Origin of the sequence: Vibrio sp. ECSMB14106 (assembly GCF_000972265.1) — a bacterium.
Lineage (GTDB): Bacteria > Pseudomonadota > Gammaproteobacteria > Enterobacterales > Vibrionaceae > Vibrio > Vibrio kanaloae.
The window spans coordinates 1-57671 of the sequence record NZ_LAUM01000010.1 but is presented as its reverse complement, the minus strand read 5'-3'; the positions used below and the strand labels follow the sequence as shown (position 1 = coordinate 57671).

General features: G+C 44.3%; 52 protein-coding genes (1 of these 52 running past the window's edge). 18 read left to right on the top strand and 34 right to left on the bottom strand.

Annotated features, from left to right (window positions below; all coding sequences use genetic code 11):
- Positions 1 to 1209, bottom strand: partial view of a COG3014 family protein gene (locus WR49_RS09035; RefSeq protein ID WP_046223785.1) — the 5' portion only. The gene continues 183 nt to the left of window position 1, outside the view; only the first 1209 of its 1392 coding nucleotides appear in the window; its start codon is at positions 1207 to 1209; the stop codon falls past the left edge of the window.
- A gap of 262 nt (positions 1210 to 1471) precedes the next feature.
- Positions 1472 to 1822: a purine nucleoside phosphoramidase gene (hinT, locus tag WR49_RS09030; protein ID WP_017065295.1), complete on the bottom strand. Its 351-nt coding sequence runs from the start codon at positions 1820 to 1822 to the stop codon at positions 1472 to 1474.
- Positions 1823 to 2099: 277 nt separating this feature from the next.
- Here hinT and WR49_RS09025 point away from each other — a divergent pair, with 277 nt between their 5' ends.
- Together WR49_RS09025 and WR49_RS09020 are read left to right on the top strand one after the other, a co-directional pair.
- Positions 2100 to 4091 carry a methyl-accepting chemotaxis protein gene (locus WR49_RS09025; protein ID WP_046223784.1) on the top strand — a complete coding sequence of 664 codons (1992 nt, stop codon included), beginning with the start codon at positions 2100 to 2102 and terminating at the stop codon, positions 4089 to 4091.
- A 198-nt stretch (positions 4092 to 4289) separates the two neighbouring features.
- The gene (locus tag WR49_RS09020; RefSeq protein ID WP_046223783.1) at positions 4290 to 5456 is read left to right on the top strand and encodes a DUF1887 family protein; all 1167 of its coding nucleotides are present in this window, start codon (positions 4290 to 4292) and stop codon (positions 5454 to 5456) included.
- Positions 5457 to 5648: 192 nt separating this feature from the next.
- On the opposite strand, the gene udp is transcribed toward WR49_RS09020, so the two are convergent.
- The 4 genes from udp to WR49_RS09000 form a co-directional block, all read right to left on the bottom strand.
- Positions 5649 to 6407: a uridine phosphorylase gene (gene udp, locus WR49_RS09015; protein ID WP_017057015.1), complete on the bottom strand. Its 759-nt coding sequence runs from the start codon at positions 6405 to 6407 to the stop codon at positions 5649 to 5651.
- Between the two features lie 300 nt (positions 6408 to 6707).
- Positions 6708 to 9059, bottom strand: coding sequence for a zinc/cadmium/mercury/lead-transporting ATPase (locus WR49_RS09010; RefSeq protein ID WP_046223782.1), 2352 nt, complete (start codon positions 9057 to 9059; stop codon positions 6708 to 6710).
- A gap of 154 nt (positions 9060 to 9213) precedes the next feature.
- The gene (locus WR49_RS09005) at positions 9214 to 10674 is read right to left on the bottom strand and encodes an MATE family efflux transporter (RefSeq protein ID WP_046223781.1); all 1461 of its coding nucleotides are present in this window, start codon (positions 10672 to 10674) and stop codon (positions 9214 to 9216) included.
- A gap of 144 nt (positions 10675 to 10818) precedes the next feature.
- On the bottom strand, positions 10819 to 11235 hold the full coding sequence (locus tag WR49_RS09000; RefSeq protein ID WP_017057011.1) for a CBS domain-containing protein: 417 nt from the start codon (positions 11233 to 11235) through the stop codon (positions 10819 to 10821).
- A 417-nt stretch (positions 11236 to 11652) separates the two neighbouring features.
- Here WR49_RS09000 and WR49_RS08995 point away from each other — a divergent pair, with 417 nt between their 5' ends.
- Positions 11653 to 11949: a hypothetical protein gene (locus WR49_RS08995; RefSeq protein WP_046223780.1), complete on the top strand. Its 297-nt coding sequence runs from the start codon at positions 11653 to 11655 to the stop codon at positions 11947 to 11949.
- 121 nt (positions 11950 to 12070) lie between these two features.
- Here WR49_RS08995 and WR49_RS08990 read toward each other — a convergent pair whose 3' ends face one another.
- Complete coding sequence (locus WR49_RS08990; protein WP_046223779.1) at positions 12071 to 13027, bottom strand: glycosyl transferase family protein; 957 nt, start codon at positions 13025 to 13027, stop codon at positions 12071 to 12073.
- Positions 13028 to 13282: 255 nt separating this feature from the next.
- Here WR49_RS08990 and WR49_RS08985 point away from each other — a divergent pair, with 255 nt between their 5' ends.
- Positions 13283 to 13777: a peptidylprolyl isomerase gene (locus tag WR49_RS08985; protein ID WP_017057008.1), complete on the top strand. Its 495-nt coding sequence runs from the start codon at positions 13283 to 13285 to the stop codon at positions 13775 to 13777.
- Between the two features lie 81 nt (positions 13778 to 13858).
- Here the strand turns inward: WR49_RS08985 and WR49_RS08980 are convergent, their stop codons facing one another.
- The 8 genes from WR49_RS08980 to WR49_RS08945 all read right to left on the bottom strand — a co-directional run bounded on the left by WR49_RS08980 (position 13859) and on the right by WR49_RS08945 (position 22005).
- The gene (locus tag WR49_RS08980) at positions 13859 to 14725 is read right to left on the bottom strand and encodes a DMT family transporter (protein ID WP_046223778.1); all 867 of its coding nucleotides are present in this window, start codon (positions 14723 to 14725) and stop codon (positions 13859 to 13861) included.
- A gap of 126 nt (positions 14726 to 14851) precedes the next feature.
- Positions 14852 to 15721, bottom strand: a complete 870-nt coding sequence (gene cyoE / locus WR49_RS08975) for a heme o synthase (RefSeq protein WP_046223777.1) — start codon at positions 15719 to 15721, stop codon at positions 14852 to 14854.
- Between the two features lie 8 nt (positions 15722 to 15729).
- Complete coding sequence (gene cyoD / locus WR49_RS08970; protein ID WP_046223776.1) at positions 15730 to 16041, bottom strand: cytochrome o ubiquinol oxidase subunit IV; 312 nt, start codon at positions 16039 to 16041, stop codon at positions 15730 to 15732.
- Positions 16041 to 16658: a cytochrome o ubiquinol oxidase subunit III gene (gene cyoC / locus WR49_RS08965; protein WP_046223775.1), complete on the bottom strand. Its 618-nt coding sequence runs from the start codon at positions 16656 to 16658 to the stop codon at positions 16041 to 16043. Before cyoC ends, cyoD begins: the two co-directional genes overlap by 1 nt.
- Positions 16648 to 18723, bottom strand: coding sequence for a cytochrome o ubiquinol oxidase subunit I (cyoB, locus tag WR49_RS08960; protein ID WP_046223774.1), 2076 nt, complete (start codon positions 18721 to 18723; stop codon positions 16648 to 16650). Before cyoB ends, cyoC begins: the two co-directional genes overlap by 11 nt.
- A 5-nt stretch (positions 18724 to 18728) precedes the next feature.
- Positions 18729 to 19625, bottom strand: coding sequence for a ubiquinol oxidase subunit II (cyoA, locus tag WR49_RS08955; protein WP_077680639.1), 897 nt, complete (start codon positions 19623 to 19625; stop codon positions 18729 to 18731).
- A 743-nt stretch (positions 19626 to 20368) separates the two neighbouring features.
- The gene (locus WR49_RS08950; RefSeq protein ID WP_046223773.1) at positions 20369 to 20893 is read right to left on the bottom strand and encodes a lipocalin family protein; all 525 of its coding nucleotides are present in this window, start codon (positions 20891 to 20893) and stop codon (positions 20369 to 20371) included.
- A gap of 149 nt (positions 20894 to 21042) precedes the next feature.
- The gene (locus tag WR49_RS08945) at positions 21043 to 22005 is read right to left on the bottom strand and encodes a helix-turn-helix transcriptional regulator (RefSeq protein WP_017057001.1); all 963 of its coding nucleotides are present in this window, start codon (positions 22003 to 22005) and stop codon (positions 21043 to 21045) included.
- Between the two features lie 52 nt (positions 22006 to 22057).
- On the opposite strand from WR49_RS08945, the gene WR49_RS21445 reads away from it, so the two are divergent.
- Positions 22058 to 22234, top strand: a complete 177-nt coding sequence (locus WR49_RS21445) for a hypothetical protein (protein ID WP_167514255.1) — start codon at positions 22058 to 22060, stop codon at positions 22232 to 22234.
- A 125-nt stretch (positions 22235 to 22359) separates the two neighbouring features.
- Entirely contained in the window at positions 22360 to 24090 is a 1731-nt protein-coding gene (locus tag WR49_RS08940) for an amidohydrolase (RefSeq protein ID WP_046223772.1), read from the top strand.
- Positions 24091 to 24165: 75 nt separating this feature from the next.
- On the opposite strand, the gene WR49_RS08935 is transcribed toward WR49_RS08940, so the two are convergent.
- Positions 24166 to 24615 (bottom strand): septal ring lytic transglycosylase RlpA family protein, encoded by a 450-nt coding sequence (locus tag WR49_RS08935; protein ID WP_046223771.1) that lies wholly within the window; start codon positions 24613 to 24615, stop codon positions 24166 to 24168.
- A gap of 369 nt (positions 24616 to 24984) precedes the next feature.
- Positions 24985 to 25476: a VOC family protein gene (locus WR49_RS08930; RefSeq protein WP_046223770.1), complete on the bottom strand. Its 492-nt coding sequence runs from the start codon at positions 25474 to 25476 to the stop codon at positions 24985 to 24987.
- Positions 25477 to 25927: 451 nt separating this feature from the next.
- On the opposite strand from WR49_RS08930, the gene ahpC reads away from it, so the two are divergent.
- A complete protein-coding gene (ahpC, locus tag WR49_RS08925; RefSeq protein WP_016798107.1) occupies positions 25928 to 26485 on the top strand; it encodes an alkyl hydroperoxide reductase subunit C in 558 nt (185 codons plus the stop codon).
- 207 nt (positions 26486 to 26692) lie between these two features.
- A complete protein-coding gene (gene ahpF, locus WR49_RS08920) occupies positions 26693 to 28285 on the top strand; it encodes an alkyl hydroperoxide reductase subunit F (protein WP_046223769.1) in 1593 nt (530 codons plus the stop codon).
- Between the two features lie 134 nt (positions 28286 to 28419).
- Here the strand turns inward: ahpF and WR49_RS08915 are convergent, their stop codons facing one another.
- Entirely contained in the window at positions 28420 to 29019 is a 600-nt protein-coding gene (locus WR49_RS08915) for a LysE family translocator (protein ID WP_046223768.1), read from the bottom strand.
- Positions 29020 to 29140: 121 nt separating this feature from the next.
- On the opposite strand from WR49_RS08915, the gene WR49_RS08910 reads away from it, so the two are divergent.
- The gene (locus WR49_RS08910) at positions 29141 to 29626 is read left to right on the top strand and encodes an Lrp/AsnC family transcriptional regulator (protein WP_016798110.1); all 486 of its coding nucleotides are present in this window, start codon (positions 29141 to 29143) and stop codon (positions 29624 to 29626) included.
- A gap of 99 nt (positions 29627 to 29725) precedes the next feature.
- Here the strand turns inward: WR49_RS08910 and WR49_RS08905 are convergent, their stop codons facing one another.
- A complete protein-coding gene (locus WR49_RS08905; protein WP_046223767.1) occupies positions 29726 to 31096 on the bottom strand; it encodes an L-serine ammonia-lyase in 1371 nt (456 codons plus the stop codon).
- A 26-nt stretch (positions 31097 to 31122) separates the two neighbouring features.
- Positions 31123 to 32664 carry a sodium:solute symporter family transporter gene (locus WR49_RS08900; RefSeq protein ID WP_046223766.1) on the bottom strand — a complete coding sequence of 514 codons (1542 nt, stop codon included), beginning with the start codon at positions 32662 to 32664 and terminating at the stop codon, positions 31123 to 31125.
- Positions 32665 to 33012: 348 nt separating this feature from the next.
- On the opposite strand from WR49_RS08900, the gene WR49_RS08895 reads away from it, so the two are divergent.
- From WR49_RS08895 to WR49_RS08880, 4 genes are all read left to right on the top strand, one after another.
- Entirely contained in the window at positions 33013 to 34308 is a 1296-nt protein-coding gene (locus WR49_RS08895) for an MFS transporter (protein ID WP_046223765.1), read from the top strand.
- A gap of 162 nt (positions 34309 to 34470) precedes the next feature.
- Positions 34471 to 35487: a nuclear transport factor 2 family protein gene (locus tag WR49_RS08890; RefSeq protein ID WP_046223764.1), complete on the top strand. Its 1017-nt coding sequence runs from the start codon at positions 34471 to 34473 to the stop codon at positions 35485 to 35487.
- A 199-nt stretch (positions 35488 to 35686) separates the two neighbouring features.
- The gene (locus tag WR49_RS08885; protein ID WP_046223763.1) at positions 35687 to 36763 is read left to right on the top strand and encodes a porin; all 1077 of its coding nucleotides are present in this window, start codon (positions 35687 to 35689) and stop codon (positions 36761 to 36763) included.
- Between the two features lie 250 nt (positions 36764 to 37013).
- Complete coding sequence (locus WR49_RS08880) at positions 37014 to 38045, top strand: LacI family DNA-binding transcriptional regulator (protein WP_046223762.1); 1032 nt, start codon at positions 37014 to 37016, stop codon at positions 38043 to 38045.
- Between the two features lie 151 nt (positions 38046 to 38196).
- On the opposite strand, the gene WR49_RS08875 is transcribed toward WR49_RS08880, so the two are convergent.
- The 6 genes from WR49_RS08875 to WR49_RS08850 form a co-directional block, all read right to left on the bottom strand.
- Complete coding sequence (locus WR49_RS08875) at positions 38197 to 38613, bottom strand: globin (RefSeq protein ID WP_046223761.1); 417 nt, start codon at positions 38611 to 38613, stop codon at positions 38197 to 38199.
- 154 nt (positions 38614 to 38767) lie between these two features.
- The gene (locus tag WR49_RS08870; RefSeq protein ID WP_046223760.1) at positions 38768 to 39148 is read right to left on the bottom strand and encodes a VOC family protein; all 381 of its coding nucleotides are present in this window, start codon (positions 39146 to 39148) and stop codon (positions 38768 to 38770) included.
- Positions 39149 to 39290: 142 nt separating this feature from the next.
- On the bottom strand, positions 39291 to 39731 hold the full coding sequence (gene soxR, locus WR49_RS08865) for a redox-sensitive transcriptional activator SoxR (protein WP_017056991.1): 441 nt from the start codon (positions 39729 to 39731) through the stop codon (positions 39291 to 39293).
- Between the two features lie 164 nt (positions 39732 to 39895).
- On the bottom strand, positions 39896 to 40417 hold the full coding sequence (locus WR49_RS08860; protein ID WP_017056990.1) for an NADPH-dependent FMN reductase: 522 nt from the start codon (positions 40415 to 40417) through the stop codon (positions 39896 to 39898).
- A gap of 325 nt (positions 40418 to 40742) precedes the next feature.
- The gene (locus WR49_RS08855; protein WP_046223759.1) at positions 40743 to 42305 is read right to left on the bottom strand and encodes a glutamate synthase-related protein; all 1563 of its coding nucleotides are present in this window, start codon (positions 42303 to 42305) and stop codon (positions 40743 to 40745) included.
- 226 nt (positions 42306 to 42531) lie between these two features.
- On the bottom strand, positions 42532 to 43089 hold the full coding sequence (locus WR49_RS08850; protein WP_046223854.1) for a DUF1439 domain-containing protein: 558 nt from the start codon (positions 43087 to 43089) through the stop codon (positions 42532 to 42534).
- A 288-nt stretch (positions 43090 to 43377) separates the two neighbouring features.
- Between WR49_RS08850 and WR49_RS08845 the strand changes: the two genes are divergently transcribed.
- The gene (locus tag WR49_RS08845; protein WP_046223758.1) at positions 43378 to 44721 is read left to right on the top strand and encodes a sigma-54 interaction domain-containing protein; all 1344 of its coding nucleotides are present in this window, start codon (positions 43378 to 43380) and stop codon (positions 44719 to 44721) included.
- 94 nt (positions 44722 to 44815) lie between these two features.
- Here WR49_RS08845 and WR49_RS08840 read toward each other — a convergent pair whose 3' ends face one another.
- Positions 44816 to 46606 (bottom strand): hypothetical protein, encoded by a 1791-nt coding sequence (locus tag WR49_RS08840; RefSeq protein WP_046223757.1) that lies wholly within the window; start codon positions 46604 to 46606, stop codon positions 44816 to 44818.
- A 387-nt stretch (positions 46607 to 46993) separates the two neighbouring features.
- Between WR49_RS08840 and WR49_RS08835 the strand changes: the two genes are divergently transcribed.
- From WR49_RS08835 to WR49_RS08825, 3 genes are all read left to right on the top strand, one after another.
- On the top strand, positions 46994 to 47380 hold the full coding sequence (locus tag WR49_RS08835) for a thiol-disulfide oxidoreductase DCC family protein (protein WP_029627066.1): 387 nt from the start codon (positions 46994 to 46996) through the stop codon (positions 47378 to 47380).
- Positions 47381 to 47765: 385 nt separating this feature from the next.
- Positions 47766 to 49085, top strand: coding sequence for an ABC1 kinase family protein (locus WR49_RS08830; RefSeq protein WP_046223756.1), 1320 nt, complete (start codon positions 47766 to 47768; stop codon positions 49083 to 49085).
- A gap of 105 nt (positions 49086 to 49190) precedes the next feature.
- Complete coding sequence (locus tag WR49_RS08825) at positions 49191 to 49736, top strand: glutathione peroxidase (protein WP_046223755.1); 546 nt, start codon at positions 49191 to 49193, stop codon at positions 49734 to 49736.
- A gap of 131 nt (positions 49737 to 49867) precedes the next feature.
- On the opposite strand, the gene WR49_RS08820 is transcribed toward WR49_RS08825, so the two are convergent.
- From WR49_RS08820 to WR49_RS08790, 7 genes are all read right to left on the bottom strand, one after another.
- Positions 49868 to 50302 carry a GNAT family N-acetyltransferase gene (locus tag WR49_RS08820; RefSeq protein WP_046223754.1) on the bottom strand — a complete coding sequence of 145 codons (435 nt, stop codon included), beginning with the start codon at positions 50300 to 50302 and terminating at the stop codon, positions 49868 to 49870.
- Positions 50303 to 50642: 340 nt separating this feature from the next.
- A complete protein-coding gene (locus WR49_RS08815; protein ID WP_046223753.1) occupies positions 50643 to 52079 on the bottom strand; it encodes a lipopolysaccharide biosynthesis protein in 1437 nt (478 codons plus the stop codon).
- Between the two features lie 16 nt (positions 52080 to 52095).
- Complete coding sequence (locus WR49_RS08810) at positions 52096 to 53022, bottom strand: glycosyltransferase family 2 protein (protein WP_046223752.1); 927 nt, start codon at positions 53020 to 53022, stop codon at positions 52096 to 52098.
- Between the two features lie 410 nt (positions 53023 to 53432).
- Entirely contained in the window at positions 53433 to 54224 is a 792-nt protein-coding gene (locus tag WR49_RS08805) for a ribonuclease H family protein (RefSeq protein WP_046223751.1), read from the bottom strand.
- Between the two features lie 81 nt (positions 54225 to 54305).
- Positions 54306 to 54635: an AzlD domain-containing protein gene (locus WR49_RS08800; RefSeq protein ID WP_046223750.1), complete on the bottom strand. Its 330-nt coding sequence runs from the start codon at positions 54633 to 54635 to the stop codon at positions 54306 to 54308.
- 2 nt (positions 54636 to 54637) lie between these two features.
- Entirely contained in the window at positions 54638 to 55366 is a 729-nt protein-coding gene (locus tag WR49_RS08795) for an AzlC family ABC transporter permease (RefSeq protein WP_046223749.1), read from the bottom strand.
- Between the two features lie 103 nt (positions 55367 to 55469).
- A complete protein-coding gene (locus WR49_RS08790) occupies positions 55470 to 56303 on the bottom strand; it encodes an AraC family transcriptional regulator (protein WP_017056975.1) in 834 nt (277 codons plus the stop codon).
- A 309-nt stretch (positions 56304 to 56612) separates the two neighbouring features.
- On the opposite strand from WR49_RS08790, the gene WR49_RS08785 reads away from it, so the two are divergent.
- Positions 56613 to 57374, top strand: coding sequence for a transporter substrate-binding domain-containing protein (locus tag WR49_RS08785; RefSeq protein ID WP_046223748.1), 762 nt, complete (start codon positions 56613 to 56615; stop codon positions 57372 to 57374).
- Positions 57375 to 57671: the final 297 nt, after the last annotated feature.

Below are 57671 nucleotides of genomic sequence, written 5' to 3'. Positions count from 1 at the left end.
ACTGCGAGTGTCTGGTTGCTCTGTCAGTGTGTTCCACACGTTGAACAGAATATTACCGACATCATCGCCTTTGGTTGCTTCTTTACGAATGCGATCTTTCGCGACGACACGTAGCGCTTGGCGAATAACAATGCTCGTCATACGTTCCGATAAATCGTTCTGCGCCATCGCGTTTACGTCAGTGATCAAGTGTTCTTGTAACGGCTGACCGTTGATTCGCAAGGCAGAAAAACGCTCTACGTTTTGACTTGGGTAATATGGCAGCGCAAGAGAGTATATTGCCCCCTGATCGCGACTGTCATAAACAGGTAAATCTAGTCGCCAACTGTCCATAGCTTGCACAGCGCTCTGCTCTTGAAGAACAATCACTCGCCCTTCACCTGCACTAAGTTTAGAAGATTGCTTATAGCGTTTTTCTAATGTTGCTAAATCTTGTCGCATCCCTAAACGAGCGGCTGTTGCCATGGTTCTATCGATGATTTCTTGGTTATCTGGCATCACAGCCAAAGCACGACGATAGTCAACGTAGGCGCTGTTTAAATTATTTGAAGCTTCATAAAGCAGACCAGACAAGAACATCAGATACGCATTCTGTACTGACTGCAGCTTCTTACCCGCATCAGGGTAATTGGCAAGTATGCTACCCACATTGGCAGACAAGCCTTGCTTCTTCGCATCGCTGGCTGCTTTTTCTAACTCAGCCTCGCGTTGCTTCTTCGCTTGTTCTTGAACTTGGTTGGCGCGACGCATTTCGATCACCGCACCTTCTAAATCGTTTTTCTTGAGGTAATTTAAACCGAGGTACAGATGAAGAAAGCCCAACTCATAATCAGCTGGAACATACTCGGTAATATTGTCATTCACAGCCAACGCACCCACACTGGTTGCACTGTCTGAGATTGAGATCACGGCTTTGCGTTGCTGCTCAGTCACCGCCTGATCAGCCACTTCAAACGAAGCCTTACTCTCAGGGTATTTTTGATCCAGCAGATTAATTCTGCCTCTTTCAAAGTTATCAAGGATGTCGCCTGCCGCGTAATCTGGTAGATCTTGCTGAGCCTCTGAATAATCTCCAGACTTCACCGCTTGATAGATAGCTTTGTTTTGTGCGCTGTAATGACTGAACAGGCTGCCTGCAGACATACTTGCACATCCCGCGGTCAACGCCGATAACAGGGCAATGGAAGCGAATCTAAACTGTTGCTTCACTTATCGTCTCCGTGCATGTTTCAAATGCCAACTTTAGTTGTCTCATTATCAAAACGAAACGTGTTGTAAAAAGGATCTCAAGCCAGTTGAAACCCTACTGATATAGCCTCTGCCTAGGCGATGCCGACATTCAGACAACAGATAGAACTTAAAGTTGGCATACAAACTACAAATTTTCCAACTAGCTGTTTATGTGAATCAACTAATTGGCGAGTTTTCGTTAGCTCATTAGCTTTTTAACCAACTCATCAACTTGTTTTGGTTAGCTCATAAGCAACGGACCAAGCGGACGGCCACCAACCAAGTGCATGTGAATATGATAAACCTCTTGGCCACCGTGAGAGTTACAGTTCACGATAAGACGATAGCCATCTTCTGCGATGCCTTCTTCTTTTGCTAACTTGCGAGCAACAGTAAACATGCGCCCCATCATCGCTTCATCTTCGACTTCAACATCGTTGGTTGTCGGAATCAGCTTGTTTGGGATAATTAGGATATGGCTTGGCGCACGAGGGTTAATATCGCGAAATGCGGTTACTAAATCGTCTTGGTATAGTAGATCTGCTGGGATTTCTTTGTTGATGATCTTAGTAAAAATGGTTTCTTCAGCCATGTTTCTCTCCGATAAAACATTTATTTTTTAATGCTTTGAGTATGCGCTATGCCGCATCAAACCACAATAAACCTGCTTTAAAGCATAATAAAAAACACCGTTCAAATCAAAGAAAACGAGCCTTAGCTCTCAAGAATGGCATGTTGGTTATAACTGAGCGCTATTTTTGACGTGTGCGTCATAAAATGCGTAAGCCGAGCTCAATAGAATGCTGATAATTTTGTTAGTTTTACTTTGACCTGACATTAGGTCTGCATTTTTATTTAGGGAGAAAGCCATGAAGGGATCTGTGATCAAGCGTATGTACGCTGGTTTCGCACTGATCATCATCATGTTCGCAGTCACGATAACCATCATGATGAACAGCATGAATCAGATACACAGCAATTTTGAGAGTGTCTCAGAAACCTCATTACCACTTGTCGCGCTTTCAAATCAAACGAGTGTTCAATTGCTTTCTGCTGATAAGTCATTCAAAGATTTCTTAACCACACAAAACGCTGAACGCATGTCTGCAATGCGTACAGAATTTGCTGCATCACAAAACTCGTTTTCAGAAGTTCTCGGTAGTTTAGAAGCGGCGAGCCAAAACAATGCTTCACTTGTTGAACGTATCGCGCAATTAAGATCAATGGAAGAACGCTACTTCGCCGAAGCTGACGAAGCGATGAACAACTACGTCGCGATGTTTGAAGCACAAGAACAAGTACAAAAAGCCTCTCGTGACTTCCAACGCCTGCATTCAGAATTAACGGTTGGCATGAAAGAGTACGTTGCTGACCAAAAAAGTATCTCTGTAAAAGTGATGGCAAAGAGCTACTTCATCAAACTGCAAGACGCAGAGGTAATCACTTCAGATGCACTAGCAAGCTCTGATGTTGCCTTCGTACAGAAAGCCGTTAACCAAAACAAGAAAGCAGTGACGCACCTAAACTACGCATACCGTGGTTTGGCGACACAACTGCCTGCGCTTAAAAATGTCTTCGATGAATCGGTTCAGAAATTCACTAAGGACGTCGGCCAAAAAGGCGGCGTGTTAGACAAACACAACAACTATCTACAAGCGAAACAAGCACTGTACGTCAACATCGCAAACCTAGCGGTTGAAGTAGACCAAGCGATGGCGGTATTAGATTCATTCAACGTAACTGCAGAAGAGCAACTTAACGCTTCATTGGCCGACGCAAGCAGCATCTACGACAAAGGCCTATTTAACGCGATTGCAATTGGTATTGTTGTAACGGTATTCGCTGCTGCTATCGGTTACCACATTGCACACAGTGTAAGAGAGCCACTAACTCGTATTCTAGGGACATTAGAAGGCCTAACTGAAGGCGATATGACTCAGCGTATCGATATTCGCTACGACAACGAATTCAGCCGCGTGAGCCGTCACATCAATACCTTGGCGGACAACCTGCACAACATCCTTGTGAAGCTGAATGACGCTTCAGATGACCTAACCAAGACAGCAAGCGTTAACCAAAAAACCTCTACAGAAACACAGGCTCAATTGAACAGCCAACGTGAGCAAACCGCGGCCGTTGCGATCGCAATGACCGAGATGTCTCATTCTGTACAAGAAGTGGCGAACAGCGCGCAAAGCTCACTCGCCATGGTTCAACAAGTAGAATCAGCTTCTGAATCTGGTCGTCAGATCATGAACACCAACATCAGCACCATTAATCAGCTTGAGGTTCGCCTTACTGAGTCTGTGGGTGCTGTGGGCGAGCTACAACAGATGAGTAGTCAGATTGGTTCAATCCTTGACGTTATTCGTGGTATTGCTGAACAGACCAACCTACTTGCACTTAATGCGGCAATCGAAGCAGCGCGTGCTGGTGAACAAGGTCGCGGTTTTGCAGTCGTTGCCGATGAAGTACGAGTGCTAGCGCAAAAGACCACGCAATCAACGTCTGAAATTGAAACCATGATCAGTAACCTGCAATCAAGTTCGAAAGCGGCTAGCAACGTAATTGAAAGCTGCATGAATGATATGGACATGTCGGTTGAACAAGCTTCAAGTGCCAATAGTGCGATGGAAGAGATTCAAGCATTAATAATGGAAATCAGCCATATGAGCACACACATCTCTCAAGCAGCCGCTGAGCAGAGTAAAACTTCTAGTGATATTGCACGCAACATCGAAGACATCAACCACATCGCAGATAAGAGTTACCAAGCGATGTCTTCAATTGCAGAAGCAAGCCAAAACCTAACAATTCTGGCGAATCAGCAAGGTGATTTAGTACATCAATTCAAACTATAGATAAATGAAGAATCGATAGATATTTAGTGAGGTTGTTGAGACTTCTTACCCAATAGTGGTAACTAATTGAGCTAGGGCAACTTTTATCAAGGGTTGCCCTTGTTTTTTATGAGCTTTGTCATTATATGATTATTAAGGCTTGCTGCTTCCCGTTTTTTTCTTTCACCTTTATGAGCGAGCCGCTATTAAGGAATTTATATGGCTGTTCATGTTGGCATTATCGATCAAGACCCCATTCGCTTGCTCACCCCATTACTTGATAACCGAACGGTCAGCACTCACATCGTGTTTATCGGCGACAAGAATCAAGTCAGTATGTACAAACGTTTAGACAGCGTTTTGCATAAGCGCGACATTACGAGCGAGTTTTTCGAAATTCCAACCATCGTAAATACATCCGTCATTAAAGAATCTATCCAGACCCTTGCTAAAGATCTCAAAGCACGCGGCCAAGAAGTGAAGCTCAACGCAAGTTGTGGCCTTCGTCACCGCCTACTTTCTGTGTACGAAGTATTCCGTACTTACCACTGGCCCATTTTTGTAGTTGAACCAAACAGCGACAAACTGTGCTGGCTCTACCCAAACGGCAAAGAAGATACACAAGTCCAAGACCGTATTACTATCGATGACTACCTGACGGTATTTGGTGCTCGTGGTGAATTCAGCGACGTAAAACTGTCTCCTCAGCTTGATCAAAAACTTTATGAACTGGGTGAGCGCTGGGCAAGCAATGCACTAGAATTAGGCCCTGGCCTTGCGACATTAAACTATCTAGCAACGACCTGCCGTAAAGAACAGAAGCTTGATGTTGGACTGTCTGAGAAACAACAAGGCTACCGTGAACTGAACATGCTGTTGAACGATCTGGTTGAAGCTAAGATTGCGACTTACGATAATGGTATTTTGACCTTTGCCAATGAAGATGCGCGTCGCTTCTCAAACGGTGAATGGTTGGAAACTCTGGTTCACAGTACCGTGAAACAAATCCAAGATGACATGCCGACAATACAAGACCGTTCGTTGAATGTTCAAGTATACCGTCAACTCGGTGAACGTGAGGTTCGAAACGAGCTTGATGTTGCGTCAGTGGTGAACAATAAACTGCACATAATCGAATGTAAGACCAAAGGCATGCGCGATGATGGTGATGACACCTTATATAAACTGGAATCGCTAAGAGATTTATTGGGTGGCCTGCAAGCACGTGCAATGTTGGTGAGCTTCCGTCCTCTCCGTCATAATGATATCACTCGTGCTGAAGACCTTGGATTAGCATTGATTGGCCCTGAAGAATTGAAAGATCTCAAAACACACCTAAAAGCATGGTTTACAGCGGCTGGTGGTAACGAAGATTTAGAGTGCTAATCCCAAGAAAACTGAGCAACTCGTTCATTAATAAGTAAAGAAAAAGGCGAACGGCTTAATTAGTCATTCGCCTTTTTTGTGCTCGTTTACTTTTATTTATCTTAATAAAAAATGGCCGCATCTTCCGATTCGGCCATTTTCAAAATCTTTCTGATGCTTTAGCTCATCTAAAACTAAAGCATAAAGTAACGCTTAAAGCATTTTACGGGCAGCTTCTACGACGACTTTGATTGAGCGTGCTTCAGTCACTTTTAGAGTGTCGTGATCAGGCGTTTCTTTTTGAGTACGGTTGATGATGACACCAGCAACACAACCCGCCTTCAAACCAGAACTTGCACACATTGTTAGTAGTGTGGCTGATTCCATTTCAAAGTTTAGAACACCCATGTCTTGCCATTCTTGCATAGAACCTTGGAAACGCTTAACAACGCGACCAGAGAATGTATCGTAACGCTCTTGACCTGGGTAGAAAGTATCACTTGAAGCGGTTACGCCCATGTGAACGTCTGCACCTGATTCTTCAACTGCCGCTTTCATCGCCGTTGCAACGTCAAAGTCAGCAACCGCTGGGAACTCCATCGGTGCAAAGTGCAAGCTAGCACCGTCTAGACGAACAGAACCAGTTGAAACAATCATATCTCCCACTTTTACGTGTGGTTGGATAGCACCCGTAGTACCAACACGTAGGAAGGTGCGAACACCAAGTTGAGCAAGCTCTTCAACGGCGATAGAAGTAGATGGGCCACCAATACCTGTTGAGCACACCACAACTGACTTGCCGTCTAGCTCTGCACGATAAAGTGTGTATTCACGGTGGCTAGCAAGAAAGACTGGATTTTCCATCTCTTCTGCAATTTTTTGAACACGAGCAGGATCACCAGGGATGATCGCAAGAGTAGCACCGTTAAGATCTGCTTCAGTAACACCTAAGTGGAAAACAGCTTGAGACATAATTCGCTCCTTTTGGCTTATTGGGCTTTTTACCCTTATTTAAGCTCATAGTAAATTCGTGGGGTACGCACACACTCTAACCAAGCTTACTACAAAATGAAGTGACCCCCATCACATCAATGATCGCAACAAAGTTCAATGTTTCACGAAAAACCGATTTGCATCACAAAAAGCAAGCAATACATAAGTCTTTGTTGCATATTAATGAGACAAGAGCGCCTTTAACGCATTATCGCGAATAACGTACTATCGCTAAAGACGCTTCTCAGATTAAGAATGTTCTATATAAGCGATCCGAACTTAATCCGCTTTAGATTTAAATCGAAGTAGACGTAGAGCATTCAGTGTAACTAGAGCGGTCGCGCCAGTATCAGCCAACACCGCAACCCATAAACCAGTAATCCCAAGCAAACTGGTCACCAAGAATACGGCTTTTAAGCCAAGCGCGAGTGCTACGTTTTGACGAATATTGTTCATGGTTGCTTGCGATAGCTCAATCATCGCCGGCAGTTCCGTTAAGCGGTTATGAGTCAGTGCTGAATCCGCCGTTTCCAAGGCCACATCAGTCCCCCCGCCCATCGCGATACCCACATTAGCGGTTTTCATCGCTGGCGCATCATTAATACCATCCCCGACCATCGCAACATGCGATTGTTGAGAAAGCTCTTCAACATAAGACACCTTGTCACTTGGAAGTAAGCTCGCCTTGTATTGCATACCAATCTTGCTACTTATAGCAGCCGCACTGCGTGGGTTGTCACCCGTCAGCATGATAGATTGAATACCCAAGTCGTTAAGTCGTTCAATCGCAACCTTAGCGTCACTGCGTAACGTATCTTGCCACGCAATCAATCCAATAGGTGTCACTTGATCTGTTGATTCTTCTTGATGCTTAAGCTCTAGAGCAATAACAACCGTCTTACCCTCGCCTTCTAGAGCTTCTACCTGAGACACAACATCAGTATCAAGATCGAAACTGACTTTAGAAGGAGCCAACACTTGGTATTTAATGCCATCGACATCACCTTCAACACCACTACCAATCAGCGCCTTCTTATTGTGTGATTCTGGGATGTCTATCTTCAGCTCTTTTACTTTCGCCACCAGCGACTGCGCCAATGGATGAGTAGAACCGACTTCAATAGCACCCACTACGCGTAACATTACGTCTTGCTGCCAACCCGATAGAGGCTGAATATCGGTAACCTGAGGTTTCCCCTCCGTCAATGTACCCGTCTTATCGAAGGCAATCGTTTGAATTTTGCCAAGTTGTTCTAGTGCCGCGCCGCCTTTAATTAGCGCACCACGTTTTGCCGCAGCAGCCAAACCAGAAGTAATGGCAGCCGGCGTTGAGATAACCAGGGCACAAGGGCAAGCAATCAACAACAAGGCTAAGCCACGATACACCCAGGTTTCCCAAGGTTGAGCGAACAACAGTGGAGGCGTGATGATCACCAACAAGGCAACCAACATCATTAATGGCGTGTACCAACGGCTGAACTTATCAAGGAAGCGTTCCAGTGGTGCTTTACGAGATTCCGCCTCTTCAATCAAATGAAGAATACGGTCGATCGCATTCTCACCCTGCTTTGATGTGATAGTGATAAGAACGACTTTATCCACAACAACAGCGCCAGCCATGATGCTGCTGCCTTCGATATGTTCAACAGGGACAGATTCGCCAGTCAATGCACTTTCATCAAAACTCGCGGAATATGTAATCAGTTGACCATCAGAGGGTAAACGAGATCCTGCAGAAACTTCGATAACATCACCAGGTACCAGCTCACTAACTGCAACTTCAGTCCGTTCGCCGTTGATAATTTTAGTCGCATTCTCTGGCACCAGTGCCATTAGGGCTTGCACACCACTTCTTGCTCTTGATGAAGCAAAAGCCTCCAAACGCTCACCAATCAAGAACAACAGTAATACCATGGCTGCTTCAATGGTTTCACCAAGATATAGAGCACCAAGAGCAGCTACACTCATTAAAGTTTCTATCGCGAAAGGTGTCCCAGATCGCGCTAATTGAACCGCCTTTTTCGCTACTGGATATAAGCCAAGTAAACAGGTTGCGATAAATAAGCCTTCGCTGAATTGAGGGAACGAGTTTCTCAGAAGAGCAGCGATCAGCATTGAGGCTGCAATCGCTATGATTTGTAAATTAGGTTGGATATGAGCTTGCCAAAACGTCTCTGGTTGTTGTTTTTCTCTCTTCGCCCCCACTTCGGTTAGTGGGAAGCCAGTTTTGATAGAGACTTGTTCAATGGTGTCGACGAGACTTTCTTTTTCGAATTTCACAACCAACTTTTCGGTAGCAAAAAGAACCTTCGCTTGAATCACACCGTCAATGTTACTGATCGCGTTCTCTATTTTTCTTGCACAAGCTGGACAGTCCATTCCGGCCACCAGCCAACTTTTGGAGAATTTGGCATCAAGAGATAAGGTTGAGGAGTGACTGTCTTCTTCTCCACTATCCGATCCGCAACAATCATCTCCAGACGACGAAGACGCAGCATCAGAACTACAACATACAGATGAAGTACCTGCTACGGTAATGCTTGAAATTTTAGGGCTAGAGCAACTTGCTCCTGCCGCTTGAGGTTGAACGTCCACTTTTGTTGAGCGGCACACTGCATGTTTTGCGCACATATTGTATCTCCTTAATACTCAAAAAGCCTTGAGGCAGTTGCTGACTGATAACAACTGAACCCTAAGTTCACCAAAAGTATAAACCTTAGAGGTAGCTCCAAGGTCAAGAAGAAATTTACAAACCGATGAACCTTATATTAGAACGTCGGTGTTATCATGATTTGAATTTTTTACATTCTTCCCGATTCGCCGACACATCATCGATCAGAACAGCATCGTGCGAACAAAATGGCGGGGTATTCAAACTGACTATCGATACATCCTCTTCACCATGATCCACTTCAGGTCCTTGCATAAGCTCAGCAATATGATGACGAAGAACCAATATCCCCAACAATCCAAACAAAATATTACCTAATGCCTGTCCATACAACACGCCTAACGCGCCATACCATTGTGAACCCAAGTACACGAATGGCAGAGTACCTAATGTCGCTTTACCTAAGTTAAGCGCCGTTGAGTAAAGTGGCTTACCTAGGTTATTAAAAGAAGTATTCGCTACAAATAACGCGCCATTAAAGGTAAAAGTAAAGGCAACATAAGTACAGAAAGCAGCAACAATAATGGCCGCGTCTCCCTGAAGGCAAAAGCCTTGAATCACGTAGCCCTGAGCTAAATACAACACAATACAAACAGCAATGGTGTAAATCGTTGCCACTAACAAAGAGTTATTCAATGTTTCTTTAACTCGGTCCATTCTTTCAGCCCCGAAGTTCTGGCCAATGATTGGTCCCACGGCACCGGATAATGCAAAAATAGCGGCAAAACAAACAGGCGTTAAACGACCAATGACCGCAAAACCAGCAACGAAATCCTCACCATATTGTGCGATACCAGTTGTCACGATCGCATTACCGATCGGCGTTGCTGTATTAGCAATAATGGCTGGAATTACGATTGTCAAAATAGGGCGAATATTAATACGCCACTGCCCTAAAGAAGGTAGAGCAACCAACTGATGACTACGAATAAGAGGATAAAGCGAAAAGAAAAGAACCGAAAAACGTGCAATGACAGAAGCAATTGCTGCCCCTTCTATGTTCCAGCCAAAACCAAAGATAAATAGAGGGTCTAAGATCGCGTTCACGATCCCGCCTGACAAAGTCGCCCACATCGAACGCTTTGCATCACCTGCCGCTCTTAAACCAGCACCTGCCGCCATCGCCAGTGCTAGAAATGGCCCACTTGGCAATAAAATCTGTAGGTAAGCTTGAGCCCGTTCTGCCGCAACGCCTTTGGCGCCAATGGCAGTCAGCAACTCTGGGATATAAACGAACATAACCGTAGCCACCGTCGAACTAATGACAAACGCAGTCAACATAATACTAGCACTAAGGTTTCGAGCTTGGTCTCTGCCTTTGGAGCCTATCGCTTTTGATACCAGGGCACCCATGGCAATTGAAGTACCAATCGAAACTGAAGTGGCGAAAAAAGTGAGTGTCCCTGCAAAGCCAACTGCCGCAGCCAATTCAACCTGTCCTAACATACTGATGAACAACATATCGAGTAAATCGACAACAAATAACGCCATCAAACCAACAGAGCCGGCTCCCGACATCATCAATATATGGCGCATCGTTGAACCTTCCACAAACTTTGCCGTTTGATTTGACATGAAACCTCCAAAAGCTGAAATACTACAAGCTAACGATCGACAAAGAAAAGCTCTAAAAAGAACAGCTTTACCAATAAAAAAGGCGCCAAAGCGCCTTTTTTTTAACCTAGAATATTGGAAAATATAATCGTTCGTATTACACGACTACACCTGATGTTTGAAGCATTCATTTAAATTCTTGCCTATTGCTTTTAAAACATCCGATCTTGTTATCATGCCCACCAGTTTTTTATTATCAATCACTGGGTAAGCTTTAGGCTTGCCAACCTGCATCATGTCTGCCAATTCAATAATGGACAATTCAGGCGATACCGATAACACCTCTTGGTACATGCAATCGCGCACGATGTGTGTGTCTTGGCAGAAGTAGCTAACCTTGACCAGTTTATCTAATAAATCTTGTTCCGAGAGGAAACCGATAACTTGCTCGTTATCGTCAATTACAGGTCCGCCCATATGAGGACTTCGCATCACTTTATCTAACGCTAGACTTAAAGGCATATCAGGAGTGAATGTCACAACCTGCTTCGTCATGTAATCTTTCACTTTTATTGAATGCATTATGTTCTCCCTAAATACTTTTCTTCATGTCTTTTCCGTCTTGTTAAGTTAATTGTTGTCTAAAATCTTGATTTTACTAAATGGATTTCAACAATTTTATTGATAGGTAAAACCTACTAAGACAAAAATGCGAGGTCGCAAAAGGCTTGAGCGTGTTTTAACATCACAAAAAAGAAACATTAGAGCACAAGAAATCACCCTCAGTCTGTTCATTAAATAGCGGATTCATACACATATTGTCTCGAACAAAGCTAACCAGCATTGTTATTAATGTATCGATATCGTATTTTGTAGCGAGTTTTTAAGCGGGTAACTATTTGACAATGGTGGAGGCTTAAATCGATACACTTCGTTCACTGGAGCGCTGGTTGTGTGAACTTTGCTCTTACTACTTTCATTTCTCAAATACGGTCTACTATGCCTTTATCAACCTCTTCTCAGACTCCTCTATCTAAGTATTTATCAAGGCTAAAAGCCTACTTCAATGAATTATTAGACTTCCAATCGCGTATTTGGGTTGTGCATATCTTTGAAGGCTCCATTACCGACCAATCGTTTGTGATTAACGAAGATGGCTTTAAAGAACCATTAGAGTGGATGAAAAAGCGTGACTATCAAGGAAAAATGCTTGATCGTGTAGATAAGATGAAAGTCTCGCAAGTGATTGAGATTAAGTTTGAAGACAAGATGCATCGACTGATGCGAGTTAAATAACCTTTGTAACTTAATCATTTACCGAAATACCTGTGCTAAAAAATGAGTCACAAAAAAACAAGCACAAAAAAGGCCAGCAACGACGGCTGACCTTCTCTCATTTTATGTCGTTAGTTTGCCGCTAACTTTCACAATAAGCTTCCCAAAGATGCAATGCTTTTGCATAGGCTTCAGCTTTGTCATGTGTTTCTGCAAATAAAATAGCCGTCATACTGTCAACCACACTATTCGCCATTAGCTCTATCTCATCTTCCGGAGTACCCAAGACACATTCGGAAGGCAGAGGCAGTTCTGCGTTCATGGTTCCTTCCCAATAGAAAGACTCCACCTTTTCAGGTGAGCTCATCCAAACCGTTTGGCTAACCTTAGGATTATATTCCGACTCGCCATTCATGCCTTTAAATGAAATTACCGAGTGGGATTTATTGCCAATGACATGCTCAACTTCAGCGTGCAACTGAGGAAAGCCAGGGTGGAAACTGCCACGTAACCCTAAACGGCCACCACCTGGGTTTAATGCTCTAACTACAGTGTTGATTGGCGTCCTCAATCCATAACGGTGCTTCCAACCAATCATAGTTTGAGCTTCTGGAGCAAAATTCACTAGAGGTAGATATGCAATGCCATCAACTTCTAGGATCTGTTTCGCGTCTTGTGGATCGGCCGCTCTACGAACACCAACGAGATCTAAATAAGTCTCAACGTGTGTGCGACCGCTTGGCTTATCCATATAACCATGCATCAAGACTTTGTAGCCATTATCTGCCAATATCTTCGCAGCAAGTAAGTTCCACGGTTTACCACTCGCCGTATCGTTCCGCTTACCGGCGTAGCAAGGCCAATCAATATCAGCGCCCAAGTCAGGCACACGTGATTGGAATGCTTTTACAAAGCCAGCTATCTCTTCGTTGGTTTCATTTTGTACACGAATTAACATCAATAGCATAGCCATTTGGTCATCACCGACCTTTCCGCTTAAATACTCATCCATGATGCGATAGGCTTGTTCGAACGATAAAGGCTTACGCCCCCTTTCCCCTCGTCCAACAGTACGAATACACTCTAAAATACTACTCATTGACTGTTAATTCTCTTCCGTAGATATCAATAAAATTTACTACGTTTTCGATTCTATGTCACTCATAGCGCATTGCAAAGCGATTCGAGCGTATAGTAATAACTGCAGTGAGTTTATTAATGATCGATAAGTAAGCGGCCTAAAGAAATATAAACCTAGCGTGGAATCCACCACTGGCATCTGCCGTGATTTTTCATATACTGCACCCTATTGAAACATTCACTACTCTGTAAGACACAAATATTGGGCACTTTTATGATCATTCTGAGCACCAACTTTGGCGATATCGAAATTGAACTCAACCTTGAGAAAGCACCTGTCAGCTCTAAAAACTTCCTTAAATACTGCCAAGATGGTTTCTACGAAGGCACCACATTTCACCGTGTTATTGAAGGTTTCATGATTCAAGGAGGTGGACACACTATCGACATGACAGAAAAACCAACTCGCGCACCCATCGTAAACGAAGCAAACCGTGGCTTGAAGAATGTCATTGGCTCTGTGGCGATGGCTCGCACAGACGCACCACATTCTGCGACAGCACAATTCTTTATCAACCTTGATAACAATGACTTTTTAGACCACACCTCTACCACAAATGCAGGCTGGGGCTATGCTGTGTTTGGTAAAGTATCTGCGGGCATGGATGTAGTCAGCAAAATCGCTGCCGCCCCAACGACCATGCGTTGGGGACATGAAGATGTGCCTTGCGAAGATATCGTGATCACTAAAGTCAGCATCAACGAATAGTTGTCAAGGAAACATAAAGACGAAGCGAGACCAACACTAATATAGAACTGAGCCTGTCACAGCCCTAATTCGCGCAGGCTTTTATTTTCGTCTCGACCATTTGATATAACAAAACAGTGAAGCAATAATCACCGTACCACCAAGCAGCTTCTGCGTTTCAACACTTTCTCCTAGCACGCCAACACTCAGTAATAGTGTCCATACAGGCTCTAGAATCATAATTAATGCAGCCACTTCCATATTCACGGAGTGTTGACCGACGGTTTGCAACAAATAGCGAATGGAGGTTGCGACCACCGCAGACACAATGAACCAGAAGATCAACGAACGAGTTATTTCAAAATCAGGTTGAGTCGTCATTGCCGAAAATGCCAAGCCACTAACACCCACAACAAACAGCTGCACGCATATTGAAGCGATAGGTTTGATATTAGTAATCACACGCTTGTTCATTACGAAATGCACAGAGAGCAGCATCGACGCCAATAAGAAATAGATCTGACTCTGTTCAACATTCCAGCCATTGCCTAAGGTCAGTAATAACATACCGATGATCGCAATTGGGAAAGACATCCAAAACGCACGATTAGGCTTAACTCGAAACAGAATCCAAGAAACAAACGGCGCAATGATCATGGCTAAGCTCATGATAAAGGCCCCTTCAGACAAGCTTTCGGTTACCGAAACCGCAAATACCCAGACTTGCAATGAGGCCGACAGCAACAACCCCACCCCACAAAGGGACAAGATCTGCTTAAGCGAGAGCTTGCGAATATGATGAATACAGAATGGCAATAAAATAAGGCTTGCAACAAAAAATCGCACACCGATGAACACTGGCCCCGGCATTTCCAATACCACCAACTTAGATGCGATCCACCCTACCCCAGCTAGCAGGGTGGCAAATAGGAGGTAAAGTTCTCCACGCATCGATTTCACGTTCATCATTTTCAATCGTCCGATAACAAAAAAGCAACCTTACTCTGCAAGGTTGCTTTTATAAAAATTCAACAGGATCAAGATACTATCCATTACTCAATATACCAAGTCCTTTGGGCTATATCTCTATTGAAGTTACAAAAAAGGCAACGGAATCAATTCTATCCCGAGTACGCCACTGATGCTCATCACAACTAGCAGAGAGACCTTGAAAACAGTCTTTGACCACTGAATGTAGTTTAGGCAATCGACTTTTCGGAATGTCACTTTAGTCCACATAAAGCAAACCGCTGCCGACACCGCTAGGTATTCGTAACCCGTTTCTCCGAGTAAGAACAACGCCAGTGCAACCGCACCAAAAGCAACCACATACGCTTTCATGTGCTGATGTGCTTTGTCGACGCCCTCTTTCACCGGTAACACAGGAATACCTGCATCTCGGTAATCTTGAAGGCGGAACATCGCAATCGCATACGAGTGTGGCATTTGCCATAAGCAGAACATCACGAACAACAACACCGCTTCAAGGCTGATGTAATTAGTCACCGCCAAATAGCCCACCAATGGCGGCACTGCTCCCGAAATACTACCCACTAAAGTGCCGTAAACCGATGTACGCTTGTACCACATGGTGTAGAAAAAGACGTAAAACACATAGCCAAGCAGCACCATGACCGCAGAGATCGGGTTAGCGAACTGAAACAGCAGCGCTGTGCCGGCTAGCAATAAAACCAAGGCATAGACGAACGCTACGTCTGTATTGATGTTGCCCTGAACCAATTCTCGATTTTGTGTGCGCTTCATCTTCTGGTCGATATCTCGGTCAAAGATGTTGTTCACAACACAACCTGATGCAATCACCAGTCCCACGCCCGCTAATGTTGTTAGTAACAACATCGCACTGGCGGGTTCTGTTTTTGCGGCGAGGAAGAAACCCGCCGCAACAGAAATCAGGTTGCCGAAAATGATGCCCGGTTTGGTGATAGACAGATATCTTTTCAGCATGCCCTAGCCTACAACTTCATGTTGACGTTCATGTTGTAGATAATCCATACCGAGCCAGCGATAAGAATCAATACAACAATGGCGGTAAACATCAGTGACACCAAGTTCCAACGTCCATCGGAAGATTTCGCTTCCATGTGCAAGAAGTACTTAAAGTGCACAAAGATTTGTACCAGCGCACAACCGAACAAGATCACGTAAGTTTCCGTGCTTGGAAGCGCATGCGACCACACAATGTAGAACGGAATCATGGTGAGAACTAGTGACGCAATAAAGCCTTTCACATAATCCGTTGCACCGCTGTCTAGATGCTGTTCCATTACATCACCCCCATTAAGTACACGATGGTAAATACACAAATCCAAACGATATCAAGGAAGTGCCAAAACAAGCTTAAGCACTGGAAACGCATCGACATGTTGTCGTTCAAGCCTTTGGTTGAAAGTTGGTGATACGCCACCGCCATCCAGATCAGACCAAACGTTACATGCAAACCGTGTGTGCCTACCAAGGTAAAGAATGCTGAAAGGAACGCACTCTCTTGAGGGCCATAGCCTTCTGCAATCAAGTGATGGAACTCATACACTTCCATACAGATGAAGGCGAAACCCAATACGAAAGTCACTTTGATCCAGCGCTTCAGTCCGGTCACGTCTTTGCGCTTCATTGCAATCATGCCAAAACCGAATGTAATACTACTGAACAGCAGCATCATGGTTTCGACAAACACGAACGGCAGTTCAAAGATGTCTTTGCCTGTCGGACCTGCGATAGATCCACTCTCAAGCACGGCATAAGTCGCGAAAAGCGTGGCAAACAGGACACAGTCACTCATCAAGTAAACCCAGAAGCCAAACAACTTATTGCCCGCAGCTTCGTGGTGATGATCATGCGAGTGTGCAAGATCATAAGTGTGTGACGGAGTATTAGCTTGCATACGTCGTCTCCAAATCATCTTTATTGTCGTTATTACCACTATCAGCGCTGTTACCACGACCAGAATGGTCGCCTTTCACTGACTGTTTCTTTGCTTCTTCAAGCTGTGCACGTCGAGCCGCTTCAATCGCTTTGATCTCTTCAACTTCCACGTAGTAGTCCACATCGTCGTTGTAGCTGTGTTGAATACACGTCACCACGATGCCCACTAAGCTTGCAGCCGCTAGCCACCAGATGTACCAAATCATTGCGAAGCCAAATGCCAACGCCCATGCAGACACATAAATGCCTGTCGGTGTGTTCTTCGGCATGTGAATACGTTCGTATTCTTCTTCCTGAGTTGGGTCAAACTCGCCACTTTGCTTTTGATACCAGAACGAATCGATCTCATCGCCCTTAGGCAGTTTTGCAAAGTTGTAGAACGGTGGTGGTGACGATGTTGCCCATTCGAAGGTACGTCCGCCCCACGGGTCACCGGTTAGATCTCGGTTTTGGTCGCGGTCACGAACACTCACGTAAATCTGAACAAACTGACACACCACACCTATCGCAATCACGCCCGTACCTGCAGCCGCAACCGCCAGTAGTGGTAAGAACTCAGGGTTGATGTCTTGGCTCAAACGACGCGTCATGCCCATAAAGCCGAGTGCGTAAAGCGGCAAGAACGCCATTAAGAAACCGATGATCCAGCAGTAGAATGCGCGTTTGCCCCAAAGCTCGTTCAGAGTGAAACCGGTCGCTTTCGGGAACCAGTAGCCAATCGCAGCAAAACAGCCGAAGACAACACCACCGATGATTACATTATGGAAGTGCGCAATCAGGAATACCGAGTTATGCAGAATGAAATCCGCACCCGGAACCGCCATCAATACGCCCGTCATACCACCCACGGTAAAGGTGATTAGGAAGCCCACTGTCCACATCATTGGCGTGGTGAAGCGGATACGACCTTTGTACATGGTGAATAGCCAGTTGAAGATCTTAACCCCAGTCGGGATAGAGATAATCATGGTCGCGATGCCGAAGAAGGCATTCACATTGGCGCCAGACCCCATGGTGAAGAAGTGATGCAGCCAAACCACAAACGCTAAAATAGTGATAGCCACCGTTGCCCATACCAGTGAGGTATAACCAAACAATTTTTTGCGAGAGAAGGTTGCAGTCACTTCAGAGAACACACCGAAGATAGGCAAGATTAGGATGTACACCTCAGGGTGTCCCCATGCCCAAATCAGGTTCACATACATCATCACGTTGCCACCAAGGTCGTTGGTGAAAAAATGCGTGCCGATGTATCTATCCAACGTCAGTAACGCGATGGTGACCGTTAGGATTGGGAAAGAGATGATGATAAGGATGTTGGCACACAGAGATGCCCACGTGAATACAGGCATCTTCATCATTGGCATAGACGGAGTACGCATGCGCAAAATAGTCGCAAAGAAGTTCACACCCGTTAACGTGGTACCCACACCGGATATTTGCAGTGCCCATATCCAATAATCGACCCCGACTCCCGGACTTGCCTCAATGCCAGACAACGGCGGATATGCCAACCACCCCGTACGGCCAAATTCACCCAAGCCCAGTGACATGTTGGTTAGGATGATACCCACCACAAACAGCCAGAAACTCAGGTTATTCAGATAAGGGAATGCAACATCACGAGCACCGATTTGCAGCGGCACGATGATGTTCATCAAACCGATAACCAAAGGCATCGCTACGAAGAAAATCATGATCACACCGTGAGCCGTGAAGATCTGGTCGTAGTGATGCGGAGGTAAATAGCCCGTCTCGCCGGCCGCAGAAAGCAATTGCTGACTACGCATCATGACCGCATCAGCAAAGCCACGAACTAACATTACCATTGCCACAGCAATGTACATGAAGCCCAATTTTTTGTGGTCTACAGAAGTAAACCATTCATTCCAAAGGTATTGCCACTTACCGGCTTTGGTTACCGCATACACCACTAAACCACCCACTAAAGCGATCATGGTTAACGTGAACAAAATAATGGGTTCGTGGTAGGGAATTGAGTCTAGAGTTAATCTTCCAAACATGACGATTATCCTTGGGTTTCCGGCAAACAGTTCATTGAACCAGGGTGCTGGGTCACGACATCGGTGAATAAAAATGGTGGGATACTGGAGAACAGAGTCACGGGTTCAGCCACACTTGGCGCTGCCAATGAACGGAACTGCTCCCAATCTTCAATACGGTCTGGGCTAGCTTTTACTTTTTCCACCCAGTTTAGAAACGCCACTTGATCAGGCATGGCTGATGCGGTGAATTTCATTTGAGAGAACCCTTTACCACTGTAGTTCGATGCAAAACCTTTGAAGTCACCTTCATGGTTAGCAATCAAGTTCAGCTTGGTCACCATTCCCGGCATCGCGTAAATCTGCGAACCAAGACGCGGGATAAAGAACGCGTTCATGATGTTGTCTGAAGTTAGCTTAAACGTCACCGGTACATCTTTCGGGAACGCAACATAGTTAACCGTCGCAATGTTTTGCTCCGGATAGATGAACAGCCATTTCCAGTCCAGAGAGACCACTTCGATCACCATAGGCTTAACGTCACTCTCCAGAGGCTTGGAAGGCTCTAGTTCGTGTGTTGTTCGCCAAGTGATGGTGGCCAGAATCGCAATAATGATGATTGGAATCGTCCATACCACTATTTCAATCTTGGTTGAGTGCGCCCAGTCAGGTGCATACTCTTCTGTGGTGTTGCTTTCACGGTATCTATAAGCAAAGTAGATGGTCATCAGGATCACGGGGATGACGACAATCAGCATCAGCAACAGAGCCGTAATAATCAGCTCCTTTTCCTGAACGCCAACGCTACCTTTTGGGTCGAGCAATGCGGAGTTACATCCTTCGAGCATCAGGACGGTTCCCACCAAACCAATCCTCGACAGATTTGCTCTCGATAAAATGCGTTTATATCTTGAAGCTTCCATTAACTTTCTCGATGGTTATCCAGCCTCAGAACGAACGCCCGAGTACTGGTTGTCATGGTCATTAGAATATTTATGTGTTGAGCATGTGAAACGACGCATCTCAAATGCGGAACTGAAGTAGCCGTGTTTTTGAATAGTTAAACTGCCAAATTAAAACGACGGTGCTGCGCAGCCGAAACATTGCCGCACGGTTAAAACCACACAAAAAACATGACTTAATTGTTACACTTTGAAATGTATTGTTACATTTGGCGCATTATGAAGAGTTGAAATGGAAAGCTCACCAAACAAACTTGGAAACTAACCTTTCATTAATGACGGCAGAATATAAGAAAGAGAACGCAATTCTGACGCGCGACAATTGCGTGCCACATGAATTAGGCCAATGCTGGTAAGGGCTTAAAGAGAGATGTATGAACAAGTAGCTCCCACCAAAGCACAAGGTAAGATCGAGGCATATTAGAAAGTGCGAATCAATGAAAACATGACTAAGATCACATTTCTGAAATCACATACCATTTACAAGGTATTCATAAACAGAGCTGTTTATTCACCCTACCTATTCATCAGTTAGATATTAGAATATTCAGTAATACAAAATTGTGGAAAGCCAATGTTGCTGTAAACGTGAAAGCAACACAAAATGGCGGGATAGAGAAGAGTTTGACAGAGAAACAACACCATAACCGAGACAAAATGCGAAGTCATAATCGGTGCCGTTGCTCAATCATATATGGGCGTATCTACTGGCTCTTGTTATGCTCCACGAAAATCAGCTTGTCAGTGTTAAAGCCACGCTCTTTAGACATCGCTTTGAACCTCTCCATGACCTCAGACGAGACTTCTGGGGTTCTAGAAAGCAGCCACAAGTAATCGGTATTTGGTCCTGAAACAAACGCGTATTGGTAATTCTCTTGGTCCAATTCAAACACCACATAAGCGCCGTAAAATGGTCCGAAGAACGACACCTTCAGATAACCCTGATCGCTGCCCTCGACAAAATACGCTTTGCCTTCCGCCTCGTTCCACTCGCCATCTTCATCTGAATAGCCGCGGTTAATTACCTTCACGCCACCATCATCACGTAGGCTGTATTCGGCACTGATGTTGTCTAAGCCACGCTCAAACGAATGGTCTAAACGAGCCACTTCGTACCATTTACCCAAGTATCTATCCAACTCAAACTGTTGAACAGGCTTTACCGTTTCGGGCATGCCCACACAACCACCCAATAAGATCACGCTAAGCAGCAATAATATTTTTTTCATCCTAACCTCGACTTGTTTTTATTAGTAATGCGAGTAAGTCTCGTGAAAACATAAACTTACATCCTTGGTAATACGTTAAATCCATTTTTATAGTTCACTTAACTGTAATTTATTCAAATCTTATGTGAATCGTTTAGTCTGCGAATGAATCAATGACGTTTCATTGCTGTTCGATATTGAGTCGGTGTCACCTGCTTATACGATTTAAACTGACGATTGAAATTGGCTTGATTGTCATACCCTACTTTCTCCAAAATCAAACTCACTGGTAATGAGGTGTTAATCAATAAATCACATGCCACATTGAGCCTAATTTTCTTTAGCCGTTGACTAAAACTCTCGTTGTAATGCTTTTGAAATAGCCGCCTAACACTACTCTCACTAATGTACAGGTGACTGGCTAAGTCGTTAACCGAGATATCGCGAATAAAGTTATTCACCAAGAAAGCTTCAATCTTATCCAGCTTATCGCTGACCTCATCTTCGTCACCTGAATTGAACATAGGGTTGATCAATTGAACTACCTCCTGATCATCAAGTAATAACGAAAACAGAGCGAATAATGTAAGAAGTTGTTGATGTGGCGACTGAACCATCACCTTATTCAACAGTTCTGTTGCTTTTTCTGCGGTAGCGGGCGAAAACTGTAGCCCTTTCTTTGAATCTTCCAGCAGTGTACGCAGCGGTTCTAGCTCCCGACAGCAGGCTATTAATTGTTCTATCCAGTCTTTTCGAAACCAAATAACATGCGTTTCACAGACTCGCGAGTCATCAGGATTCTCGTCCGAATAGATGGCATGAGGTAGATCTGGACCAACCAAAATCATGTGGTTGTGAAACACATTACTTTGGTGATGCCCAACAAGGCTATGACCAAAAAAGTGACGATGAATCGCTATCTCATACTCTTCATGTCGGTGCCAACCATAGCTTTTACTGTTCTCAATAATTCTCTTGTAACGCCATGACGTGCCAATTCGTTGTGGCACTTTTTCCAAATAACCCTTCATTGCAATGCTCAGTGACTTTTTAATATTGAAAGTATACGTATCAAACCATCTAAATGAGAGTTTTGACTGAAAAGTATTGAAAATTGCACTAACAATACTCATCCGGTTGTCACCGCTAAATATACTGCAAGTGAACTTAACCAGGAGAGCAACTATGGACACTTTATTATTAAAAATTCGCGATATGATTCTTGCCACACGTCAGCAGTGGATCGGTGAGATCACCTACAACCACAACATTAAGGGTGATCACACTTGGAAACTCTATGGCTATAAATCTTATGACGAATACAAAAAAGATCTGCGTAAAAGCCTAAGACAAGAGTCGTGATGAAAAGCTTATTCAAACCACAATTTATTGATTAATATCGGTTTTAATTTGTCATTCATGTAGAGTTTCACACTTGCCACTCGCTTTCTATACTTACTAAACAGTGGAATATGGAATACATAATAATGAACAATAAGCTCACTCTGCCACACACTGCATGGATAGCATTACTCGCAAGCTTAACGGCCGTAACGCCGGTTCTTGCACAAACCAACACCGTTGTTCATGAGCAAACAGCCGTTAAAAGCCAAAGTGCTGATCAGATCTTTATCAATGCAGATATATACGGACATCGCGAGTCGGACTCGATCGTTACCCACAAAGGCAAGATCATCTTCATCGGTAACCAATCGCAGGCGCAAACTTTTCAAGGGCAAAGCACTGATGTCATTGATCTAGACAATGCCTTTGTCCTTCCTGGGTTCATTGACAACCATAACCATGTGTTTGAAGCCGCCTCAGAGCTGGGGGGAAATTGTGAGCTCGACTCTGAAGCGACGTTAGAAGAACAAATCCCCTACTTAGAAGCTTGTAAAATCAATGCTGATACCGATGGCAGAGGTTGGCTAATGGGTTATGGTTTTTCTTTGGAAGCGACGCTCGATAGCGACTCCGAATACACGCCACTTGAAATCATCGACAGTATCTTCCCAGATCGCCCGGTGGTGATCATGGAGCAGACTTCACACTCGATGTGGGTCAACTCGAAAGCACTGAAAATAGCCCGAATCAGCCAACAATCTTCAGATCCACAAGGCGGCGCTTATTTAAAGAATCCTGATAACGGAAGGCTTAACGGCATTCTATTAGATAACGCTGGCGACCAAATCATGGAGATGGCGTGGAACAGCCAAAGCGAGCTATTTGAGCAAAGCTACCAAGGCTTAATGTTCGGGCTTGAGGAAGCGGCAGCCCACGGCATCACCACCATTGGCGACGGTCGCATGTATTGGAAACGAGGTTGGTATGACGTTTGGCTAGAGGCCGAGCAAAATAAAGACTTAACGGCGCGCGTGTCGCTGCGACCTTGGGTGTATCCATCAATGGCAATACCTTCTCAATTAGAAGTCTTTGAAAAGATGTATTCCGACGATAAAAGCCGTCTGTTGCTTGTCGATCAGGTGAAAATGTACAGCGACGGCATCTTCATCAACGGCACCGCCAAAACGCTCGCACCCTACTTAGATGCTTATCTTTCCCAGTCTCCTAATGGCTTGAACTATATTCCGCCGGAACAAATGAAAGAGTGGCTAACTGCGCTCGAAAAAATAGGTTTTAGCGCCCACATTCATGCCATTGGTGATGGAGCGGTTCGTGAATCGCTTGATGCGATAGAAAGCATTCGCAAACAAGGTTCAACCAAACCCTACACCCTAACCCATGTCGAATTAATCAATGATGAAGATGTGCCACGCTTTCACCAATTAGACGTGACCGCAGATTTCCAAGTCGGCTCTGATTACGTTGCAAGGCATCAACACCAATGGGCCGAAGCTTTCCTTGGTGCTCGCCGAGCTAAAGCTATGATGAACCTCGACGCGATACTCAAGACCGACGCGAATATCACCTTAAGCAGTGACTGGAACGTACACGATATCAATCCTTTAGCAGGCATCGCGAACAGCTTAATCATGGGCAAAACCGGCTTAACCGATATTTACACCGCAATAGACGCTTACACGCTCAATGCAGCCAAGAGCCTTGGAATTGAAGACATTACGGGCTCTATTAAGGTTGGTAAATCGGCTGACTTTGCCATTCTAAACAGAGACATCACCACCGTATCAGCAAGACAAATAGCCAAGACTCAGGTTTTGATGACGGTATTACGTGGGGATGTGGTTTACGAGAAATAAGGCTAACAAGCGCACCGAAAAGCGTGAAGAGATACAGATCTCAGAGGTAGATTAAAGGAGGAGATTAGGAAGTAATTAGTGTTTGTACCTAAAGGTATTACTGCCATCAACAACCTCAATTTTAACAGGCACCGTTCCTTGCTTAACGTTACCTATTTGGGAAAATGCTTTGTGGGAAAGGTCAATCACTCGGCCTTTTACATAGGGACCCCGATCATTAATTTTTACATCGACAGACTTGTTATTGGCTGTATTGGTCACTCTCACGATAGTCCCAAAGGGCAAGGTTTTATGAGCTGCAGTATTTGCATTCATATTATACGTCTCACCACTTGCTGTGAGTTTTCCATGGAATTTATCGCCATACCAAGAAGCTTTACCAACAAGATCATGTGACTTGGCATAGCCCTTTGTTTTTGAAGTATCGACAGCCGCATGAGACGAGCACCCGGCAAGCAAAGTAATAAGAAAAGCGGCAAAGACAAGGTTTAGTTTTTTCATACTATTTGAGTAGATCTTCTTCATGTAATTATCTATTTTCATTGTAGTGCGATTTAGCAGTATTGAGCTGAGTATTGTGAGTTCTCAACGAAGGCTATCACCAGTGTGATTCGACAATGTTTTCATGAAGCATGCTAGCTTCAGTCATATTCATGAAAGGTTTTATCTTCAAAACGTCAACTTTCACAACACATTCAAGTTATCTATTTATTGACCATCCATACGAATAAACACTAAAAGAGAACATTTTAAGGCCAAATTATTTGTACCCACGCCGATGTAAGTACCCTCTACTTTCCCAAAAAATAGTTGCACAAAAGAGGATTGGTATCTCTACCAATCCTCTTTAGGGAGAGTTTCGGTTTTTCAACCTTATGACAGGTAGTAACGCGATTACTCGTAGTCAGTCGCGTACGTGTCTTCGTATGTGTGCGAGTAGAATTCGAATAGGTTGCCAAACGGGTCTTCTAGGTAAACCATTTGTGCTTGTTTTAGTTCGTCTTCTGGGTGGTAACGCATGATGTCCATACGAACCTTACCGCCAAACTCTTCAACACGCTTAATCGCTGAATGAAACTGCTCTTTTGGAAGCTGCAGACAGAAGTGGAAAATGCCTAGGCGAGAGAAATCAACGTTATGACGCTCTTCACGGTCAACCATTTCGAACAGCTCAACACCAATACCATCAGATGTGACTAGGTGTGCAATGTTGAAGCCTTTGAAGCCTTCACCAAATACGGCAATACACATACGGCCGATTGCTGATTCGCGCTCTTCCATTACTTTAGTGTTGTTCATTACGACTCTTAGACCTAAAGCTTTCGTATAAAACTCGACTGCTTTGTCCATGTCGCCAACCATGATGCCTACGTGATTCATTTTCATAACTTTCTCCAAATTCGTTTTAAATTCTGTGCTTTCGAAGACTCGCTTCGGTATTTCGTTTCGATGGAGAGAGTATATGGAGATGTGATCATTAGATGAAATTATCATAAATTATATTAATGATAATTTTTTATTATCTTGAAATTTACAGAGATCTCAGCTCCCTTAAAGAAGCTACACCTGCCCTTGCCTACATAGATACATAGATACATAGAGGCTCACGTGAATAGAGGTAAGCCTAAATAGAGAACAACCTAAAGAGCATAGCTACCCAAATAGAACCTAGCCCTAGTTTGATAGCTTTTATCGATAGCCTTCTTCTATCAAAGATAGGATTTGCCTATTGAATCTATAGAAATGTCCGATTTCACTAATTTTCGGCGCCAATGCAATATATCTACATCGACGCGGGATAGCGTTAAACACTACAAATTAGAAAGAGAGTCAAATCATGATCAACACAGAAATCAAACCATTCAACGCAACAGCATTCAAAAACGGCGAATTCGTAGAAATCACTGAGCAAGACGTTAAAGGCAAGTGGGCTGTATTCTTCTTCTACCCAGCAGACTTCACATTTGTATGTCCAACTGAGCTAGTTGACCTACAAGACAAATACGCAGAGCTTCAATCTCGCGGTGTAGAAGTTTACTCAGTATCAACTGACACGCACTTCTCTCACAAAGCATGGCACGATACTTCTGACAAAATCGGCACTATCGAATACTTCATGGTAGGTGACCAAACGGGCAACATCACAAACAACTTCAACGTTATGCGTGAAGGTCAAGGCCTTGCAGACCGTGCAACGTTCCTAATCGACCCTGAAGGCGTTATCCAAGCAATGGAAATCACAGCTGAAGGCATCGGCCGTGACGCAGAAGACCTACTACGCAAGGTTAAAGCAGCACAATACGTAGCCGCTAACCCAGGTGAAGTTTGCCCAGCTAAATGGAAAGAAGGCGAAGAGACTTTAGCGCCATCTCTAGACCTAGTAGGCAAGATTTAATTTAATCTAAGCCAAGCTAAACGAAAGAACAAATAAAACGGTTCTACAGGCGCGCTTCGGCCTCCCTCCTAAAGGGCAGTTGCGCGCCACCCTTTCAAGCCATCAACAACACAATATTTGCCGACTTGCGCCCCCTTTTTATTTTCCTTTTTCAGCAAGAAGGTATTGGTCAATACCAAGACACAGAATTTAAGAGCAGGCACGATTATGTTAGATCAAGCAATGAAGCAGCAGCTAAAAGCATACCTAGAAAACCTAAAAACCAATGTTCAGTTAGTACTGAGCCTTGATAGCAGCGATACCGCGAACAAACTTCAAGATCTGGCGAATGATATCGCATCTCTCACCGACAAAATTGAAATAATTCGAGATGATAACGCTAGTACTCGCCGCCCTATCATGCAGGTCGTAAACCAAGAGAAAGGCACTGCGATCGGTTTCGCGGGTTTACCAATGGGTCACGAGTTCACATCACTGGTACTTGCACTGCTTCATAGTGGTGGTCACCCTATCAAGCTTGAAGCTGACGTAATCGAACAAATTAAAGAACTCGATCAAGAGCTTAATGTAGAGGTTTTCATCTCACTCTCATGCCAAAACTGTCCAGAAGTGGTTCAAGCCTTCAATATGATGTCGGCGATTAATCCTCTGGTTAAGACAACGATGATTGATGGCGCAGCATTCCAAGACGAAGTGAAGTCTCGCGACATCATGGCAGTACCAAGCGTGTTCGTTAATGGTGAGCTATTTGGTCAAGGTCGTATGTCACTGGCAGAGATCCTGAACAAGGTTGATTCAGGCGCAGCAGAAAAGAAAGCAGCGAACCTAAACCAACAAGCACCCTTTGATGTATTGGTTGTCGGCGGTGGCCCTGCTGGTTCTTCAGCGGCAATTTATGCAGCACGTAAAGGCATTCGCACAGGTGTGGTTGCTGACCGATTCGGTGGTCAAGTAATGGATACTATGGCGATTGAGAACTTTATCTCAGTGAAAGCGACAACTGGCCCTAAATTAGTGGCAAGCCTTGAAGAGCACGTAAAAGAGTACGGTGTTGAAGTGATGACGGAGCAGCGCGCTGCAAACATCATCGCGGCAGAAGACACTGAAGACGGTTACATCCACGTTGAGCTAGAGAGCGGCGCAACACTGCGAGCTCGCACGGTTATCACAAGTACTGGTGCTCGCTGGCGTGAAATGAACGTTCCGGGTGAGCAAGAGTACCGGAATAAAGGCGTCGCTTACTGCCCACACTGTGATGGTCCATTGTTCAAAGGTAAGAAAACAGCGGTTATCGGTGGTGGTAACTCAGGTATCGAAGCGGCAATTGATTTAGCGGGTATTGTTGAACACGTAACCGTACTTGAATTTGCAGACACACTGCGTGCCGACCAAGTGCTTATCGACAAAGCGAACGCAGCACCAAACATCGAAATCATCAAGATGGCGCAAACGACGCAAGTAATTGGTGATGGCAACCGTGTAACCGGTCTGGAATACAAAGACCGCAACACCGATGAACTAAAACAGATCGAACTTGCGGGTATCTTTGTTCAAATCGGTCTGATGCCAAACAGCGAATGGTTGAAGGGTTCAAAAGTTGAGCTGTCACCACGCGGTGAAATTGAAATTAACGCTCATGGCGCAACATCAATGAAAGGTGTATTCGCAGCGGGTGACGTAACAACCGTACCTTACAAACAGATCATCATTGCGATGGGTGAAGGTGCAAAAGCAAGCTTAGGTGCATTTGACCACCTAATCCGTAACTCAGCTCCAGTTAAAGAGGCTGAAACAGCTTAAGCTTTAAACTGAAAAGCTTAAAGCTTTTAACTCAAGTTCCTTAAATATTTGTTAACTTAATTCTTTACTGTTAACGACTTAGTCGACATTTAGACGCCACTCCTATGGATTTAGGAGTGGTTTTTCTTTGTAATTTACGCCGGTTGATAAAGCATGAAGGCAACCACCATCGCTAAGCTTCCACCCAAGCAACGGTTCACAAACATCATCTGTTTTGGTGATTGCAGCAACTTTTTAAGCATGGTGCCGCAATACGCCCACACCAACATGCACGGTACACCGGTAATCACCATACCCGCGATAATGGTCACGACTTGAATCAAGTAATCGGCATTCGGAGTAATGAACTGTGAAAACACGGTTAATGACGCAATCCAACCTTTAGGGTTTAACACCTGCACCAACACACCAGACATAAAACCTGAACGATTGTCGGTAGTGCTTTCTTCGATTTGCATGTTCGCAATCGACCACGCCATGAACAGCAAATAAGCCGCACCCGCGTATTTCAAAACGTTGTATAGCTCTGGGTAAAGGGTAAATAGGCTCACCAAACCGACACTAGAACCCGCCAGTACGATGATGATGCCAACAGCGTTCCCAGAGATAAAAGGTAAAGTCGCAGCAAATCCATAACGACTTGAAATCCCAAGTAATGCGATATTGCCTGCCCCAGGTGTAATTGCAATTGATGTTGAAAATAGCAAGAACGCCAGCATTAATTGAGAGCTCATTTCCTCTCACTCCTGATAAGTAAAGATTTATAGGGAGAGAGTTTACAGATTCGACTAGGAATTAAATTGCTATATAGGCTAATATTAATGCAAATTTGAGCAAGACTTTTCTAAAAAAACCATGAAACAGAAAGAATCCACCAAAGAAGTGTTAGATGACACAGATATCGCCATCTTAGAACATATCCAACAAGACGGACGCATGAGCAACAGTAAGCTCGCAGAGAAAGTGAACCTCAGTGAAACTCCATGTTGGCGCCGCTGGAAGCGTATGGAAGAAACTGGCTACATCGATGGTTACGCCGCTAAGCTGAATCGTAAAAAATTAGGCTTTCATGTGGCTGGTTTTACTCTTGTCACTTTAGGCAACCATGAAGTAGAAAACACAGAACCGTTTGAAGAATTTGTCGAAGTAACCGATTGGATTCCTATGTGTCACTGTATTGCAGGCGGCGCCGATTACATGGTGCAAGTGTTGGCGAAAGATTTGGAAGAGTACTTTGAGCGTATTAGCTCGATCAGAAGAGTGAAAGGCGTGAGCGCGATTCAATCGAACATCTCGGTAAAAGAGTTGAAAAACAGCTATCGATTGCCGCTTTCAGATTAGCTCCCTAAAACACATAAAACAAAAAGCCCAGCCGCGATAGATTTCTCAAGTCTAAAGCTCTGGGCTTAACGTTACTATTTACTGGGTTAACTGGCTTAGCTATTCACAAGGGTGAGCCAAATGGATCAAGGCTAAACCACCGAGTGACGTTTCACGATATTTCTTGTTCATGTCTTTACCCGTTTGATACATGGTCGCAATAACCTTATCTAACGAGATCAAAGATTTACTATTACGCTTCAAAGCCATGCGTGATGCGTTGATGGCTTTCATCGCGCCCATCGCATTTCGCTCAATACACGGCACTTGAACCAAGCCGCCAATTGGGTCACAAGTCATACCCAACGAGTGTTCCATCGCGATTTCTGCGGCAATACAGATCTGCTCATTGCTGCCACCGCGTAGTGCCGTTAATCCCGCAGCCGCCATAGAAGACGACACCCCTACTTCACCTTGGCACCCGACTTCCGCACCAGAAATAGAAGCATTGGTTTTGTACAAAATGCCAATCGCGCCTGATACCGCTAAGAAATCTTTTAACTGCTTGGTATCCAACTCTTTAATGAAGCGATGGTAATACATCAATACGGCAGGAATAACGCCCGCTGCACCATTGGTTGGTGACGTCACCACTTGGCCACCAGCCGCGTTTTCTTCACTGACAGCAAAGGCAAACAAGTTAATCCAATCCATGATTTCCATTGGATCGTTTTCAACGGCAGCATTCGCTTCTAACTTTTTCAATAGGTTTGGCGCACGGCGAGTGACGTTCAAGCCGCCATCAAGAATACCTTCCGTCTCAAAGCCACGTTCCATACAACGCGACATCACGCGCCAAATCTGATCCACCTTTTCTGCAATCGTATCAGCATCTTGGAAGGCCGATTCATTTTTCAGAATCATTCCACCTAGGCTCATGCCGTTGTCTTCAGCTTGTTTCAGCATTTCATCGGCGTTCTTAAAAGGATAAGTCACCTCTACCGATTCAGTTTTGGTACCGTTTTGCAACTCATCCGCGGTTGCAATAAAACCACCACCAATCGAGTAGTAGGTTTCATCGACAATTACCTTCCCAGTTTGATCGAACGCGGTAATCATCATGCCATTTTCATGTAAAGGCAGATTGTCTTCATGAAAGAGCATGTCGGTTTGATAGTTAAAACCAATCGCGTGGCTCCCACTCAATTGCATTTCACCGCTGTCGATAGCGCGTCGCATCGCTTCATTAGCGCTGGTGATCTTAATGGTGTCTGCCTTATTGCCAAGCAAACCCAAGATGGTTGCTCTATCGGTGTGGTGCCCTATGCCAGTCAATGACAAAGAACCGTATAAATCCACCTGAACACGCGTCACTTCAGCGATTTTATCAGCGATTAATTGTGTGAAATGGAAACCCGCAATCATTGGGCCGTTAGTGTGTGAGCTCGATGGCCCCACACCAATTTTGTAGATATCAAAGATCGATAACATAGATATACCAGTAAAGAATCGGTCAATTAAGAAAGAGCGGCATAAAGCCAATCAGGGATAACAGTACAAGCAGCGATCGTCACAACCGCAAAAACCAACAAGCCATAGTGACTCGCGGTGGGCTTAGCGAACAAGTGCTTTTGCTTGGTGATGAATTCGTTTTGTTGCTGTGTCACTTCTCCCCAGAAACGGCTCACAACAACACCTAACACTAAGAAAACCACCGTGCCAATTAAGGCAAACCAAGGCCAAGCTATTCCACTGTATTTGGCGATGAATACGACAGCTACGCTGCCAATACTGCCTGCAATCACCCCTTTCTCATTCGCTTGTTTGAAGAACAAACCCAGGATGAAAGAACCAAGGCGAATACCGACAAAAATAGAGGTCAGGCTGGCAATAGTTTTGAGCACAGATTCGTTAGAAACCGCCATCAAAGCAGGTACTACAACTGAAGCTGCTGCAACTAAACTCATTTTTCTTGCCACCGATTCATAATGTGCATCGGAAGCCTTGTCACGGAAAAAGCGCTTATAGAAATCGAACGTTGCCACTGTCGCCATTGAGTTATAAGTAGAATCCAGTGTCGACATTGCCGCAGCCGAAAGCGCAGAAATCACCAAACCAACAACGATTGGGTTGGTATGGTTAAACACAAAATCGAGAATCACTTCGTTGCTGTTTTCAAAGCTTTGGTCTTGATAAAAGACACTCAGAAGAACGCCCATTACAGAGAAAAACAGGTAAATAAAGAACGCGCCGTAACCACAAAGCAGCATGGATTTTTGTGCCGTCTTCACGTTCTTGGTCGCCAATGTTCTTTGAATGATCAACTGATTAGTGCCATACACACTCAGGTGCAAGAAGCTCACTGCCACTACGCCTGCCCACAATGTGGTATCAACACCCAAGTCAAAATCGAGGTTGATGATATTCAGATGTTCAGGAGACAACACTTCCCCTGCATCAATCTTCATCAGCAATAAAACAAAGATCGCAATGCTGCCGATGATCAGCACCGCCGATTGCAACATGTCTGTCCATATGACAGTCGAGATACCGCCCGCATAGGTATACAGAGCGGTAAACAAACTGATGTAGATGATCGCCTCGGAGATACTCACCGGCAACACTTGCACCAAGATTAGTGCAACCGCATACAAAATCACACCAGCCGAAATACACTGAACCACAATAAACACGATGGAATTGATCGTGCGAGCAAAAACGCCAAAGCGGTGCTCTAAGTATTCATAAATCGAGGTCAGGCCGAGTTTGTAGAACACTGGAACAAAGAAAACCACAGCGAAAAAGATCACTATTGGGTAATTTAAATGAACGCTCATCGCTTCCATACCAGAGCTATAAACCCAGCCAGGCATGCCCACGAACGTCATCGCACTGATGTAGGTTGCAAGAATCGACACACCTGCCGTAAACCAACCAAATTGCTTTCCGCCCGTTGAGAAATCGCCACCAACGGCATAACGCTTATTCACTAAGTAACTGATAAATAGAGTGGTTAGTACATACAAAGCAATAACCACAAAACTTGAGTACGTAACCATTTTTAGATTCCGTTTATTATATTTCGCAATTCATTCGCCGCCAATATTACTCAAAAATGGATATTTTCCCTCAAAAACCCACAATAAGTGTGAGTATTGTCACTAAGATAGATGATTAAACACTCTAAATGCCCAAAAAGTCCCAAAACAACGATCTAATGAGATCAAGATCACCAAAATACACAAAATGGGTACGCACTCATTTTAAAATTGACTTTGATCACGGATCTAATAACCACAAAAATTCTATTATCTCTCCCGAAATGAAGATGGTGTGGTGATGTTCAATAACCACCACACAATAATCGAAACTAAAAACACCCTATAAAAAATAAAGGTTTATCGGTCATGACTACTAAAAAACACATGAGCGAAGTTCCTATGATTCAAAGGGTAGCTGCTTATCTTGCAATTCTAGTTGGCTACTTTTTCTATTGTTATAACTTTGTAATTATTGACTACGTACGCCCATACATCGTTGATGCGTATGATGGTATTAACTTGGCGGATACCGCTCAGTTCTATACATGGCAGTCGGTTGGTGCACTTATTGGTGCTCTGAGCTGTGCATGGGTGGCATCAAACTTTGGTAAGAAATCGACTCTTATTGTCATCACTGCACTGAACGGTGGCGCAACCATCATCAACATGATGTTTACTGACTACGCGATGTGGGCAGCAATGCGTTTCATCATCGGTATTTCTTTAGGTGGCTACTTCACCGTAGCAGTAAGCCTAATGATCGGCCTCTTCACGCCAAGCGTTCGCGGTAAGTTAACGGCATTCGCTTCTTCTATGTTCTCGGTTGCCCTAATGGCAATGGGCGCATACGCGGCGTTCATTTCTAGCATCGATTCCCCTTGGCAGAGCCTAATGTGGGTAGGTGGTATTCCTCCTCTAGTTGCTGCTGCACTGATGATCTTCATCCTGCCTAGCGACAAGAAAGTGATCGCTTACGGTGAAGAAGATCAAGCCGCGGCTGAAGCATCGAATAAACCAGCGAAGAAAGGTTCTTGGGGTGAAATGCTAAGCGCGCCTTACCGCAAGCTAACCATCACTTGTCTACTACTGGCTGGTCTTAACTTCTACGGCTACCAATTCTTCTCAGGCTTCGTGACAACGTACCTGAAAGAAGTTCGCCAATTTGACGGTTCAACTATCGGCATCATCTTCTCTATCTCAGCATTCGGTTCTCTATTCGGGGCTTGGGTATGGGGTGCAATCGCCGACAAATACGGCCGTAAAGTGAACGCATTTGGTTTCATCCTTGCGGGTGTCATGGCTTCAGTCTTCTTCGTCGCACCAAGCGACGTGATGATCGGCAGCCTAAACATGCTGGCTATCCTAGGTCTTATCTACAACTTCGGTCTGTCTGCTTCTGCAGTATGGGGTGGTTACTTCTCTGAATTGTTCCCAGCTCACCTACGTAGCTTCGGTGCAGCTCTGTTCCACGGTGGTCGTATCATCGGCATGTGGGCACCAATGGTGTTGGTATTCATTCAAGAGCGCAGCGACCTTGCAACGGCAATGTGGGGCTCGCCAATCGTATGGATTCTAGCTGGTCTACTGTGGCTATCTCTACCAGAAACATTGAAAGGCGGCATTTTCGACAAGAGCAAAAAAGCGGAAACAGCAAAAGCTTAATCCCCCTTTAGTTGAAGACTTCTAAAAGTTGAAAACCTCTAAAAGTTGAAGACGTCTAAAGAGACGAAACAAACATCAATCCGGTTGATAAGTCAGCCGGTAACAAAATCCAAATCGAGTCCTGTTCCGAATGTTGACTCGACAACAAAACGAGAATTAATTATGTCTAAATATCAAGAAGCTAAACGCATTGTTCGTGACTACTTTGACGCAATGGAAAACGCTACTCACGAAAACGTTGCTGAAGTTTTAAAAGCACACACGTCTGAAGATTACTTATGGCGCGGTGTTTACCCATTCCGCGAGCAAGAAGGCGCTCAAGCTGCGGCTGACGTATTCTGGGCTCCAATGATGAAATCAATGACACGCATGCAGCGTCGTCAAGATATCTTCATCGGCGGTAACAACGAAGTTAACCCTGATGAGATTTGGGTAATGAGCATGGGTCACTTCATGGGTCTGTTCGACGCTGAATACCTAGGCATGCGCCCTACTGGCAAGATCATGAACGTTCGCTACGCAGAATTTAACTGTGTTGTTAATGGCAAAATAACAAAGACAGGCCTGTTCCTAGATCTTCTAGGCATGATGGACCAAGCGGGTTGCTACCCACTGCCACCATCAACAGGTAAGCACTTCGTATACCCTGGCCCACGTAATCACGATGGTCTGTTGTTTGAAGACGCGGCTGCAGAAGAAGGCGTTGCGACTCTTGCTCTAGTAAACAAAATGGTTGATGACCTGTCTGCTCTTAACGACAGCGGCGCGATGGGTTGCCCACCAGAAGTACTCGCGAAGAGCTGGTCAAAAGACATGATTTGGTACGGCCCATGTGGTATCGGCGCGTCTTACACAATTCCTCGCTACCAACAACAGCACCAACTTCCTTTCCGTAACAACCTGAAAGATAAGAAGTTCAATGGTCACGTTTGTCGTTTCGCTGAAGGTAACTTTTCTTGTTTCTTCGGTTGGCCAAACCTATCAAACACACCAACAGGTGGCTTCCTAGGTATGACAGGCGGCGAAGTGCGTGCAAACATGCAAGTGGTTGACGTTTACTACCGCGACGGTGACAAACTTTCTGAGAACTGGGTGCTTATCGACCTTCCTTACTGGCTACAACAGCAAGGTCTAGACGTGTTCGAGCGCACTTCATCTATCATGAACCCTACGCTGTAACCATGTCCTATTGCCTACCTAGTCCTTACCTACGCTAGGCAGGCATGACTGCGGAGGGCTCCTTCTCGCCCTCGGCAACTTGCTCCACCCAAGATAACCAACTTGTGCCTCACGGATGGGCACACCCTGCCAAACCATTACCTATATAACGGGCTTGAAAGCACGGTGGCTTTCTGCGGCCTGAATAAAGAGAACAACAATGAACAAGTCGATACTTTCTGCAGTGATCCTGACAGCACTGACCTCAGGTTCTGCTTTTGCTGCACACACTTTTACCAATGACGCAGGCGATAGCCTTACTTTAGACGGTCGTTTTGACGTTCGTTACCAAGATAAGGGAGGCGACCACAACGATGAGTGGAACAGCGGTAGTTCTCGTTTCGGCCTTAAAGGTCAAATGGGACTCGATAACGGCTGGACTGGCTTTGGCCATGCTGAATGGGGTTACAACTCAGGTGCTAACGGCGACAATATTTACGACCGACTTCTATACGCAGGCGTAGAGCACGACAAATACGGCAAGATCGCAGCAGGTACTAAACAATGGTCTACCTTCTACGATGTGGCTTGGTTTACCGATATGGGTCGAGTATTCGGTTCGCGCGGTTCTGGTTACTACAACCTATCTGACTGGGGTATTGCGTCAGGTACAGGTCGTGCCGAGAACTCGATTACTTACCGCAACAGCATTAGCGACAACTGGAAATACGGCTTCACTTACCAAACCACTCGCGAAGATGTTGGCCTAGCTGACGGCTTAACAGCAACGCTGAAAAACGGTATGGGCGCGTCAACGTTGTACACTGTTATGGATGGCCTAACGATTGGTTTAGCTTACCATCAGAATGAGTTTGATGATGTCGATGCGGACGTTAAAAATATCAAAGATGGTGATACACAACGCATTGGTCTATTAGGTGTTAACTATACCAATGACGGTCTATTCGTTGGTTTCACCTACAGCCAAGGTTCAAACTGGGAAACCACCAGCCAAGCTGAATTCTACGACCACCGCGGTGCAGAATTCTTCACTTACTACCACTTTGAAAACGGTCTGCGTCCAACCTTTAACGTGAACTACTTAACGGATACCGACGACAACGCAAACGGCTACGAACGCCAGCTTATTATTCCTGGCCTTGAGTACCACTTTAAGAAGAATAAGTTCTTAGTTTGGACGGAATACCAGTTTGATAATGGCGACGACAAATCTGTTGGTAACCATTACGAAAATAGCGATGACCAATTCGCTGCAGGTATCCGTTACTACTTCTAACGATGTAGCGGCATGTTGCTCATTTTATGGGTAAATTCGAAATCTAAAGCTCTGCTCTTACGCAGAGCTTTTTAATCACTATCTCTATAATCATACTGTTTTCCCAACACAGAGAATGGGTTATACCCAACATCAAATTAAAAATAGTCATTATTCCTTATTTTTCATATCATTCCTTGGTATTACTTTATGAGTACGTACCTAAATATGTTACTCTGAGCTCAGTTAATTTGGTTCAAAAGTATGGCCTATGAGCTCTCCAAAACACTCCACGGCGTCAAAGCCAACCGTCACCTCTAAAGACGTCGCTAAACTTGCTGGCGTTTCTCAATCAACTGTATCTCGTGTATTTGTCCCGGGTAGTTCAGTGTCTGAAAAGACCAAGCAAAAAGTGTTCGATGCAGCAAAATCGTTGAATTATCGTCCCAATGCCTTTGCCCGCAGTCTGACGACAAATGAGTCCAAATTGATTGGCTTAGTTTTCCCAGATGCCGACTACCCTATCCACATGAAAACTCTGCAGCTTATCTCTACTGAGCTACAAAAACAGGGTTACTCAGCGGTATTGATTCCTTGGCAAGTTGATGGAAATGACAACCACTCTATTCCTAATATCTTCCAATACCGAGTTGATGGAGTGATTGCTGCTTCTGCGACCTTTAATAAATCGCTTTATGAAGAGTGTGATGAATTCGACATCCCTATCGTCCAGTTTGCGCGTGTTGTTGAAGGGACTAAGAGTAGCCATGTGGTGAGCGACAACTACGCTGCAGGCCAAGTTGCCGCTCAACACTTTCATAGCGTGGGAACAAAATCAGCGGTTTACCTGACAGGTAATGTCCCGACCTACACCAACGGCGAACGCGAGGCAGGATTTTGCTCAGAATTCGAAGACCTAACGGGCAAACAAGCTCGTGTGATTGAAGCTGATTATGACTACCTTGATTCACTGGATACTATTCGCGCCCTATTTTCAGAACCCACACACCCGCAAGCGATTTTCTGTGCGACAGATAACCTAGCAATGGCTGTGATGGATGTGGCGCGCTTAGAGTTCAACCTGCGTATTCCAGAAGATCTTCAAGTGATTGGTTTTGATGATATCCCACAGACTCAATGGTTGAACTACCAACTCACTACCTTCAAGCAAGATTTCAGACGCCTTGCACGTGAATCCGTGAAAATTGTCGTTAGCCAGATTCAAGAGCAAGACACTAGCTTGGTTAAGCTGATGGTGCCAGTGAAATTCATTGAACGAAACACCACGTTGAAAGCAAAATAGCGTTTTCTGCAGCCTTTTTTACATGATTAAAGTACGCATTTAAACGCCCCAAATACAGGCACTTTTGAGTACGACATCGCCTCCCAAGGCTTCCTAATTGGTTGAGCTGCTCACTTTAAACCATCACTTTCTACGAAATTGAAACATCGTGTTATTGATCACAAGCGTCAATAACACACTCTTTCTTCATGATAGTTAAACCAGCTTCGTGAATTTCTGCCCAAGCTCGTTCTACGTTCTCATCATAAAGAGGATCGTATTTTTTAACCGTATTAAGTAACGAATTGAACCATTCGTTAAGCTCTTGTTCAGAGATATCCATCCCCAAATCTTTATGTCGCTTACCAAGCTTTTTAACCGAGTTTCTTACACTCGGTAAACCAGAAGAGTTGTAAATCAAGATGATCGAGGCTTTGAGCATCTTAGTTTGTTGCTCTAACCCTATGTTTTCAAAACGTTCTGAAAACCTAGGGTTGTGCTCACAGAAATCGGCCAAAAATGTTTCCAGAAACTCTTGGTCGATCCGGCAACGTTCAAAACTCTCATAAAACAGTTCGTTCGATGTCATCTAGCAGATCCTTTGCAATATTTGCGAGTCTTCAGGGAAACAGACAAGTTCAGAGCCGTAATTCACAAGCTCTGAACAATCAACATAACCTAATAATACGCCACCGTGGTATAAAGTGAACAGTGGCATAAGGTGAACTGTGGCATCAGGTGAACTATGGCATAAAGTGAGTGGCGCAGATCTTGTTTCCATCAGGGTCTCGTAAGTAAGCCAAGTAAAGGCGGCGCTCATCAGTTCCCCTCACTCCTGGACCATTTTCAATACTTGTACCCCCGTTTTCTACACCAATACGATGCCACTCATCGACGACTTCTGGTGAGGTTGCTAGAAAACCTATCGTCATCCCATTGCCATAAGTGGCAGGCTGGCCATCAATCGGTTTAGTTAAACCCAGTACACCGGTTTGAGTCACGTAAATGCAACGCCCTTTAGGGTCGACAGAACCTTCGCTGTAGCCAAGCGCCTTCATGATTGGGTCATAGAAAGACTTCGCGCGTTCAATGTTTTCAGTACCAAGAAAAACATGGCTAAACATAACTAACCTGTTCTTATAGTGAAAGAATGCCCTAAACTAGACCCTTAATCCCTATTTGTCTACACAAGGTACGCCTTACCACCACTGACCCACTTATTGATAAAACGCTCAAATTTAGTTCGATATTCAAACGAAATAAAAGCTAATCAACAATACGCTGAGCGCCCTGCCCTTGATCATGCAGGATGTCCTCAGGGTTTAGTAATTGGCATTTCTGCATACTCAAACAGCCGCAACCGATGCAACCGGTTAAGTTCTCTTGTAACGACTTAATTTGCGCCATTTTACTATCGAGCTGCCCTTGCCACTTCTTAGCCACAAGCTCCCAATCATGTTTAGTCGCCGTATGGTTCATCGGTAACGTCGATAGCTCATCGGTGATCTCTTCAAGCGTGAAACCTATCGATTGAGCAACTTGTATCAGTGCGATTCGTCTCAACATCGCCGACTGATACCGACGTTGATTTCCGTTAGTACGAATCGAAGCAATCAACCCTTTGGTTTCGTAAAAACGTAAGGCAGAAGGAGCCACGCCACTGCGCTCTGCCAATTGGCCTATGGTGAGATATACGATGTTTCTCATTGTCACACTACCCTTGAGATCATAAATATTTAAAGCTTACTTTAACTTTAGAATAGCGACCTATTGTTACCTTAACCAGTTAATGTCCATAAACTTTGACTGCGGGCTCAACGAAAAGCAGTCATGAACATAGCTGCTTTGTCTTATTGAGGTGTTATCGATTTCTAAATTTGACTCATGACCGATTTCAGGTTTTCTGCCATTTCGGTATTGATGAGCTCTCCCGTTTCTACATTAAAGTTGTCGTAGAAACTTGGCACCGACATCGAACCCTTCACATCAGCATCAAAGTAAGGTGCGGAGTTTACCGCAGACAACAACACAGAACTTGCGCCGCCTGGACCTGGTGATGTGGAGAGCATAACAACAGGCTTGCCTTGATACACTTTCATGTCGATTCGTGATGTCCAATCAAACACATTCTTAAAGGCTGCGGTGTATGAACCGTTGTACTCTGCAAAAGAGATGACCACGGCATCTGCTTCGCCAATCTTACTAAAAAAGCGCTGCGCGTGTTGATGAACGCCAGACTCTTTTTCTCTATCTTCGCTGTAAATGGGCATCTCGAAATCATTAAGATCGAGCACCTCTACTTGCGCGCCCTCAACTAAGCTTGCGGTGTACGCTGCCAATTGTTGGTTAATCGATGTTTTACTGTTGGTCGCGCCAATCGCTAATACTTTCATTGTTGATCCTTGTTCATTTTTCTCACCTTTATGCACTCATGACTTCAATTACGGAGCTCAAAGTTCATAACTGAAGATTCGTAACGTCTGTTTGATAACATCAAAACCTGCACTAGGTGACAAGGTGATAGATTGTGTTTTTAGATTTGGGATGATGATAAAACCTCAAGTTAACTTGAGGTAAAGCGATATTTTCAAAAAATAGGAAATGATCTAAAAACACTTATAAAGCAGTTAATTACGAAAGGTTAACTATAGATTGGCATTACACAGACAAAAGTAAGCACACCCAAAACACATTGGGTGTGCTTTATCGAAATACTATTTACTTAAGTTGATTTAGTGAACTTACACCAGAGTAAGCGACTCCAGATAGCTCGGCCATTTCGCGATTCCATGTTGCCAGATCGTGAGGATTAAACTGATTCAAATGATCATGTCCGCACGCTCTCGCCATCACTTGCATCAACTCCGTCGAGGCTTCGAAGAAGTTCTTCAATTGGTTCGATGCCTTCTCAACATTTAACCGTTGGCGTAAATCGGATTTTTGAGTCGCGATGCCCGCCGGACAATTATTGGTGTTACACATTCGGGCGGCAACACACCCTATCGACTGCATGGCACTGTTTGAGATAGCGACGCCATCAGCGCCAAGCGCCATCGCTTTTACGAAGTCCATCGGAACACGAAGACCACCAGTAATGATTAAGGTGACTCTGTCACTTACGCCTTGCTTGTCTAGATAGGCTCTGGCACGAGCAAGCGCTGGAATGGTTGGCACGCTAATATGGTCACGGAACATTTCTGGCGCTGCTCCTGTACCGCCACCACGCCCATCCAAGATGATGTAATCGGCACTGGCATCGAGTGCAAACTGAACATCCTCTTCAATATGATTGGCACTCAACTTGAACCCTATTGGGATACCGCCCGTTACTTCTCGAACTCGGTCGGCAAAATTTTTGAAATCCTCGACGGTTTTTAGATCAACAAAGGTGGGTGGAGAAATCGCGGCGGTACCGGCTTTAATGCCACGCACCTCTGCTATCTTGCCAATGTTCTTCGCACCCGGTAGGTGACCGCCTGTTCCGGTTTTAGCCCCCTGTCCACCTTTAAAATGGAAGGCTTGGACATTTTTGAGCTTAGATTCATCGTAACCAAATTGTGCGCTGGCTAATTCATAAAAGTAACGTGAGTTCGCCGCTTGCTCTTCGGGTAACATTCCGCCCTCCCCCGAGCAGATCCCCGTTCCCGCAAGCTCCGCGCCTGTCGCTAAAGAGATTTTCGCTTCTTCAGACAAAGACCCAAAACTCATATCAGAAACAAACAAGGAGATGTTCAATTTAAGCGGCTTTTCCGCTTTTGGCCCAATAATAAGCTCAGTACCAACGGGCACATCTTCCAATAACGGTTTGGTCGCCATTTGTGCAACCATCACTTGAATATCATCCCAGTGAGGTAATAGATATCTTGGGACGCCCATTGAAGTCATTGGCCCATGGTGACCCACTTTGGATAAGCCATCTCGTGCTAATTGATGAATGAATTCGACCGTGGGCTCTTCTTTGGTTGCAGAAGCCGCAGGTGAGAGATCGGGCGTTGCCGCTTGGATATGAACATCAGGGCCTTCTTGACCCACTTGCTCAGCCGTAAACTGTTTATGGGTGCCATCACAAAAAGGGAGATTATTCGAATACTTACAGCGGCACAGGTAAGAGTCACCGGTTTCCTCGGCCACGAAACTCTTCGGTTTGAAGCCCGTTCCTGCATGAGAACCATCACAAAACGGTTGGTTTTTCGACTTGCCACAGGTACAGAAGTAATACTCCTCCCCTTCGGTTAGCTCGACCTTAACGGGTTTGTTATCCGCTACTACTGGATTCTTCATAGTTCGCTCACCTTTTCTTTCTTATGATTTGATGACTGAAGCGATGACTTGCTCATAAGAGTAAAGTAAAGGTGAGATACGCGGCGAATTCAATAAATGAGCCAGAGAAAACTAGCTGAATAGACAGCCTAAAAACAGAAGCATTGTTTGTTCAACACAAACAAAAATGGCCACCAAATCGGCAGCCATTGTGTTTTAAGTCTGATTCTAAGCTAAACGTAAAAGGTTAATCGAATAACTCGATGACCAGCTTGTTGTCTTTAATCACTAGATTAGGTTCCGATGACTTGATCAATGACTCTTGAACCTTGTTGCTGTCGAGTTTATAAACTGGCGACTGAGACAACGCAAAACCAATCATAGAAACGGCAGGCTTAAGTAGTTTGGCGATCTCAGGAGAAAGCTGTTTGTCTTTTTCTTCAAAGCGCTCTAAACGCAGTGATTTCAAATAAATCTCTCCACTTTCTTTATTGTATTCAGGAGTCGCACTGAATTCGATATCAAGATCCAACCCCATATTCGGCATATTAAACACTTGAACCTTTGCATTGGTATTCGCCAGAACAGAAACACGCTGACTCTCTGCTCGCCCGATTTTAACTTCTAGATCATCAACGGCTACTTGTGCATACATGACGCTTTCAACACCAACTTCTTGCTCTAACATCACCGAATCTTGCAGGTAGTTCGTCATGTCTTGTTCAGTCACGCTGTAGCTAACACAACCGCCTAGCATCAGCGCAGAAGCTGCCAAAATGAACTTTTTTGCTACGTTAATTATCATCAAGATCAGCTCTTTATCGTTAGTGATTAGCCCAGAGTTTACTGTGTGATCATCAATAAACAAAACAGTAAAAACACGATATTTGTGAATACCTTTAATTAATAAGCATAAATATCAGTAAGTAAAGCACCAGATTGGCTTTCTCGCTTGAAGTACTGCCACTTACTTGCTCAACGTTCTTAAGTTTATGTACTCGAATTATTCGAATTTTGCTCCTAAGCTTATGGGGTATTTAGGGGGCTTACTGGAGGTTTCATCATGGATATCGAAACATGAAGAGTGAGCACAATGCCATCAAAAAGAGTATCACCTGAGCCAGTAACTCGTTCTGTGATTCTGTTATGCAACACCGCATGCCTGCACCATAGTCAGTGGGTAGGAGAGATGCGTCTCCATAACTGGAAAGCTCAAGTTGCAGAAACGACCGAACAGGCCATTCACTTACTTGATACACGCAGCGAAAGCTACGCACCAATTGTGGTTTCTTGTCTAACATCATCCTCAATCGACAAACAGTGTAAGCAAATATCAGCGTTAAAGGTTCACTCTCCAAGTTTAAAAGCAATCGCTATCTGCAACCAACCACCAAGCCGCAACTTATCGCTCATCAAGCAAACCTTTTGGGATTATTACCACCTCCCTATTGATACAGAATGGCTTTGTCGAAATTTAGGGCATGCGTATGGCATGGTAAACACCAAGCAAACTAAACCTAATCCAGTCTCCTGCAATGAGTATCAATTAGTGGGACAATCCAGCACCACCCAACAACTTAGAAAGAAGATAGCCAAGCTCGCTAACAACGATTTCCCAGTACTGATTCAAGGGGAGACCGGAACCGGAAAAAGCCTATGTGCGCGTTTAATACATGAGGCCTCAGCCCGTAGCCAGAAACCTTTCATCGCTGTAAATTGTGGCGCAATTCCACAATCACTGATTCACTCGGAGCTATTTGGCTTTGAAAAAGGCTCGTTCACGGGAGCAAACAAACGCTACGTCGGGCATGTGGAAAGAGCGAACGGTGGCACGCTATTTTTGGATGAGATCGGCGATCTTGAGCTATCACTGCAAACCTACTTGCTCCACTTTCTAGAAAATAACTCGATAGAGCGATTAGGCAGTAACAACCAATTGCCCGTAGATTGCCGTGTAATTTTCGCCACCAACGTCAATATCGAACAAGCCGTTGCTGCGGGTAAATTTCGAAAGGATCTCTTTCATCGCATCAATGTACTTCCATTAGACCTAGTACCACTCAATGAGCACAAAGAAGACATTGAAGATTTGGTTCACTTTGAACTGAAGCACAATTACGCATCCAAAACCAAACTGCCTAGTGACACTCTTGAGCAAATGAAACAGTACCATTGGCCGGGCAATATCAGAGAATTATTCAACTGCATAAAAAGAGCGATTGTTCTTTCTAACTCAAGCGCCCTCTCTACTCGTCATATGGGAATTCAATTAAAAGACGCGTCGTCCGACACTGATAGTGACACTCGACTTTCTTCAAAAAATGTTCGTCGAGTGATTCAGCAACACCACTACAATATTTCCCAATCCGCTAAAGCATTGTCTATTTCCCGAACAACCTTATACAAGCTGATCAAAAAACATCAGATAGTAATTTAAGTCGCCTAGCTAACTAATAAACTAACTAACTAATAAAGCAGCCTAACGAATTAGGCTGCTTTAGAATTTAATTGAGTACAATTAATGAAAGTACTTATTGCTCAGGTACAGTAATTGGACAAACATCACAGGTTGCAATGTTCGATGTTTCCATAAATGCTTCTTGCAAGAACAGCGAATCAAACGTTGCTGTCACTTGATTAGATAGCATTCCGTCTACTCCAGTTGGTAACACATTTGGCGCATAAGTTTTGCTTACTTGGGTACACACTTGACCAATCGCATCACCAAAGTTCGGTATCCACTCTCCTTCACCCGTTTTACAAGCAAACAACTCGGGGTCAGCACTCAATGCACTACACATATTACCAGCACCACATGTGGTCACATCCTCAAGATTATCGCAAGGTAAAGCAAAGTCGAGGTAGTAACTGCTGTTGACTACTTCGGTAGGTAAATCAGAACGGCTCAAAGAACCATCCTTAGAATCCATCAGCGATTCAATGGCTAATGGGATATCACCGGTATTACATATTTCAACATCATAGGTTTTCTTAAGCACAACTTGACCGCCATCAACCTCTAAGAAGCTATTACACACCTTAGAAATGTCAACCATCGGGCTCAAGTCTATTGGTGGACAATTGTAGGCCACTGGCGCTTGAGCATTCACGATAAGCCCATCAAGATCCACCGAACCATCTATGACACCGACAGCACCATTATTTACAGACAAGTAATTCCCCATGAATGAGAATGACTCACCGACACTCCACACTTCATCACCGTTACCCACCACTGGAAGCGCACCTAAGATTGGTGACTCAGATAAAAAGGCCACTTCGTAGTCACCATTGGTGCCTAACGAACCAGGGCCAGTATTGGTTACCGTCACGGTGTAGTCGATGTTGAACATGCCATCAACCGTAAAGCTGGTTGTGTTACAAGTCGCCGCTATGCTGATGCTACATAAACTGAATGAACCGACAACGAAGTCAGCTAAAGATGCATCAATCGAACGGGAAGCTCGTGACTCCACTAAGAAGCTACTGAAACAAGGAATGTCGCTGATACCAAACTCATCATTCAACAGAGCTGACAAGTTTAATCGACCTTCCACGAAGCTCTCGGTTGGAATCGTTGTTGTTTCACCCGTTTTAGCTAGATAGTCCCAACCTTGTACATTGGGTAGCGGTATTGCCCCGATAGAGTCATCATTGGAAATCGCACATATCTTATCGACACCAACAGCGCCACTGCCACATCTAGCTCCCACAAAATCATTCGATTTAGGGTCACCGTCTGTTTGGAAAATTCTCGTCATGTTGTCGGTGACATCGCCATTATTCAAATCCCACTGCAACACTTCTATATACGGATTACCACCACTCGCTTGTGGAAATGAAATCAGCACAAGGATGTCTCCATTGACATGCTGCCCAACAAAGTCACCCTTAGTTTTCCCATCCGGCAATCCTACTTGGTCTTGTAGGAACCAGAAGCCAATGTACATATCACCATTGTTCGCATATCGGTCTGCACCAAAGTAAATCAGCAAATCGCCTTCGCTTTCAAAGGCAGCGGCATACGCATTGGTAAAGTCATCTTTTGGTTGTGGTGACGCCGTACGGAAAGCCCAATCCGTTATGTCGGAATCATCTTTTGACCCACCCTTCCAAAAGATTTGGTCGATACCATTACGGTCTTTTTCGAAAAATTCTGCAATCCCAACCATGCTGTTGGGATCATTGACATCGTCCCAATCAATACCACTATTATCACTGGTCGCATTACCATCAAGTTCCATCACATCAACAGTAGCCCACGCCAACTGGGGGCTACTAAACAACAAAAGCACACTAAGTAAATAATTTATAACCTTCATGTTCTCTCTCCATTTATCCATACTTATGCTTTTAGGGTTTTCTGCCTTGCCCACATTGGAGAAAATCCTTTAGCAATTCGTAGTTCGATAGAGCATATTCCAAGCCAAGTTCAACTAATTGATTTGGTTGATGTTTATATATTGAAGACACACCTTTATTGGACGCTTTGTTATCATTTGTCCATAAACCAGAGATTTGACCAAACAATCAAGGACTTGAAAGGATGAACAAAGTGTCTACGTCAGACATTCTTAGAACTTTGGATACAAGGTGAGTGATCTTTAAAAGGTGCAATCACGTAGCCATTGCTAGATTATTGAATAACAAGCGATTGAATTGACGGGTGTAACTGAAGGTTCACTCGTGAAATGATAGGCGAACAGACGATGACACAACTTACGATATTCTACGATGGGACATGTCCATTGTGCGCAAAAGAGATGGCGGCACTTGCCAAGCATGATACCGAGAATAAGATTCAAACTATCGATATCTACAGCGAAGCCTTTTCAGACTACTCTCAGATTGATGCGGACGCAGCCAATACCGTTTTACATGCTTTAGACGAGAACGGAAAACTGCTGCTAGGTTTAGACGTGACCTACCAAGCGTGGCGCTTAGTAGGAAAAGGTTGGCTATACGCCCCTTTACGTTGGGCGATATTCAAGCCAGTGGCCGACTGGTGTTATCTTCGGTTTGCCAAGAACCGATACAAAGTCTCTTTCTGGCTAACTGGAAAGTCACGCTGCGATGGTAACAGCTGCACAAAATAGTACTTGGTTAAGACATACCACTTGCGACTTTGTAATACACCACACCAAACAGCGCAGCAAAAACTAAAACGGTAACCGCGACTTTTAACCAAATAAACTTCATGTTTTGTCCTTTAAATTCTGTTTACTGTTTCGCGAGACAAATTACCACAACAAAACATTCGGTTGGGTAATGATTTATAGAACTTTGTAGTCATACCAATCACAGTAAGTAAGTGGTCAAAAATAGCGCAGGAAAAAAGCTGGAGAACAAGGCGGATTTTTTCGATAAGTAGTTATTCTACAATCAAAAAATCTAACGACGTTATCGAGATTTTTAACAAGCTAGGGTGAACAGTTATTTACTACGATTGGTATCAATCTTGATAACTAAGTGAGAACCTTTATGTCGGCAAAAGAAAGAAATCTACCTACCCATCGCATTTCAAGATTCAGTAAGTTTGCCTCGCTGGCAACAAGGGTCGCGGGTAATGTGCTAACGGAAGGCACCAAGCAAATAGCACAAGGCAACAGGCCCAAAGCAAAAGACTTACTGCTAACGCCACAAAACATTGCTCGTCTAACCGATCAACTCGCATACCTGCGCGGTGCAGCAATGAAACTTGGGCAGATGCTATCAATGGATACAGGAGATATCTTAGAACCCGAATTAGCCGACATTCTTTCTCGTCTGCGCTCCGATGCCGACCCTCTGCCAACCAAACAGCTCAATCAAGTGTTAGAGAGCTCGCTCGGGAACCATTGGAAAGCCGAATTCCTTTCCTTCAACTTTAAACCTATTGCCAGCGCATCTATAGGCCAGGTTCACCAAGCCTATAGCGATGCGGGAGACAAACTCGCCGTCAAAGTCCAATACCCTGGCATTCGAAAAAGCATCGACAGTGATGTGGACAACGTTGGTACATTGCTCAATATTGTGGGGTTGATACCAAAGTCAGTCGATTACAAAGGCTTGTTAGAAGAGGCAAAAAAACAACTACATGATGAAGCCGACTATGCTCGCGAGGCTGACTATGCGACTCGTTATCACAATGCATTAAAAGAGCACTCTCACTTCGTTGTGCCTAAGATTCATCCGCAAATCTCTTCAGAATCAGTGCTCGCGATGGACTTCATTGAAGGCGTCTCGATAGAGCAAATAGAAGGTTACGACCAAAGCACCCGTGATTTTGTGATGCACAGCTTGCTCGAGCTTCTGTTCAGAGAGTTATTCGACTTCAAGATGGTGCAAACCGATCCCAATTTCGCCAACTATCTCTACGTTGAAAACACCCGACAGATTGGGCTTTTAGATTTTGGAGCAACACGTGAATATAGCGACCGCTTCAGTGATGGCTATCGTTTGGCTTTTACCTCTGTGATTAATCAAGACGAATCAGGGCTCAATCAAGCACTCGAACAGATTGGATTTTTTAGCGAGACGATTCTTCCCGATCAACGCCAAGCGATTCTAAACCTCGTAAAAATGGCCTGTGAGCCGATGTTGGTTGACGAGGAGTACGATTTCAAAGCCAGTGGTTTAGCCCAAAGGCTTCGTGAAGCAGGAACCATTCTCAGCATGGAGCAAGAGTATTGGCATACCCCACCCGCCGATGCCCTATTCCTCCACCGAAAGATTGGAGGCATGTACCTGCTGGCATCTCGCCTTGGAGCCAAGGTCAATATCAAGCGCTTGGTGGCGCCCTATTTACTAAGCGACAATTGATACTTAAGCGACAGTTGATACTGAAGCGATTCTGGTTTTTAAAGTGATCATTTTAAGTCGTTGAACAGTAATAACAGTTACGCCAACTAAAATTGAGTCAGACTTATGAAACATTCACTGCTGTGCTCCACCGCCCTAATCGCGAGTCTAACAAGTTCATTCGCTTTTTCAGCAAGCTGCCCTGAGATACTCAAAGGCAAACAACGCTTGTTGAACTCAACCGAGGAAATAGCCCTGTGTGATGAGTTTCAAGGCAAGACTCTTTTGGTGGTTAATACCGCGAGCCAATGTGGATTCACACCACAGTTCGAACAACTCGAGCAGCTCCATCAAACCTATAAAGACCAAGGCTTCACGGTTATCGGCTTTCCAAGTAATGATTTTCGCCAAGATAGAGGAAGCGAAGAGAAATCCGCTAAAATCTGCTACCTAGATTATGGCGTCACCTTTCCGATGATGGCGCGCGCTTCACTCTCTGGGCCTGACGAAAATCCAGTCTTTGCCGAAATCCAGCAACAAGCTGGTATCAAACCGAAATGGAATTTCTATAAGTTCTTGGTCAGCAAAGAAGGCAAAGTGATAGCAACCTTCCCGAGTTCTACATCGCCAACCAGTAGTACCCTCAAAAATGCAATAGAGCAGCAGCTATGAAGGCCGACTACATGGCGACAATTCAAAGGCCAAGGGCCCGATAGCTGCGTTGACATGGGATCGCAGCTCTTCTCTAGCGTCGTGTTAATGCACAGTATCGTGATGTTGACCTAGATCTGTGAGCCTTTAATCTAGATGATGAGCTGCATCACCAACCTTGGCTCATCATCACCAAAGTAGTTTTCTTCTTGTTTAATAGTAGAGAATCCCATCGATGCATAGAGTGCACAGGCCGATTCGTTATTAGGATCCACGGTGAGCATTACCTTGGAGCCTTGGTCCGCTCCAGCTATCGCCTGCTCCATCAATGAACGACCTACTCCCATTCCTCGATAGTGACTCTCAACGGCCAATGACAGAATCCAGTACTCTTGTGATTTGTTCGTTGGTGTCATTAATACATAACCCGCAACCTGTAACTCCTGTTTCGCTACCAACAAGCCCTTTCCCCAGCAATCAAATGCCTGACGAAAGAAAACCAATGGATAAGCATGATCGCCAAACAAAGCATGTTCAAGCTGGTAAATATCAGCCAATTCTTGTTTTTCCGCACAAGTAATATTCATAGATAGACCTTAATCGATTTGACTACAACCACCCTTCAACTAAAGCCAACCAAGTTAGTAGTTTCACTCCTAATCAATGGCTGTACTTTGAAGCCTCAGGGTTGTTACGCGCGACTAATATATTCGTGACTTATATTAGGATCCAGCTTTTCACGACTATTAATTGCTTTACTAGAACTTCACGAAAATGAGAAAGGATTAACATTCACTTATTCATACCTCTTTCCATAGCTAACCTATAAATACGTTCTAATCCAAAAGGTTATACACGGTGTTTTATTGTGGCTGTTTAGACTTTTACTCGCTTAACGAAACACTGAATAGCCCGAGTGACATGCTTTTAGCTGACATGCGAACACTTGCCGAGCGTCAATTTATCAAGCAAAGTTTGAGGAATAACGATGACCGAGTATTTGATAAAGGCCACCAGCGTGATTAGACCAACAACAGTTCCAAGAATAAAATCATGGACATAAACCAACACCAATCCCAGAAGTTGATCGCTCACTATCGCCACTAATGCAATACTGACTGCGACGACACACTTGCTATGTTCATAAGGTAATGGTTCCATCATTTGACTGACAAAATACAGAAGCATGAGTCGCACGGAATAAGTTGCACAAAGAACGGCGACAACCCCCCACACTCCATGAATGGGCGTCACTGTAAAATAGCCAGTGGCCGCCAAGATCGCACATCCACCTTGAATCCACATCTGAGATTGACTTGAGTCACCGCTAAAACAACCTAGATTCAAGTAGTCACCTGCATTTTTGATAACGCTAATGGTAAGCAGCGCGACAACAATGGTCCCCGCATAGTGGTAACTGCTTGGTAAAATTAGAGATATAAAACCCGGCACGGTTAGAATCATCAAACACCCCAACACAATGGCCAGATTCACGCCGACCAGCGCTCTGTCCGCACACTCTTTCTTGCCGTCAGGTTGTTGCAGCATGGCCACCCGATTTGGAAACCACCACAGGGCGTAAGGCTGCAGTAGCAAACCAAGAAGCAACGCAAACTTGCCACTGACCGCATAGATTGCTAACTCTTCAACGCCAACAAAGCTCGCCATGACCCAGCGGTCTAGCCCTGTGATCATATACATCGAAGCACCACCAACTAACGTAGGCAATCCAAATTTTAGAATCTTAGATGAGTACTTGAGGCTGCCAAATGTGCCCATTTCTTGCCATTGATAACGTACTAAGCAAACCATCAACAACACGCTAGATACGGCAGCAGAGATCAACACACCATCAATCCCATACCCGGACTCAAGCAATGCAAAAGTCATGGTGGCTTGCACACTTGCCTTTAATACATTGAGCATGCAAAAACGTTTCGCCATCGCGTTCATTCGCATTAAAGTCAGCGGGATAGAAATCGCACCATCGAGCATGGTAGGGATAAGCAGGAGTAGGATTTGGTACGGCTGGAACTCGACGGGAAGCATCAGTAACAACAGCGGCATGCTCAAAGCAATTAAGCTCCCACCAAGCACACACACAAAGACACTCAACGTGAAACAGTTTGAGACCAATTTCCTCTTTTCTTCGCCCTCTGCGACACCAACATATCGATACATGGCCTCAACAATGCCAAAACTAAATAAGATCGTCCCGATGTCAGCCAGTAAGACAATAGCTTCTAAAGAACCGTATTCAGCCAACGTCATCTTATGGGTGATATAGGGGATCATCATGAGCGATATCCCTTTCATCATCACAATGCCAATGGCGTAATAGGTAGACTGTCTTAGTGACCCCATAGCAGACACCTATTCCTTACCATGCAGGCATTAGGAAACTCTTACAGTCTCCTAGAAGATGTCGTAACGTTCGTTTTTGCGGAGCCAAAACTATCGAACGAATACTGTATGAGATGGCCAATCGGTTTTGTTGTAATCCTCGATAATAGTCAGCGTAACCTTCCAGTATTCTCGCCTTTGCGATTTTAAAGCTAGAAGTGGGTAGATTCCAACGCTCACTATCATTTTGGTAATGCTGAAGAATAGATTCTATAGACTGCAGGTTTCTCAGCTTAAGACTTTCAGTTTGAGTGACGGAACTCGCTCTCATCAAGTAGCCAACCTGCACTGAATTCAACACACCAACCTGATGATTTTCACTCATTCGAAGCCACAGATCCCAATCTTCCCCATACTTAATGTCAGCATTGAAACTGTCTGTTTGAGAAAACACATCCGCTTTTACCATGACCGTCGATGTTCCAATCACGTTGTTTTCAATGATGAACTCCAACGGGTTCTCGATATTGATGAACAGCTCGTCTTGGTCTTGAAACTGCGACCAATAACTAAAGCAGTCGACTATCACTTGGTAATCTTCAGTCAGGTGTTCGTAGTTAGTAAAGCTCATCGCAAGATCTGGGTAACGATGATGTAATTCGAGTTGGCGTTCGAGTTTTTCAGGAAACCAGAAGTCATCCGCATCTAAAAAAGCGATGTATTTACCGGTCGCCTTTTCAATCCCTAGGTTTCTCGCTTGAGGCGCGCCAACACCCAAAGTGGATAAGGTAATAATGCGTTCATTATGGATTGACGCGAGATAAGTAGACGTTTCATCGTTGCTGTTGTCGTCAATAATGATCAACTCCACATCTTGATGTGTCTGCTTCAGTACGCTGCCAATTGCCTTCGGCAGGTAATCCAAACAATTATAGGTAGGAATAACAACACTTACTTTAGCCATGATAGCGCTCTCATATTTACACGTTATACTACTGACTCTGCATGTTCTGTGCCGTACAACTCCAGTAAATAAATCACAATAATATCAGCCACCTAAATACCGATTCGCAAAATGACGAAGAAGGAAAATCAGTAAATAAACTCACAATGTCAAATTGATTACCATTTTGAAAAGATGACGAGTATCCGGGTGATAGACCTCAGAAACAGAAATGAGGATGAAGGCAAGAACAAGAATCGAGCAGAGCTTCAACTCATTTAAGCAAGCACAACCGCTATCTCACTGAATAGAGAGCCCAGCTTATTAGATTGGTAAATAGTCTTAATAAATAGATAGGGACAAAAAAACCAAGCGTTACATTGAAGAAAACTGTAACGCTTGGTTAGTTATGTTTTAGTTCTCGATCCTTCTTAACCAGCTCGCAGAGCTAAGATTCCGGTTAGATCGTCAGTCTCTGAATATCTACTCAAGTTTTTCTCTTTAGAAGAAATCGCCACAATAGACATGCGGTCGGCAAGTTCATTGCCTTCAATACCAACGTGACCGTTAACATGATAAATAGTAATTTGAGATGCTAACTCTTGGTAAAGTGCATACGCAGGCTTGATGATATCAAGGTTTTTGATCTCACCGCCCGACTTCGTCCAACCCTTTTTCTCCCAACCTGATGCCCACTTAGTAATGCAGTCTATCGAGTATTTCGAGTCGCAATAAATCGCAATCGACAAACCCGCTTGCAGCTTTTCTTTTGCAAGGATGAGTGCTTGCTTCAAACCTTGAAGCTCTGCGGTATTATTAGTACCCATAGGTTGATACAAGCCATACCACAACTCGGTTAGCTCATTCTTCAAGTAGACCGCTAAGCCTGTACCCGCTTCACCAGGGTTTGGCTCACAAGCCCCATCGGTAAAGATCTTGATATCAAAAGGCATATCCGTAATTTGCTGCTGAGAAAGAGGTGGGACTTTCGCTTTTTTAGGCTTACCCGCAGCACTTGGCTTGGTCGATGAAGATCCAGATGTTGAAGTAGAACTAGACGCAGAAGATGCTTTATCGCCGAAAGCAGACTCTGCTTCGCCTAATGTTGGAAACGATTTATATCTCGCGCCTGCAAAACCATCGACCTGAGTTTTACACTCGTTCCAAGTGGTAAAAATACCCGGTGTGCGACCTTTCCAAACCACATAATATTTCTTAGCCAAATTAACTCCTTACCAAAACCTAAATACACAAATAGTGAATAGAGACATTAGAAGTCACCACGCCATACGTTGCAAGGTCAATCAGTTAAAAAGGAAATCAACTGCGACGAGATTGTAGAACAAAAACACCGCCATGCTGACGCCGATCGTTAGTAGCACATTGCCTGTTTTCCATATCAACACGCCAGTCACAAGAGCGCCTATCAAATAAGGATTCTCAAGGCTTGGCCAAAATGTCTGCTCCGGTGCAAACACAATCGGCCCCCAAATCGCAGTCAGCACCGCGGGGCTGGAGTAACGTAGAAAGCGTCTCGCTGTTTGGTTTAAACGAAGTGGGATTGCAGGCTCAAGAAACAGATACCGACTAAAGAACACAATCGCCGTCATGAGTAATATCGTTAACCAAATCATCTCTATTTACCCTCCACAATTGGCTTATTGCCATTGTTTCGCTCTTGAAACGACTCACTGGAAAAGCCAGCTAGCATGCCAGCAATCGCTGCAATCATTAGACCGCCTTCAACGTTATTCACCGCCATAGCAACCGAAGTAACCAATGAAACCACCACACACACGACAACAGGCAATGTTCTGATTAATGGAAAAACCAACGCAATAAAAGTCGCGGCTACCGCAAAGTCGAGACCAATTTCATTGAGCGACGGGATTTGGCTTCCTGCGACTATGCCAACGAAGCTTGCGATATTCCAAATAAGGTAAAAACCACCACCGACACCCGCAGCGTACCAACGATTAAACTCTTGTTGAGACTGTCCACTGCATATCGCAAACAGTTCGTCGGTGAGCCAAAAGCCGAGTAGCAAACGCCAACGAGCCGGAAGATGACTGATTTTGTCGCGCATCGATACACTGTATAAAAAGTGCCTTGAGGTGATAAACAAAGTGGTCAGCAGCATAGTGCCAAGGCCAATGCCCGCTTTAAACATACCCGCAGCGACCAATTGCGCCGAGCCTGCGAACAAAATCGCCGACATCGCTTGTGCTTGTAGTTGATTCAGTCCAGCATCTATTGCGTATGATCCCGCAAGAACTCCCCATGGGATCACTGCGATACTTAGAGGCATTCCGGCTAAAACGCCCTTCCATAATTGAGTGCGCCTATCCATTTTTTGACTATCCATATTATTCTTTTCTCTCTTCACATTGGCTATTCAATGTAAAAACACCTGAATGGATTCGATTGCATAAACTTGCTCAATTTAACAACCGAATTAACGAGTCGATTTAGAGCATTTTGATGTATTGCCCCGGCGTGTAGCCATTGGCTTTTTTAAAGTGTCGATGAAAGTGGCTTTGATCGTGAAAACCACATTCTTGAGCGGTATCTGAAATCGAATGTCCTTGCTTCAACAACTTCCGAGATAGCCTCAACCGAGACTGAATCTGATACGCATGTGGCGGTAGACCAAACTCTTTTTGGAAAGAGCGCACTAAATGAAACGGGCTTAAAGCTGCCAGTTTAGAGAGTTCTTCTAAGGAGACATCGGCTTGAGGAAAATCATCTAAAAACTCTTTAACCAGAACAAGCTGACGCTGAGTTTTTCCATCCAATTGAGGCTTAAGGCTAGATTTCCCATGTCGACTAATCAACTTAACCAACATCCCGTACATCAATGTTTCACGTAACAAACGATTATCCGATTCATCAATCGCATTGAACACTAGCCTTAATTGATTAGCGAGTTCAGGGTCTTCAACCACCGCTCTTGGGAAATAAGGCGCGCCGTAATTCGGTAGGTTAAGCTCTTGAGTGATTTTGGCGAGTTGCTCAGGAAGTGGATACATTGCGCGATACGCCCAACCACCTTCAGTAGCAGAGTGACCGCTATGCACTTCATCGGCGTTCACTAGAATAATGGCATCTCGAGGGGCGATATGATGACCACCCGTTCGATAGAAACGTTGAGCGCCCTGCTCAATAACACCAAGCGTGTACCCCTCGTGGCTATGGCGTGAGAAGTTCTGCTTTTCATATTCAGCATTCAGGATTTCAAGGCCACCGAGTTCTTCTGTGATCTTATATTCGGCCTTTTCTTTAGAACGTTTCTTGTTCTCCATAACAATTCCCAAGCCTGTTAATTATCGAGCGACTTATCAGTCTACTCTATAGGCTCTTTCAGCTTTTGTACAAAATTGCGCATTTGATCATTAACACAATTTTTATAGTGGGCTTTGAGTGCTCGATAACGATTTCTGATTGGGAGAGAACTTGATATAAGTGGTTGGTGAAAAATTGGAAAATCAGAGAGTCAATCAGACCCATCGTTTATACATTTATGTCTTAGTTCACATCGATGTGCATCCGCATTGATAAATATTAACAAGTAGTTAACTATCTATAGCTATTATTACTATAAGGAAATAAAAATGAAATGGATATTCGTTGCATTCGTCAGTGTGTTCTCTGCACTCACATACGCCAAAGATTGGCAGCAAATTCGCTTTACTGTTGAGGGAGCCTACCCACCGTTCAGTTGGACAACACAGGACGGAAAACTAGAGGGATTTGAGGTCGATTTAGCCAACGCGCTTTGTATCGAATTAAGGGTAAAGTGCATCATCTCCAAAACAGATTGGGACGGTATTATCCCTTCACTATTGAGTCGTAAGAACGATGCGATAATTGCAGCCATGACGATTACCGAAGAGCGTGAAAAAAAAGTTAACTTCACCATTCCATACGCCAAAGTCCCAACTCGTTTCGTGATGAAGAAAGAGCGAGAGATCAATATGAGTGACGACAGCTTGAATGACCTAACTATCGGAGTTCAGCGTGCAACAATCGGAGATAAGTACCTTTCTGAAATATACCCGGATATAGATATTCGCCGCTACGGTACCTTCGATGAAGCATTTACAGACTTGTTGAATGGTCGTCTCGATACTGTGTTTGGTGGTTCAATAGGACTAAATGCTGGTTTCCTTGAAACAGAACAAGGCAAGGACTACCACTTTACAGGCCCTAAATTCACAGAAGAGAAATGGTTTGGTCGTGGTATTGGTGTAGCAGTCAGAAAGCAAGATAACGAACTAAAAGATCTTATTGATAGTGGCATACAAAAGCTTATCGACAATGGTCAACATCAAAAAATCGCGAGTAAATATTTTACATACAGTATTTACGATTAGCAGGATGACATTCAAATGATGCAAAAATGGTTGTTTACACTTCTTGATTAACTTTGAATAGATGCTGTTGTAGAAGCTAAAGATAGCAAAAAGCCGCTCGTTAAGAGCGGCTTTTTTAAAGTGATGCTTACAACATAAGTTCGCATAACATTGCATCAAAAGTCTACAAATTTTAACAATACCCCAAATCCAACGTTGTAAAATTACCACCCCCGAATGAGCCCTTCGAGAGGCATAGTGAGTATGTGTGTCATTACTGAGGGATCTTGACGGGATAAGTACCAACCGATTCTGTCA

Bases quoted from the DNA above. Each gene is read 5' to 3' on its own strand.
- hinT (WP_017065295.1), bottom strand. From the start codon at position 1,822: ATGGCTGAAGAAACCATTTTTACTAAGATCATCAACAAAGAAATCCCA.
- WR49_RS09025 (WP_046223784.1), top strand. From the start codon at position 2,100: ATGAAGGGATCTGTGATCAAGCGTATGTACGCTGGTTTCGCACTGATC.
- WR49_RS09020 (WP_046223783.1), top strand. From the start codon at position 4,290: ATGGCTGTTCATGTTGGCATTATCGATCAAGACCCCATTCGCTTGCTC.
- udp (WP_017057015.1), bottom strand. From the start codon at position 6,407: ATGTCTCAAGCTGTTTTCCACTTAGGTGTTACTGAAGCAGATCTTAAC.
- WR49_RS09010 (WP_046223782.1), bottom strand. From the start codon at position 9,059: ATGTGCGCAAAACATGCAGTGTGCCGCTCAACAAAAGTGGACGTTCAA.
- WR49_RS09005 (WP_046223781.1), bottom strand. From the start codon at position 10,674: ATGTCAAATCAAACGGCAAAGTTTGTGGAAGGTTCAACGATGCGCCAT.
- WR49_RS09000 (WP_017057011.1), bottom strand. From the start codon at position 11,235: ATGCATTCAATAAAAGTGAAAGATTACATGACGAAGCAGGTTGTGACA.
- WR49_RS08995 (WP_046223780.1), top strand. From the start codon at position 11,653: ATGCCTTTATCAACCTCTTCTCAGACTCCTCTATCTAAGTATTTATCA.
- WR49_RS08990 (WP_046223779.1), bottom strand. From the start codon at position 13,027: ATGAGTAGTATTTTAGAGTGTATTCGTACTGTTGGACGAGGGGAAAGG.
- WR49_RS08985 (WP_017057008.1), top strand. From the start codon at position 13,283: ATGATCATTCTGAGCACCAACTTTGGCGATATCGAAATTGAACTCAAC.
- WR49_RS08980 (WP_046223778.1), bottom strand. From the start codon at position 14,725: ATGATGAACGTGAAATCGATGCGTGGAGAACTTTACCTCCTATTTGCC.
- cyoE (WP_046223777.1), bottom strand. From the start codon at position 15,721: ATGCTGAAAAGATATCTGTCTATCACCAAACCGGGCATCATTTTCGGC.
- cyoD (WP_046223776.1), bottom strand. From the start codon at position 16,041: ATGGAACAGCATCTAGACAGCGGTGCAACGGATTATGTGAAAGGCTTT.
- cyoC (WP_046223775.1), bottom strand. From the start codon at position 16,658: ATGCAAGCTAATACTCCGTCACACACTTATGATCTTGCACACTCGCAT.
- cyoB (WP_046223774.1), bottom strand. From the start codon at position 18,723: ATGTTTGGAAGATTAACTCTAGACTCAATTCCCTACCACGAACCCATT.
- cyoA (WP_077680639.1), bottom strand. From the start codon at position 19,625: ATGGAAGCTTCAAGATATAAACGCATTTTATCGAGAGCAAATCTGTCG.
- WR49_RS08950 (WP_046223773.1), bottom strand. From the start codon at position 20,893: ATGAAAAAAATATTATTGCTGCTTAGCGTGATCTTATTGGGTGGTTGT.
- WR49_RS08945 (WP_017057001.1), bottom strand. From the start codon at position 22,005: ATGAGTATTGTTAGTGCAATTTTCAATACTTTTCAGTCAAAACTCTCA.
- WR49_RS21445 (WP_167514255.1), top strand. From the start codon at position 22,058: ATGGACACTTTATTATTAAAAATTCGCGATATGATTCTTGCCACACGT.
- WR49_RS08940 (WP_046223772.1), top strand. From the start codon at position 22,360: ATGAACAATAAGCTCACTCTGCCACACACTGCATGGATAGCATTACTC.
- WR49_RS08935 (WP_046223771.1), bottom strand. From the start codon at position 24,615: ATGAAGAAGATCTACTCAAATAGTATGAAAAAACTAAACCTTGTCTTT.
- WR49_RS08930 (WP_046223770.1), bottom strand. From the start codon at position 25,476: ATGAAAATGAATCACGTAGGCATCATGGTTGGCGACATGGACAAAGCA.
- ahpC (WP_016798107.1), top strand. From the start codon at position 25,928: ATGATCAACACAGAAATCAAACCATTCAACGCAACAGCATTCAAAAAC.
- ahpF (WP_046223769.1), top strand. From the start codon at position 26,693: ATGTTAGATCAAGCAATGAAGCAGCAGCTAAAAGCATACCTAGAAAAC.
- WR49_RS08915 (WP_046223768.1), bottom strand. From the start codon at position 29,019: ATGAGCTCTCAATTAATGCTGGCGTTCTTGCTATTTTCAACATCAATT.
- WR49_RS08910 (WP_016798110.1), top strand. From the start codon at position 29,141: ATGAAACAGAAAGAATCCACCAAAGAAGTGTTAGATGACACAGATATC.
- WR49_RS08905 (WP_046223767.1), bottom strand. From the start codon at position 31,096: ATGTTATCGATCTTTGATATCTACAAAATTGGTGTGGGGCCATCGAGC.
- WR49_RS08900 (WP_046223766.1), bottom strand. From the start codon at position 32,664: ATGGTTACGTACTCAAGTTTTGTGGTTATTGCTTTGTATGTACTAACC.
- WR49_RS08895 (WP_046223765.1), top strand. From the start codon at position 33,013: ATGACTACTAAAAAACACATGAGCGAAGTTCCTATGATTCAAAGGGTA.
- WR49_RS08890 (WP_046223764.1), top strand. From the start codon at position 34,471: ATGTCTAAATATCAAGAAGCTAAACGCATTGTTCGTGACTACTTTGAC.
- WR49_RS08885 (WP_046223763.1), top strand. From the start codon at position 35,687: ATGAACAAGTCGATACTTTCTGCAGTGATCCTGACAGCACTGACCTCA.
- WR49_RS08880 (WP_046223762.1), top strand. From the start codon at position 37,014: ATGAGCTCTCCAAAACACTCCACGGCGTCAAAGCCAACCGTCACCTCT.
- WR49_RS08875 (WP_046223761.1), bottom strand. From the start codon at position 38,613: ATGACATCGAACGAACTGTTTTATGAGAGTTTTGAACGTTGCCGGATC.
- WR49_RS08870 (WP_046223760.1), bottom strand. From the start codon at position 39,148: ATGTTTAGCCATGTTTTTCTTGGTACTGAAAACATTGAACGCGCGAAG.
- soxR (WP_017056991.1), bottom strand. From the start codon at position 39,731: ATGAGAAACATCGTATATCTCACCATAGGCCAATTGGCAGAGCGCAGT.
- WR49_RS08860 (WP_017056990.1), bottom strand. From the start codon at position 40,417: ATGAAAGTATTAGCGATTGGCGCGACCAACAGTAAAACATCGATTAAC.
- WR49_RS08855 (WP_046223759.1), bottom strand. From the start codon at position 42,305: ATGAAGAATCCAGTAGTAGCGGATAACAAACCCGTTAAGGTCGAGCTA.
- WR49_RS08850 (WP_046223854.1), bottom strand. From the start codon at position 43,089: ATGATAATTAACGTAGCAAAAAAGTTCATTTTGGCAGCTTCTGCGCTG.
- WR49_RS08845 (WP_046223758.1), top strand. From the start codon at position 43,378: ATGCCATCAAAAAGAGTATCACCTGAGCCAGTAACTCGTTCTGTGATT.
- WR49_RS08840 (WP_046223757.1), bottom strand. From the start codon at position 46,606: ATGAAGGTTATAAATTATTTACTTAGTGTGCTTTTGTTGTTTAGTAGC.
- WR49_RS08835 (WP_029627066.1), top strand. From the start codon at position 46,994: ATGACACAACTTACGATATTCTACGATGGGACATGTCCATTGTGCGCA.
- WR49_RS08830 (WP_046223756.1), top strand. From the start codon at position 47,766: ATGTCGGCAAAAGAAAGAAATCTACCTACCCATCGCATTTCAAGATTC.
- WR49_RS08825 (WP_046223755.1), top strand. From the start codon at position 49,191: ATGAAACATTCACTGCTGTGCTCCACCGCCCTAATCGCGAGTCTAACA.
- WR49_RS08820 (WP_046223754.1), bottom strand. From the start codon at position 50,302: ATGAATATTACTTGTGCGGAAAAACAAGAATTGGCTGATATTTACCAG.
- WR49_RS08815 (WP_046223753.1), bottom strand. From the start codon at position 52,079: ATGGGGTCACTAAGACAGTCTACCTATTACGCCATTGGCATTGTGATG.
- WR49_RS08810 (WP_046223752.1), bottom strand. From the start codon at position 53,022: ATGGCTAAAGTAAGTGTTGTTATTCCTACCTATAATTGTTTGGATTAC.
- WR49_RS08800 (WP_046223750.1), bottom strand. From the start codon at position 54,635: ATGATTTGGTTAACGATATTACTCATGACGGCGATTGTGTTCTTTAGT.
- WR49_RS08795 (WP_046223749.1), bottom strand. From the start codon at position 55,366: ATGGATAGTCAAAAAATGGATAGGCGCACTCAATTATGGAAGGGCGTT.
- WR49_RS08790 (WP_017056975.1), bottom strand. From the start codon at position 56,303: ATGGAGAACAAGAAACGTTCTAAAGAAAAGGCCGAATATAAGATCACA.
- WR49_RS08785 (WP_046223748.1), top strand. From the start codon at position 56,613: ATGAAATGGATATTCGTTGCATTCGTCAGTGTGTTCTCTGCACTCACA.